Here is a 57,671-nt window from a genome sequence, read left to right on the forward strand (position 1 = left end):
TTCATCACGCGCGCCGCCGAACCTGACGCGATCGAAAAGCTAAAGGGCTCGGTAGCGCGCGTCGCAATGTACACCGGCGAGCCGCTGCGCCGCTCCAAGCTGGTCGGCGAGGGGCAGAGCTTCATGTCGTCGATCCTGCCTTCAGGGATGCGCGCTGTCGCCACCGCGATATCGGCCGACACGTCCGCCGGCGGCTTCATCCTGCCCAACGACTTCGTCGACGTCATCATGACCCGCCGTGCCGACACAGGCAACGGCGGCACCGGCTTCAACACCTCGACCATCCTCAAGAACATCCGCGTGCTGGCCATCGACCAGACCATCCAGGAAGACGAGGAAGGCAAGAAGACCAGGGTTGGCCAGACCGCGACGCTGGAACTGACGCCGCAGCAGGCCGAGATCATCACCGTGGCGCAGCAGATGGCGGACCGGCTCACGCTGGCGCTGCGTCCGATCACCGACATCCATGAAAAGAGTACGGACGAGGCCGACTATCTGGTCAACGGCAGCGGCCGGCGCGGAACAGTACGGCTGATCAAGTCCGGTGAGGTTTCCGAGGTGGGAGCAAGGAAATGAGGCTAAACGGTAAACTGCTGCCCTCCCTGGCCGCCGCGGCGATCGGTTTTTTCCTGCTCGGCACCAGCGCCCCGGGACTGGTCGAAGCCAAGGCTGCGAGTGCCGGCGTGTCGGCTTCCATCGCCACGCAGCGCGTCAAGCTCGGCCTCAATAAATCAGTGGTCATCGACCTGCCTAACGACGCCTATGATATCCTCGTCGCCAATCCGGCGGTTGCCGATGCCGTGACCCGCACAGCGCGGCGCATCTACCTGTTTGGCAAGGCGGTCGGCGAAACCAACATCTTCGTTTTCGGCCCCAATGGCGAGCAGATCGTCAGCCTGGATCTGGCCGTCGAGCGCGACGTCGCCGGGCTGGAGGACTATCTGAAGCGCTTCATCCCGTCCTCGCAGATCAAGGTCGAGCTTCTCAACGACAACGTCGTCCTGACGGGCATGGTCGACACGCCTCTCGATTCCAAGCGCGCCGTCGACCTGGCGACCATCTTCGTGTCCGGCGGTGAAGCGACGACGGGTCAATATTCGCAGACCGCCGCCGGCGGCTCGGTCAATGGCGGCGTCGACATCAACAACCCCGACCAGGAGCGCCGGACCTCCAAGATCGTCAACCTCTTGCAGATCGTCGGCGACGATCAGGTGACGCTCAAGGTCACCGTCGCCGAAGTCAGCCGCTCGGTGATGAAGCAGCTCGGCGTCAATATGCTCGCCAGCGGCGCCAGCAACGGCATTTCGTGGGGCGCGCTCAGCGATCCTTACATGGGTCTTGGCAAACCGCTGTCTAATGCGGGCGTCGGTATTAGTTCGTCGGGGCTGCAGTCTTATATCAACGCAATGGAGCAGTCGGGGGTCATGAAGACTCTGGCCGAGCCGACCTTGACCGCCGTGTCAGGTGAAAAGGCGACCTTCAAGGTCGGCGGCGAATACAATATGGTGACCAGTGTTTCCGCCAACGTCTCCAACAGCAATCAGACTGGTCTGCAGAACTACTCGATCTCCAAGATCGAGTACGGCATCGGCCTGGAATTCCAGCCGGTAGTTCTGTCGCCGGGTCGCATAAGCCTGAAAGTCAGAACCTCGGTTTCCGAACCGACAACAGAAGGATCCGCGTCGGCATCCACGGACAATAGGAACATCGGCATGAACGCTTTGTCGCTTCGCAAGCGCCTGGCCGATACGACGGTGGAACTGCCATCCGGTGGTTCGATGATGATAGCAGGCCTGGTGCGAGACGATATCAGGCAAGCTGTCACTGGATTACCCGGTCTGACCAAGATCCCCGTGCTTGGCACGCTCTTTCGCAGCAAGGATTTCGTGCGCAACGAGAGCGAGCTCGTCATCATCATCACGCCCTATCTGTCGCGGCCGGTGGCGCGCAACGACCTGGCCAAGCCGGACGACAACTTCAATGCGCCGAGCGATGGCGCCGGCATGTTCCTCGGCCGCGTCAACCGCGTCTACGGCACCATGCAGACCGATAGACCGCCGGGCCGCTATCACGGCGTCGTTGGCTTCATCTACAAATGAGTGGGAATGCGGATATGTCCAAGTCAGCATCGAAGGTCATGACGGTCCGGACAGCATCCGGTATCGCAAGGATCCGTCGGCAGGTGGTCCCGGCACTGGCGGTCATGCTTGCGGCATCGCTCGCAGGCTGCGCCAACTGGCACCGCGACAGTGTCACGGTCGGCTCGATACCGGACGATTACCGCACGACCCATCCGATCGTCATCGCCGAGAAGAACCAGAAGATCGACCTGCCGGTCGGCGCCGGCGATCGCGGCATGACCGGCGCGCAGCGCGATACGCTGCTCGGTTTTCTCGACGGCTACGACAAGAGCGCCGCGCCGGCGCTGACGATCGCGATGCCGGCCGGGTCCGCCAACGAGGTTGCCGCCCGGGCCGCCGGCCGCGATTTCGCCAGGCTCGCCATGGCGGCGGGCGTCAAGCGCAACCGTATCGTGATGACATCCTATCAGTCGGCTGTGCCCGAGGCGTCCGCGCCGGTGCGTGTCGCTTTCGTCGCGGTGCGGGCCCAGACCGACAAATGCGGACGTTGGCCAGATGATCTGACGGAGACGTCGGAGAACAAGCACTATGCCGACTTCGGCTGCTCCTATCAGAACAACCTCGCGGCCCAGGTGGCCAATCCCAACGATCTGATCGGACCGCGCAAGCAGTCCGACATCGACGCCGAAAATCGCGGCGCGGTGATCGACAAGTACCGCGAGAGGGGTATCTCCGAGGAGTTTCTCAGCAATTCAGAAGTAACCTACTGAGCCGCGCCGGACGACGAAGAGAGCAGTCACGGAAAGAGCATGACGATGAGCAATCTTGCCTACGACACGCCCGCGGAAACCGGCGAACTTTCGCAGCAGGACATCGCCGCCATGCAGGCGCTGCGTCCCGTGCCGCGCATTTCGATCCAGGCCTTCTGCGAGACCGAGGGGGTCGCCAATCCCGTCGCGCGCGCCGGCGAGGATCGGCGGATGGCCAAGGCCCATCTCAAGGTCCATATGGGCGGTGTCCCGACCGCGATCGAGTTCTACCAGTCCGCGCCGACACCGAACCTGATCCTGCTGGAATCGCGCAGCGAGCCGCAGCAGTTGCTCGAACAACTCGGCCAGCTCGCGGAATATTGCGATCCGTCCTCCAAGGTCGTGGTCATCGGCCACTACAATGATGTCGGGCTATACCGGGAGCTTATCCGGTCAGGCATTTCCGAATATGTCATCGCGCCGGTCTCCATGACCGACATCGTCAGCGTCGTGTCGTCGATCTTCGTCGATCCGGAATCGGAGCCGATCGGCCGGTCGATCGCGTTCATCGGCGCCAAGGGCGGCGTCGGCTCGTCGACCATCGCTCACAATGTCGCCTGGGCGATGTCGTCCCTGTTCAAGTCCGAGGTCGTCATCGCCGATCTCGATCTCGCCTTCGGCACTGCCAACATCAATTTCGACCAGGATCCGGCGCAAGGCATCGCCGAGGCGGTGTTTTCGCCCGAGCGGGTCGACGAGGTCTATCTCGACCGCCTGCTCGCGCAATGCGCCGAGCATCTGTCGCTGCTCGCGGCGCCCTCCACGCTCGAGCGCGTCTATGATTTCGATCCGGAGGCCTTCTCGCAGATCATAGAGACGGCGCAGCGTAGCGCGCCGCTGCTGGTCCTCGATATCCCGCACGTCTGGAGCGGGTGGACGAAGAGCACGCTGATCAAGGCGGACGAGATCGTCATCACGGCCACGCCCGAGCTGGCAAATCTCCGCAACACCAAGAACATGGTGGATATGCTGAAGCGGCTGCGTCCGAACGATCCGCCGCCGAAGCTGATCATCAACCAGGCGGGCGTGCCGAAACGGCCCGAGATCGCGGCTTCCGATTTCGCCGAACCGCTCGGCATCACGCCGATGGCCGTGATCAACTTCGAACCGCTGCTGTTCGGCAATGCCGCCAACAACGGCCGCATGCTGAGCGAGATGGACGCCAAGAGCCCGGTCGTCGCCACCATCAACGAAGTAGCGCATGTGCTGACCGGACGCAGTGAAATCAAGGCAAGGAAGAAGGCAGGCCTGGGCTCGATCCTCGGCAAGCTCTCGCGCAACAAGAAGTGACGCTGATTGAGCGGCATCGGGTAGTCGATCATGTTTGGTAAAAGAGGCAAAGACGACGGCAGCCGGGCAACGCCCGAATTCCGTCCGCCGGCATCCGCTGCTCCGGCCGCCGCTCCAACGGCGACGATGACGGCCGAACGACCGGCCGCGCCACCGTCCAGCACACCGGCCGCGCCGCCGGCGCGCCGGCCCGTCGAGGCGCCGCCCATGGCGCCGGAGCCGGCAAGAAGGGTCCAGCGCGAGCGCTCGGAGACCTATTACGATACCAAGAGCCAGGTGTTTTCGGCGCTCATCGATACGATCGACCTGTCGCAGCTCGCCAAGCTCGATCCCGAGAGCGCGCGCGAGGAAATCCGCGACATCGTCAACGACATCATTGCGATCAAGAACTTCGCGATGTCCATCTCCGAGCAGGAAGAGCTGCTCGAGGACATCTGCAACGACGTTCTGGGCTATGGACCGCTGGAGCCGTTGCTTGCCCGCGACGACATAGCCGACATCATGGTCAACGGCTCCAAGAACGTCTACATCGAAGTCAATGGCAAGGTCGAACAGACCGGCATCCGTTTCCGCGACAACCAGCAGCTGCTCAACATCTGCCAGCGCATCGTCAGCCAGGTCGGCCGCCGCGTCGACGAATCGAGCCCGATCTGCGATGCGCGCCTGCCCGACGGCTCGCGCGTCAACGTCATCGCGCCACCGCTGTCGATCGACGGCGCCGCGCTCACCATCCGCAAATTCAAGAAGGACAAGCTGACGCTGGACCAGCTGGTCAAGTTCGGCGCCATCTCGCCGCAAGGCGCGGAAGTCCTCAAGATCATAGGCCGCGTCCGCTGCAATATCGTCATTTCGGGCGGCACAGGCTCCGGCAAGACGACGCTGCTCAACTGCCTGACCAACTATATCGACCGCGAGGAGCGCGTCATCACCTGCGAGGATTCGGCGGAACTGCAGCTGCAGCAGCCGCACGTGGTCCGTCTCGAAACCCGGCCGCCCAATCTCGAGGGCGAGGGCGAGGTGACCATGCGCGACCTGGTCAAGAACTGCCTGCGCATGCGTCCGGAGCGGATCATCGTCGGCGAAGTGCGCGGACCGGAAGTGTTCGACCTGCTGCAGGCGATGAATACCGGTCACGACGGCTCGATGGGAACGATCCACTCCAATAGCCCGCGTGAATGCCTCAACCGTATGGAATCGATGATCGCCATGGGCGGCTATACACTGCCGCAGCGCACGGTGCGCGAGATCATCGTCGGCTCGATCGACGTGATCATCCAGGCGGCCCGCCTGCGCGATGGCTCGCGCCGCATCACCCACATCACCGAGGTGGTCGGCATGGAAGGCGATGTCATCATCACCCAGGATCTCGTCCTCTACAACATCAAGGGCGAGGACTCGAGCGGCCGGCTGGTCGGCGAACATGTGTCGACAGGCATCGGCCGCCCGCATTTCTGGGACCGCGCCCGCTATTATGGTGAGGAGCAGCGCCTCGCCAATGCGCTCGAGGCAATGGAGAAGCGCGCTGACTGATGCATCTGGTGGTTGGAAGCAATTCCAGGAAAAGCGTGAAGCTGCTTTCCGTCCGGAACTGCGTCAAAACAAGGAGATAGGGCGGTTCGTCGTTTCTTTGAAACGCCGAACCGCCTAGGGGCCCCGGTCGATGTTCGGAATTGACACCACCGTACTGGCTTTCATCGTGCTCGCCGGCTTCAGCGCCGGCGCGGTGGCCTATGCGTTCCTGTTCACGCGCATCGACAACGAGAAGCAGGCCGGCAAGCGGCTTCAGACCATCAAGACGGCCGAAACCGACCGCTCGGTGGTGAAAGCCACGCGCGACCGCGCCGCGGAAGCGGTCAAGCGGCGCAAAAGTCTTCAGGACTCCCTCAAGCAGCTCGACGAGAAGCAGAAGACCAACGACCGCAACGTCAAGAAACCGCCGCTGAAGGCCCAGATCCGCCAGGCCGGCATGCAGGTTTCGCTCGAACGTTTCTATCTCTACTCCGCCGTCTGCGGCCTCGTGCTCACGGCCCTTCTCTTTTTTATCGGCGCGCCTTTGTGGGCTCTGCCCGGCGCCTTGCTGGCGGGCGGCCTCGGCCTGCCGCGCTGGTTCGTATCGTTTCGCCGCACACGCCGCGTCAAGGCCTTCCTGGAAGAGTTCCCGAACGCGCTCGACATCATCGTGCGCGCGGTCAAGTCCGGCCTGCCGCTCAACGATGCGATCCGCCTGATCGCCAACGAATCGCCCGAACCGGTCCGGTCCGAATTCCGACGCATCGTCGATTCCCAGCAGATGGGCATGTCGGTGCCTGACGCCGCCATGCGCATCTCCGAGACCATGCCGTGCAGCGAGGCCGGCTTCTTCGGCATCGTCATCCAGATCCAGTCGCAGGCCGGCGGCAACCTGTCCGAGGCGCTGGGCAACCTTTCGCGCGTCTTGCGCGACCGCAAGAAGATGAAAGCCAAGGTCCAGGCGCTGTCGATGGAAGCCAAGGCGTCCGCCGTCATCATCGGCGCCTTGCCCTTCGTCGTCGCCTTCCTCGTCTATTTGTCGAGCCCGAACTACATCATGCCGCTGTTCACCACCAACGTCGGCAACCTGATCCTCGGCTGCTCGGGTGTGTGGATGTCGATCGGCATCCTGGTGATGCGCAAGATGATGAACTTCGAAGTGTAGGGGCGCGGATCCGGTGACAGAGCAAGTCGTCAAAACACTCACCGACCCTTCCTTCCTGATCGCGATGCTGGTCGGCATCGCCGTGTTCGCGACCGTCTTCACGCTCATGCCGGCGTTCGGCGGCACGTCGCTCAAGTCGCGCATGAAGAGCGTGGCGCTCGAACGCGACAAACTGCGCGCCGAGCAGCGCCAGCGTCTTGCCAACGAAGCCGACCGCCGCCGCAAGGGCCTGCGCGAGGAACAGTCCATCGGCATGCGCAACATCGTCGACCGCCTGGATCTCAGGCGCGCGCTCGCCGATGAAAGCACGATCCAGAAGCTCAAGGTCGCGGGCTTCCGCGGCCAGAACCCGTTGACGCGCTTCCTCTTCTTCCGCCTCGTCCTGCCATTTGTCGGTTTTGCCCTGGCGGCCGTTTATCTGTTCGTGCTCGGCGGCCTGCCGCAGCAGCCGGCGTTCATCAAGCTGTTCGTCTGTGTCGTTGTCGCCTATGGCGGCTTCTACGCGCCGATCCTCTACGTCAACAACCGCGCGACCAAGCGCAAGCAGTCGATCCAGCAGGCGTGGCCGGATGCGCTCGACCTGATGCTGATCTGCGTCGAATCCGGCATGTCGGTGGAGGCGGCGCTGCGCAAGGTTGCCGACGAGATCGGCGCGCAGTCGGTGGCGCTCGCCGAGGAGTTCGTGCTCACCAACGCCGAGCTGTCCTATCTGCAGGAACGCAAGGTCGCCTATGAGAACCTGGCAAGCCGCACCGGCCTGGAATCGGTGAAGTCGGTGTCGCAGGCCCTGGTCCAGGCCGAACGCTACGGCACGCCGGTGGCGCACGCGCTGCGCGTGCTCGCCTCGGAAAGCCGCGACATGCGCATGAACGCCGCCGAGAAGAAGGCCGCGGCACTTCCGCCGAAGCTCACCGTGCCGATGATCCTGTTCTTCCTGCCGGTTCTGTTCGCCATCATCCTGGGTCCGGCCGGCATCCAGGTCAGCCAGCGCGGCATCTTCGGCGACCAGCACAGCTCCTCGAGCAAGTAGGCGAGCCCGTAAGCATCAATCAAAAAAGCCGCGCGGGGTCCGCGCGGCTTTTCATTGTCGAAGCGGTCGGCGCTTGGCAGCGTCCGTCAGTTCGTGGCGACTTTCGCCTTGCCCTTGTCCTGGTCCTTCAACTGGCTCCAGGCATTCTGCTGGGCGAGCATCTGCCGCAGATAGGCGATGTTGGCCTGCGCCTGCTCGGGCGACAGTTCCTGCGAGGCGATCTTCTCGGCCTCGTCGAAGCGGCCCTGCAGGCCGACGACCAGCGCGAGGTTCTGCCGCACCCGGCTGTCGGCGCCGGGCTGCTGCGCGGCCGAGCGCATATAGGTTTCCGCCGTGCGCAGGTCGCCCTCGAGCACATAGGACATGCCGAGATTGGACAGCACCGAAGGTTCGTTCGGCTTCAGTTCCAGCGCCTTGCGATAATCCTGCCGCGCTTCGTCCTTCTGTCCCATCTGGTCGAGAATGGCGGCTTCCGCCGAGACAAGCTTCCAGTCTGGATATTCGGGCGTCTGCGCGCGCCGCACGGCATCGAGGGCCGGCGCGAACTGGCCGTTGGCGGCAAGCGCCTTGCCGTAGGCCGCAAGGACCTCGCGATCCTTGGGATAGGCGATCGCCAGCTTGCGCATCACCGCCAGCGACTGGTCGGCATCGCCGTCCATCTGCAGCGCCGCCGAGAAATTCATCGCGATGCGCTTGTCGTTCGGATTGCTGGCGTAGGATTGGCCGAGCCTGGACGTGGCGGTACGCAATTCGCCGGACGACATCGTTTCCAGCGGCCTGCTGTCGGAGCGGGAGATGGAGCCGGTGGTGAACTTGCTGGTGCTGCCGCAACCCGCCACGCTGGCCGCCAGCGCCGCAATGAAGGCCGTGGTGATCAGACGCTTGGCTGTAAGGTTCAACGCTTTGGTCGGCATCGGCGCCCGGTCTCCATTCCTGTGCGGCCATTGGCTGGCCGTCTTCCCTCCCGCAGAAATATTCTGTTAACCCTAACGGACCGTTAAGAAGCGCCGACTCAGCTGTTTCGGCCGGAGATCATTGCATGCCTGTCGAACTCGTTGAGCAGAAGCCGGAAGCCGCCTTGCCTGTCTATCTGGTGGCAAAGGGCGCCCTTGAAGCCGCGGCCTTGCCGCCGTCCGCCATCGCTTGGGCGAGGGCCAACGGTTTTTCCGGCGAAGCGGGGCGCACGCTGGTCCTGCCGGGCGAGGGCGGCGGCCTTGCCGGCGCGCTGTTCGGCACAGGCGACGGCGAAAGCGTTCTTGGCCTCGGCGCGCTCGCACGAGCGTTGCCGGAAGGCGACTGGCATTTCGCGTCGAGCCTGGCGCAACCCGAACTCGCCGCGCTCGCGCTTGCGTTGGGCGGCTATGTCTTTACACGCTACGGCAAGAAACCAGGCAAGGCACTGCGCTTTGCGCTGCCCGAAGGCGCCGACGCCGCGCATGTCCGCCGCGTCGCCGACAGCGTGTTCCTGGCACGCGATCTCGTCAACACGCCGACCAGCGACCTGGGTCCGGTCGAGCTGGAGGAAGCCGCCCGAAAACTGGCGGCCGCCCACGGCGCCGATATCTCAGTGATCCATGGCGACGATCTCCTGGCGCGGAATTTCCCGATGATCCACGCGGTTGGCCGGGCCTCGACCGGCGCGCCGCGGCTGGTAGACATGAGCTGGGGGCCGGGCGATGCGCCGAAGGTGACGCTGGTCGGCAAGGGCGTCTGCTTCGATACCGGCGGCCTCGACATCAAGCCGTCCTCGGGCATGCTTCTGATGAAGAAGGACATGGGCGGCGCCGCCAATGTGCTGGGCCTCGCCTCCATGATCATGGCGGCGAAACTCAATGTCCGGCTGCGCGTGCTGATCCCCGCCGTCGAGAACTCGATCGCCGGCAATGCCTTCCGGCCCGGCGACGTGCTCAGGAGCCGCAAGGGCATCACGGTCGAGATCGGCAACACGGACGCCGAAGGCAGGCTGGTCCTGGCCGACGCGCTGGCGCTGGCCGATGAGGAACAGCCCGCTGTGCTGATCGACATGGCGACGCTGACCGGCGCCGCCCGCGTCGCGCTGGGGCCGGATTTGCCGCCTTTCTACACCGCCGACGAGACGCTTGCCGCGGACCTGGCCGCGGCATCCGTCGCGGTCGAGGATCCGCTCTGGCGCATGCCTTTGTGGCGCCCCTACGATGCAAAGCTCTCCTCGAAGATCGCCGACATCAACAATGTGACGACGGACGGCTTTGCCGGATCGATCACCGCGGCCCTTTTCCTCAAGCGCTTCGTCGAGAAGACGCACAGCTGGGCGCATTTCGACATCTTCGCCTGGAACCCGGTCGACCGCCCCTACGGCCTGACCGGCGGCGAGGCGCAAGGCATTCGAGCGCTGGAGCGCGTCATCGCCGGCCGTTTCGGCTAGACCATGATCCCGAACCGCAGGCCAGCGTAGCAAAACGTGGGGATCGGTTTTCGAACAAGATCATGGTCCAAGCAACAAATCTTCACTGAAACGGAACCGAAACAATTTGCCGGCATGCTTCGCGCATGTCGATCTCGATGCGCCCGAGCCAGGCCTTGCGACTGTGGCAGCAGGTGATGCTGGCCCAGGTGCGCGATGGCGCGCCGGATCTGACCATGCGCCAGACGGCGATCCTGTTCACCATCTATCTCGATCCGCCGCCGCACACGGTGCGCGGGCTGGCCGCCAAGCTCAACGTCACCAAGCCGGTCATCACCCGCGCCCTCGACACGATGGGCGCGCTGAAACTGGTCTCGCGCCACCGCGACGAGCTCGACAAGCGCAACGTGCTGATCCGGCGCACGGTGGAAGGCGCGCTCTTTGTCGAGCGCTTCGGCGATGGTATCGTCGCCAGGGCGCACGACCTTCCCATCTGATCTCGGCGCCCCATCTGAGTTCATTGCTGATTTGACTGGATTATCGATTTGACCGCCAGGGATGCCCGCCTTCACGCCTTCCGTTCCGACCTTGCCGATGCAAGGCTGAAGGGCGAGGTCGCCGCCGACCGCTTCGTCACCGGCCGCCCGGCCCGGATCACAGCGTCGGTCGCCGACCTGCGCAAGGCGCCGCGCCCCGATGCCGGAGTGAACACCCAGGCGTTGTTTGGCGACGACGTGCTGGTCTTCGAGGATGCCGAAGGCTGGGCCTGGGTGCAGGCCGAACGCGACGGCTATGTCGGCTATGTGGCCGACAATCTCCTTGGTCAGCGCGAACATGCGCCAACCCACATCGTCTCCGTGCCGCGCACTTTTCTCTATCCCGGACCGGATCTGCGCTTTCCGATCAGCGGACAGCTGTCGATGGGCTCGACCGTGACGGTGACCGGCTCGGCCGAAACGCGCGGCACGCATTATGCGCTGCTGCCCTCCGGCCAGGCGATCATCGCCGGCCATCTGCGGCCGATCGCCGAACCGGCAAAGGATTACGTCGCCGTTGCCGAGAGCTTCCTCGGCACGCCCTATCTCTGGGGCGGCGCCTCCGGCTTCGGCATCGACTGCTCCGGGCTGGTGCAGCTTGCGATGCGCATGGCCGGCAGGCGAGTGCTGCGCGACTCCGACATGCAGGCGAGCATCGGCACGCCGTTAGAGCCGGGTCCGGACTTTGCCGGACTTCAACGCGGCGACCTCGTGTTCTGGAAAGGCCACGTCGCTGTTATGACTGACGAAAAGGACATGATCCACGCCAACGGCCACACCATGCTGGTCTCGCGCGAAGGCCTGAAAGAGGCGGTCGACCGCATCGGCTATCTCTATGGCGGCCCGACGGGGTTCAGGAGGCCGTTGCGCCTTCACCTCTCCCCCTGTGGGAGAGGTCGGATTGCCCCGATTTGCTCTTCGCAAATCGGCTGGCAATCCGGGTGAGGGGTAAGCTTGGCGCCAAGCTGGAACACCCCCCATCCGTCTCGGCGCTGCGCGCCGATCCACCGCCCGGGGGCGAGCCACGGGTCTCGCCCCGTCCTTCGGACCCCACAAGGGGAGAAGGAACGCTGATCCCCTTTTGTTCCGATTTTCCTTGGCGATTTCGTGCCGCCGCGCTACCTGTTGCGGGTGACCGAGCAGCCGCGCCTTGCCGAACAGAATGCCGCCGTCCTGCTGCCCGAGCCATTCGTCAAATGGTTCGGCGAGAAGGGCTGGTCGCCGCGCGTCCATCAGCTCGAGCTGCTGGCCAAGGCTCAAAGCGGCCAATCGGTGCTGCTGATCGCGCCGACCGGCGCCGGCAAGACGCTGGCCGGCTTCCTGCCATCGCTGACCGAGCTGGCCAATCGACCCAAGCGCAAACCGGGCCAGGCGCATCGCGGCATCCACACGCTCTACATCTCGCCGCTTAAAGCGCTGGCCGTGGACATCGAGCGCAACCTCGGCAAGCCGGTCGAGGAGATCGGCCTGCCTGTCACCATCGAGACCCGCACCGGCGACACGCCCTCGCACAAGCGCCAGCGGCAGAAACTGGCGCCGCCCGACATCCTGCTCACCACGCCAGAGCAGCTCGCGCTGCTGATCGCCTCGAACGACGCAAGGCGCTTCTTCGAGGATCTGCGCTACGTCGTGCTCGACGAGCTGCATTCGCTTGTCACCTCGAAGCGCGGGCATCTGCTGGCGCTCGGCCTGGCGCGCTTGCGCGCCTTTGTCCCCGGGCTGCAGACCATAGGCCTGTCGGCGACCGTGGCCGAGCCGGATGAATTGCGGCGCTGGCTGGTCAGTCAGGCCTCTCCCGGCGCGATGTCCGAGCTGATTGTCGTCACGGGCGGCGCCAAACCCGAGATATCGATCCTCGATTCGGAAGAGCGGGTGCCCTGGGCCGGGCACTCGGCCCGCTACGCCACGCCTGAGATCTACCGCGAGATCAAGCGGCACAAGACCACGCTGCTCTTCGTCAACACGCGCAGCCAGGCAGAGCTGCTTTTCCAGGAACTTTGGCGCGTCAACGAAGACACTTTGCCGATTGCGCTCCACCACGGCTCGCTGGACGTCGCCCAGCGCCGCCGCGTCGAGAAGGCCATGGGCGAAAACGCGTTGCGCGCCATCGTCGCCACCTCGACGCTGGATCTCGGCATCGACTGGGGCGACGTGGACCTGGTCGTGCATGTCGGTGCGCCGAAAGGCGCCAGCCGTCTGGCGCAGCGCATCGGCCGCGCCAATCACCGCATGGATGAGCCGTCGAAGGCGATCCTGATCCCGGCCAACCGTTTCGAGGTGTTGGAGTGCCGGGCCGCGCTGGACGCCAACTATCTCGGCGCGCAGGACACGCCGCCCTTGGTCAATGGCGGGCTCGACGTGCTGGCCCAGCATGTGCTCGGCTGCGCCTGCGGCGCGCCGTTCCGTGCCGACGCGCTGTTCGAAGAGGTAAGGACGGCCGCGCCTTACGCCACCCTGGACAGGCCGACCTTCGACCGGGTTATCGACTTCGTCGCCACCGGCGGCTACGCCCTGAGAAATTACGAACGCTACGCCCGTATCCGCTTGAACAAGGAAGGCCTTTGGCGGGTTTCAAATCCGGCTGTCGCCCAGCAATACAGGCTCAATGTCGGCACCATCATCGAAGTGCCGGCGCTCAACGTTCGTTACGTCCAGGCCGGCAGCAGGGGGGCAGCCTCGCGCGGCGGCAGGGTGTTGGGAAAGATCGAGGAAGCATTTCTGGAGACTTTGACTCACGGCGACACCTTCATGTTCGCAGGCAAGATCCTGCGCTTCGAAGGCATCCGCGAGAACGAGTGCTTCGTCTCGAACGCGCCCGGCAGCGATGCGAAGGTTCCCTACTACGGCGGCGGAAAATTTCCGCTTTCGACCTATCTCGCCGAGCAGGTTCGCGCCATGCTCGACGACCCGCAACGCTGGAAGAAGCTGCCTGAGCAGGTCGCGGATTGGCTGCGGTTCCAGGCGGAGAAGTCTGTGTTGCCGAAACGCGACGACCTGTTGATCGAGACTTTTCCACGCGGCAACCGATATTACCTGGTCGCCTATCCGTTCGAAGGCAGGCTTGCGCATCAGACGCTCGGCATGCTGCTCACGCGCCGTCTGGACCGGGCCGGCGCCAAGCCGGTCGGCTTCGTCGCCACCGATTATGCGCTGGCTATCTGGTCGATGGCCGATATGGGCTGGATGTTCAAGAACAGGAAACCGTCGCTGGCCACACTGTTCGATCAGGACATGCTTGGGGATGATCTCGAAGCCTGGTTCGCCGACAGCTGGCTGCTCAAGCGCACTTTCCGCAACTGCGCGCTGATTTCGGGCCTGATCGAAAAGCGCCATCCCGGCAAGGAAAAAAGCGGTCGCCAGGTGACCATCTCGACAGACCTGATCTATGACGTGCTGCGCAGTCATGAACCGGACCATATTCTGCTGCAGGCCACCCGTACGGATGCCGCGACCGGCTTGCTCGATGTCAGCAGACTTGCCGAGATGCTCTCGCGCATCCGCGGTCGAATCATGCATAAGAATCTCGAACAGATATCGCCGCTTGCGGTGCCGATCATGCTTGAAATCGGCAAGATGCCGGTGAACGGCGAGGCGGACGAGGCGCTGTTGATGGATGCCGCCACCCTTGTCGAAGAGGCCATGGGGCCGGAGATGATGGACTGAAAGAGAGAGTCGAGAGGGGATGAATTTTTCACTGTCGCGCGCAACGCTGATCGCCGAGGCCGACCTTGTCGGCATCGCCGGCGAGCGCGCGGTTTGCGACCGGCGTGGCGTCCTCTATTTCCCCGATCTGCGGCTGCTCGCGGTCTCCGACCTGCATCTCGAAAAAGGTTCGTCCTTCGCCAGGCGCGGCGCGCTGATCCCGCCTTATGATACGGGTGCGACCTTGCTGCGGCTTCAGGCAGTGATCGCAGATTACCAGCCGCGGATCGTCGTCAGCCTGGGCGATTCCTTCCATGACGGCGCCGGCGCCGAGCGGATGCATCAAAGCTTCCGCGAACAGCTGGAAGCGATGATGGCCGGCCGCGACTGGTTCTGGGTCGCCGGTAACCACGATCCCGACGCGCCCGCCGACCTGCCCGGCGAGACGGTGCGCGAACTCGCCATAGGCTCGCTGCTCTTCCGCCATGAGCCGTCGAAGCTGCGGGTCGAGGGCGAGATTTCAGGCCATCTCCACCCATGCGCCCGCATCGTCCAGCGCGGCCGCTCGGTCAGGCGGCGCTGTTTCGCCGGCGACGGCGGCCGCATGATCATGCCGGCCTTCGGCGCCTATACCGGCTCGCTCAACGTGCTCGACCACGCCTATGCCGGCCTTTTTCGGCTGGAAACGCTGATGGCCTATATGCTGGGCGCCGAGCGTATCTTCGCGATTTCGGGTTCGATGTTAAGGCCGGGTTAGAGGCTACTCTCGTCCATAGTACAGCATAACCGTATGCTTCGCCTCAGCGAAGAACAGCCAGCGCTCGACCAGTATGCCGGCGAGCTGGGAGATAGCCGCCGCCACCGACACAATCGCCGCGAAGGGCCACGGTAAGGCGAACGTGACGGCAAGCAGGACAGCTGGCGTGCCAAAGGCCATCGCCTGCGTGATCCGCCGCAGCTTGGCGCTATGCTTGCGGGCGATGCGGAAGCCCATTTCCTTGAGCAGATAGTTCTCTTCCGTGTGCGGCCATTCCATAGAACGCACCGTGCCGCCGGCGAGGCCCGTCGCCGTGTTGGCGGTCGTCGGGATCTCCAGCCGGTCATTGTAGCGCCAGGTCGCGAGCTTCCAGCCCCAGCCGGCGAGCGTTGCAAGCAGGGTGCCGATGAGCATCGCCGTTGAAGCCTGCTTGAACGCCTGAAGCAAGGCGTTGGCGAGAACGCTTCCGGTCATGCCGGCGAAAATAAGATAAGCCGGCAATGTATAGCGGCTGTGCCACTGCGCAATCGGCTTCAATGAGGCGTAGATCATGCCTGTCGTGCAAACGGTCGTCACCGCGCCTGCCGCCGCCAGCAGCCCGGCAACCGCCACCCAGCCGCCGCTTCGGCCGAGAAACACCCAGCCGATGCCGAACAGCGTGGCCGGGATGAAGGTCGCGACCGAGGCCACGCCTTCGCGCGACAGCCACGAGCTGCGCCATTGCGAGAAGGCGCGCCAGGCGCGCTCGGGCCGGCCGAGATGGCCCGTGGACGACAACAGACCGGCGACGATCAAGCCGAACGCCAGCGCCATGCCGACAAGGCCGAGCCAGAAATCGACGGGAATGAACCCCAGCCCGCCAAGCAGGCCGAGCAGCGCCAGCAGGCCGTAGCCTGCCCCGGTAGCGGTGGTGAAGAAGACGACCGAGAAAGCAGGATGCATGATCAGTTCGAAAGCATGCGGTCGATCCAGCCGAGGAAACCGCCCTCGGCCCGGATCGGCTCCAGCGCCGGCGCATCCACCCTCGCCGCGCGCTGGCCGCGCGCGCGCGGCGGCAGGTATCTGTTGGTCGGCTTGTAGCCAAGCTCCGGCATCAGCGCCACGCCGCCACGCTCCTCGACAAGTTGCGAGATCGCCGAAGCCGGATCGCCGAGATCGCCGAAATGCCGGGCGCTGGTCGGACAGGCGGCGACGCAGGCCGGCACGCGGTCCTCTTCCGCCAGATTGTCGTTGTAGATGCGGTCGACGCAGAGCGTGCATTTCTTCATCACGCCGACATCGGTGTCGAACTCGCGCGCGCCGTAAGGGCAGGCCCAGCTGCACAGCTTGCAGCCGATGCATTTATCCTCATCGACCAGCACGATGCCGTCCGAGGCGCGCTTGTAGGAGGCGCCGGTCGGGCAAACGGTGACGCAGGCCGGTGTCTCGCAATGCAGGCAGGAGCGCGGGAAATTCACCGTGCGGCCGCCCAGCTCCGTCATGTGCTCGTAAGTGTGCACCCGGTTGAACCAGACGCCGTCGACATGCCCGCCATAGGGATCGATGTCGGTCAGCGGCGCCATGTGGCCGCCGGTGTTCCACTCCTTGCAGGCGGTGACGCAGGCCTGGCATCCGACGCAGGTGTCGAGGTCGATGACGAGGCCGAGTTTCTTCTCGGTCCGGGCGGGAAGGCAGGTCATTCGGCGGCTTCCCTCTTCATGCGAAACGCGGCGCCGAAGCGGAGCACATCCGGTGAATGCTCGAAATGTGGCGGCCGGGCGAAACGCTCGAATTGCGGCTCGGTGAAGCCGGCTTCCTCAGGCGCGCATTTTGCGATCCGCACGCGCACGTCGAACCATGCCGCCTGTCCGGTGATCGGGTCTGAATTCGAATAGCGCTTGCCGTTGGCGTCGGCGGACGTCTGGTCGCCGATGATGTGGTTGAGCAGGAAGCCGCGATTGCTCTCTGCCGCATCGTCCTTCAAGCCCCAGCTGCCGCGCCGCTTGCCGATCGCGTTCCAGGTCCACACCGTGTCCGGGTTCACGCCGTCGATCAGCTTGATCTGGCCCTTCACTCTTCCGTTGACGCTCTCGATCCACACCCAGTCGTCGTCGGCAAGGCCAAGGGTGGTGGCGGTGTCTGCATGCACAAACAGCCGGTTCTGGCTGGTGATCTGCCTCAGCCAGGCATTTTGCGAGCCCCAGGAATGGTACATGTGCATCGGCCGCTGCGTCAGCGCATGCAGCGGATATCTTTCGAGATCGACGGCGTCTTCCTCGACAGGCGCGTACCAGAATGGCAGCGGGTCCATGTAGGTCTCGATGCGGTTGCGCTCGGCATCGGGTGGCTGCACCGTGCCATGGCCGCGCGCGGCGAGGCGAAAGCGCTGGATCGGCTCCGAGTAAAGCTGGAAGACGATAGGCTCGGCCTTGGGGATGAAACCCATCTCGACGGCGAAGTCGAGATAGGCACGGTTGCCCATTTTGTAATAGCGCTGGTCGTCGGAAAAATCGTGGTGCCAGAAGCCGCCATTGTCGATGTAGCGCTGCAGCTGGTCAGGATTGACGTCGCCTCTGCCGATCGAGCCGCCATTCTTGCCGCGCCAGCCGGCTAAAGGGCCGAGGCCTGGCGTGCGCTCGTGGTTGACGATGTAATCGGCATAGTCGCGGTATTTCGCCGAACCGTCCTCCTCGACGAAGCAAGGCAGACCGAGCCGCGCGCCGAGCTCGATCAGCACCGACTGGAACGGCCGCACGTCGCGATCCGGCTGCACCACCGGATGGCGGATGGCGTCGCCCGGGCCGTCCGCATGGCTGATCGGCCGGTCGAGCAGGCTGATGCAGTCGTGCCGCTCGAGATAGGTGGTGTCGGGCAGCACCAGGTCGGCGAAAGCCACCGTCTCCGAATAATAGGCGTCGGAATAGATGATGAACGGGATCTTGTAGGCGCCGGCCCCGTCCTTGTCGGTCAGCATGGCAATCGTCTCGACGGTGTTCATCGACGAGTTCCAAGCCATGTTCGACATGTACATCATCAGCGTGTCGATCGGATAAGGATCGCCGGCCCAGGCATTGCGGATGACCGAATGCATCAGCCCATGCGCGGCCAAAGGCGCTTCCCAGGAATAGGCCTTGTCGATGCGGGCGGGCCGGCCGTCTTCGTCGACGAGAAGATCGTCCGGTCCGCAGACGAAGCCGAGCGGCATGCCGTCGAGCGGCGTCATCGGCCGGACGTTTTTTCCGCATGGCTTCGGCCCCGGCGGCGCCGGACGCGGGTAGGGCGGCTTGAATCGGAAGCCTCCGGGGACATCGACGGTGCCGAGCAGCACCTGCAAGAGATGGATGGCGCGGCAGGTGTGGAAGCCGTTGGAATGGGCGGAGATGCCGCGCATGGCGTGCATCGACACCGGCCGGCCCTTGATCGTCTCGTGCCGCCGGCCCGCCCAGTCGGTCCAGGCGATCGGCAGCTCGATCGTCTGTTCGAAGGCGACATGCGCCAATTCGGCTGCGATCCGGCGGATCGTCTCGGCGGCAACTCCGCAGCGCTCCGCCACCGCGTCCGGCGCGTAGGTCTCGTCTAGATAGCGCTCGGCAATGAGTTGGAACACCGGCACGCAGCGCCGCCCACCGACCTCATAGCTGCCGGTCAGCGCCGGCTTCGCTTCGGGGTCGGCTGCGTTGACCGGCCGCTTCGCCACCCTGTCCCAGGCAAGTGGGTTGCCATCCGCGTCGCGAACGAACAACCCGTCGTCGGCGGATCCAGGCGCCTGCACGACAAGCACCGGCGCGTTGGTGTAGCGCAGCAGATAGTCGAGATCGATGCGTCCGGCCTTGAGCAGTTCATGGACCAGCGCCAGCACGAACAGGCCGTCGGTGCCTGGCCGGACGCCGATCCAGTCGTCGGCGATCGCATTGTAGCCGGTCCGGCAGGGGTTGATCGAAACCACCTTGGCGCCGCGCGCCTTGAGCTTGCCGAGGCCGATCTTGATCGGATTGGAATCATGGTCCTCGGCGACACCGAACAGCATGAAGTATCTGGTGTTGTCCCAGTCGGGCTCGCCGAACTCCCAGAACGAGCCGCCGATCGTGTAAAGCCCGCCGGCCGCCATATTGACGGAGCAGAAGCCCCCATGCGCGGCGAAATTGGGTGTGCCGAACTTCGACGCCCACCAGCCGGTCAGCGATTGCGACTGGTCGCGCCCGGTAAAGAAGGCGAGTTTTTTCGGGTCGGTGCGGCGGATCGCCGAGAGGCGCTCGGTGGCGATGGTCAGCGCTTCGTCCCATTCGATCTCGCGGAACTCGCCCGAGCCGCGCGGGCCTGTCCTCAGCAGCGGCTTCTTCAGCCGCGCCGGGCTGTAATGCTGCATGATACCGGAGCTGCCCTTGCCGCAGATCACGCCGCGGTTCACCGGATGGTCCTTGTTGCCGTTGATGTAGCGGACCTTGCCGTCCTTGATGTGGACGTCGATGCCGCAGCGGCAGGCGCACATGTAGCAGGTGGTCTTGGCGATGCGGTCGGAGACGCTTGGCGAGGTCTCTACGCCGTCGCCCTCATCCGGCGCTCGGCTGTCGGCCAGCGGCCGCTGCGAGGGTGCGGAATTGGCGCCGCGCGGCGCGGCTTTGCTCATGATCCGCGAATGCTCTTGCCGCTCGCCATCTTGGCCTTTGTCTTGGGTCCCGGGCCGCGCATGTAGTGGAGCTCGGGATGATAACGCTCGCCGGCCAACTGCCGCTTCAGACGGCGGTTCCAATGCGCGAACAGGGATTTGAAGCGCCCGATCATTTCAAACCTTGGCGGCAACGCAGCCAATTTTTTCCAACTTCCGATAAAAACTTAGAACAAACCCATTAATGCGTCTAACAAGCAGCTCTTGTAATTCCGATCGATTTTGCTTCTTAGTTGGCCCATGACTCTCGACCAGTTGCGCATCTTCGTCGCCGTCGCCGAGCACGGCCATATGACCAAGGCCGCCGAGCGGCTCGGCATCTCGCAGTCGGCGGCGTCGGCCGCTATCCGCGCGCTCGAAAGCCAGCATGGCGTGCGCCTGTTCAACCGGGTCGGCCGCAACATCGAATTGGCCCAGACCGGCCACCGCTTCCTGCCGGAGGCGAAGGCGGTCCTGGATCGCGCCGCGGCTGCGCGTGGCGTGCTGGAGGATGTCTCCCAGACCGTAGCCGGCAGCCTGTCGATCGCGGCCAGCCAGACCATCGCCAGCTACTGGCTACCGCGTCGCCTCGCGTCCTTCCATGAAGCCTATCCTGCCGTGAAGCTGAGCGTGACGATCGGCAACACCAGGCAGGTCGAGACCAATGTGCTGGACGGCCGCGCCGATTTCGGCCTGGTCGAAGGCCGCACCGAGTCCGACATCCTGCGCCGCGCCACCGTCGACGAGGATCGCATGATGCTGGTGGTGGCGCGCTCGCATCCCGAGATTCCGATGACCAGGGCGGGCAACCTCGACATCAGGGCATTGCGCTGGATCATCAGGGAGGGCGGGTCGGGCACGCGCGAGGCGCTGGAGGATTTCGCGCACAATCAGGGGGTTCCGCCGGCGGAGCTGCAGATATTCCTCGTCCTGCCCAGCAACGAAGCCGTGCGTCAGGCGGTCGAGGCCGGCGCGGGAGCCACGATCATCTCGGAGCTCGTCGTCGCGCGCTCCCTGGCGGAGGGCAGCCTCAGAGCCGTGCCGGTCGAACTGCCGAAACGCGACTTCGCCATGATCACGCACCGCGACCGCCAGGCGAGCCTTGCCCAGATGGCGCTGAAGGCGCATCTGGGTGGAAAGGTCGGCTGAGCCCAGGGCGCAGCCGGATTGCGTTGTTGGGTTGCAGATCATCGCGGACGTTCGCGATTGGGCCGAAGCCTGCGAACTTCGTCATCCACGGGCGGAGCGACGCGAAGCGGAGCGCAGACCCGAGGATCCATGCCGTTACCCCGGCCGAGGGGTGCTGCGGAGCAGAATTTTGCGCCGTAGCAGCGCTCTGAAGTCACGGAATGGATCCTCGGGTCTGCGCCGCGTCGCTGCGCTCCTTGCTCCGCCCGTGGATGACGAAGAGACGGGCGTTTTGGCCAATCTCCTAGGCATGCCGCCCGCCACTGGATGCACTGCCCCAGCTAATTGCGACAAACAACGCTCACGCGAACTTCCGCCGCGCATCCAGCGCCAGGCCAAGCCCGACCGAGCCGAACATGTCGCCTTCGATGACGGAGGACTGCGGCACCCGCGAGAGGATCCGCCGTTTTTGCGACAGCGTGATCATCAGTATCCGGCAAACACCTCCACGCGGACGTTTTCGGCCTTCACCCCTGCCGCTTTGAGCAGAGTTTCCATCGCCGCAACCATTGCCGGGGGACCGGCGAGACAAAAGACCGGGCTGGCGATGTCGCCGAGATGCCGTTCGATCATTTCGCGCGTGATGAAACCGCGCTCGCCTTGCCAGTCCCCCGCATCGGTCATTGTCGCCACCAGCTTGAAGCCGGGGTTCTCCCGCGCAGTCTGCTCTAGTTCGGAGAGGAACGCGGCGTCTTCTGCGCTTCGATTGCTGTAGAAGAGAATGAGGTTACGGGCGCGCGCGTGCGTGGCGGCGTCACGGATCATGCTGCGAAACGGTGTGATGCCCATTCCGCCCGCAAGGAACACCGCCAGCCACGCGGCATCGTCATGCAGCGTCAAATCACCGTAGGGGCCTTCTATCTCGACAGCCGATCCGACAGGCAGGCTTGCAAGACCGCGCTTTAAGGCGGAGTCGGTGAGCCTGGTCGCAATCACCAGATCGGCGTCGTCCGGCGCACTTGCGATGGAAAAGGTCCGCACGCGGCCCTTGCCGTCCGCTTCCTTCAATCCAGGCAAAGTCACATAGACGGCTTGACCGGCTTTGAAGGCAAAGCCCTCCGGCTTCTTCAGGTGGATCGCAAGCGTGCCGCGAGCGACGTTTTCCTTGCCGATGAGGCTGGTCGTATAGGCGACGCCCCGCTTGAGGAAGCTGCCACGCCGCCACTTCGCCAGCTTCATACCGTCCCGTATCGCCAGACCGAGGAGCGTGATGTTTGTTGCGCCGGCGATCAGTTCGAGCGCCTGCACGATGTAGAACGTCGTGTCGAACTCGCCCCCCCGTGCCTTCGAGGCGAGAAACAGTGCCGCCGGGATGAGGACGACAATGCCGTTCACCGCTATGAACGGCATACGCTTCAGCTTCGTGCCGACAAGCCCTTGGCGCTGCCCCTTCGACCAGGCGAAGCCCGAACCGCCGGTGGCGGCGAGAGCCGGGATCAGGATGAAGAGACCCCTTGGGATAGCCGTCTTCACCGCGATTACGGCCGCTTCGGAGCCGAAGAGTTCGGAAAGCGCAGTTGAGAGCCAGAAGGTCGCGATGGTGAGGACGGCAATCAGGCCCGCAACGGGATGGACGATCTTGAGCATCGCTGCCCCCCTTAACGGCTGACCGCCCACACGCCGAGCACTGAGAAGGGACATAGTGGCTCTCCGTCCAAATTGTCTCTATGGTGTCAATTCGTAGCAATGGACACATAATATCTTGACATGATGATGTCAATAAAGATAGGTGATGACAAATGAACGACGCCATTCGCTCCCCGGAAGGCGAAGCCTTGACCGATCTGATCCTCACCGTGTTCCGGGTGAACAACCTGGCGCTGACATGGGGCGACCGGCTCGTCGCTCCGCTCGGGCTGACCAGTGCTCGGTGGCAAATTCTCGGCGCAATTGCCTTGGCCGACCGTTTGCAGCCGGTGGCGTGGCTTGCCCGCGATCTCGGCGCAAACCGGCAAAACGTCCAGCGCATCGTCAACGATCTCGCGAAGGAGGGCTTGGTCGAGTTCCAGCCCAATCCGCACCATCGTCGGGCGCACCTCGTCGTGCTGACCGACAAAGGGCAGCGAACCTACGACGCTGCGATTAGGGCTTACGACCCGCGCGCCAACGCGCTCGCAGAAGGGCTCTCGGTTCAAGACATCAAAACCACGCACCGCGTCATGCTGGCGCTGCGGCAAAAACTTGAAGGTGAAAACGATGCTGAAAAGCACGGCTGATCGCTATGGCGCGATCCCCATCACGATCACCGGTTAAGTGCGATCCTCGTCTTTGTAGCGATTGGCCCCGGATTCCAGACAGGCAACGCTATCGACCCGGCAGCCAAGGCCGCGCCCAGATGGCGCTGAAGGCGCATCTCGGCGGGAAGGTCGGCTGACGCCAAGCCGCGTCCCAGGATGAGGATTGTCGCAAAACGCTCGCGATTGGCTGGCACCTCCGAACTTCGTCATTCTGGGGCAAAGCAGTCGCGTAGCGACCCTAGAGTCCATTCCGTTACATCCGCCCGGGAATGCAACGGGGCAGAATTCTGCACGGTTGTGACACTCGGATGTCACGGAATGGATCCTCGGGTCTGCGCCGCGTCGCTGCGCTCCTTGCTCCGCCCGTGGATGACGAAGAGACGGGCGTTTTGGCCAATATCCTAGGCATGCCGCCCGCCACTGGATGCACTGCCCCAGCTAATTGCGACAAACAACGCTCACGCGTATTTGCGCTGCGCATCGAGCGCCAGGCCAAGCCCGACCGAGCCGAACATGTCGCCTTCGATGACCGAGGCCTGCGGCACCAGCGACAGGATCCGCCGCTTAGCCAGCGGGATGGCGGTCGAGCCGCCGGTGAGGAACACGGCGGTGATGGCCGAGGCGGCAACGCCGGCATCGGCGATCGTCTGTTGGACCGTCTCGGTCACGCGTTCGATGTCGCCACCGATCGTCTCTTCGAGGCCCGCGCGCGTGATCTCGGCCGCGAAGCGCGCGCCGGGCAGCGACACTTTCACCTGCGCCGAGGGCTGGTCGGTCAGCGCGATCTTCGCCCTTTCGACCAGGCCCGCCATCGCATGACCGTAGCGATGCTCGACGACGTGGATGAAGCGGTCGACGAGGTCGGCACGCTCTGCCTCGTAGCGGATCTGCCGCAGGTCGTTCATCGCCTTGGCCGTGTAGACGAGGTTGATGCGCTGCCAGGTCGCCAGATCGATGAAATAGGCCGCGGGCAGGTTGCGCTTGTGGTCCTTGGTCCGGGTCAGATAGCCGAGCTCGGGCATCACATGGGCGATGCTCAGCAGCCGGTCGAAGTCGGTGCCGCCGATATGGATGCCGCGATTGGCGAGGATGTCGGCCTTGCGGTCGGTCGAGCGCGCGCGCTCCGGCGAGACCCGCACGATCGAGAAATCGGAGGTGCCGCCGCCCATGTCGACGATCAGCGCCAGCTCCTCGCCGGTGACCGTCTGCTCGTAGTCGAGCGCCGCCGCGATCGGCTCGAACTGGAAGGCGATGTGCCTGAAGCCCTGCGCGCGGGCTGCTTTTTCAAGCTCGCCTTGCGCCTTCATATCGGCGGCCGCGTCGTCGTCGACGAACTGCACGGGCCGGCCGAGCACCACGTTATCGACCGGACCGCCCGCATCTTCTTCCAGACGCTTCTTCAGATGATCGATGAACAGGCCGATGATGTCGACGAAACCGATCTGGCGCGCCTTGATGCGTGTCTTCTCGTTGGCCAGCGAACTGCCGAGCACGCTCTTCAGCGAGCGCATCAGACGGCCCTCGATGCTGTCGGTGTAGTCACTGATCGCACGGCGGCCGAAATAGGTGTAGCCGTCCTCGAAGTTGAAGAACACGGCGCTGGGCAAGGTCGGTTGCTCGCCTTCCAGCGCCACCAGTCGCGCGCGGCCGTCGCGGATCACGCCCACCGTGGAATTGGACGTGCCGAAATCGATGCCGCCGAATGCCGATCGCATCGCAGCCTCCTGTCGTTGTTTCATAGCGGCAAGCCGACGCATTGCGCGCCGTCATCCGGAAGGCCGGACCGCTCTATCGAAATTGAATGTGTTGCTTGTCCCTAGGGCTGGGAGGCGGCGATGTATCGCAAAACCGGGAAAAGGGAAACCCTCTTTTGACGGGAAAATGGGTCCTTCCATTTTCCCGGAAGATCAATCCTTGCGGAAGATGAGGCGCCCGAGCCAGCCGGTCAGCATGGCGAGCGATATGGCGAACACGCCATAGAGGAAGGAATAGTCGTGCGCGACACGGAAGACCGACTGCTCGAACCCGGATTTGCGGATTTCGAGCTGGGCCGAGCTTTCCTTGACGAACATGCCGCTCTTGAACAGGAACGCGCGCGCCTTGTGCGTGCCGACCGGAACGTTGGGCGCCAGCCGCACGGTGGCGCGAAACAGGTTCTGCGACAGGAACTGCACGCCGCCGACATTCTCGCTGTAGAGGCCGGTCGCCGCCTTGCGGTCGCGTAGTGCGGCGGTGAATTCCTCGATGGTTGCCGGGCTGTCGGTCTCGTCGGCGGGCTTCATGTAGAGGTTCTGCGCGCCAAGCGAGAGTTGCTTGTACTTGGCAGGCTCGGCGATGTCCTGCAGCGGCCGCGTCGTCGCCACCGAATAGGAGACAGGCACGTTCTCGAACGTCTCGGAGTCCAGGTTGATCCAGACGCCGAGCACCCGGTCCTTGCGCCGCACCACGACGGGCCTCGGCGGCCCTTCGAGCACGACGATCACGTCGTAGCGTCCTTGGCGCGCGACCAACGGATCGGGATTTTCCAGCGATCCGAAGATGGTGAGGTCGGCGCCGGAGAAGCCTGCCGTGATGGAAATGGCGTCGGTCGACAGGCCGATCTGGATGCTTTCGGCGGGCGGCGTCTGCGCCGTCGCCGGGGAAAGGGCAAAGAGCATCGACAACAAGACGGCGGCTGCAAATGCTTGTCGTGCCGCCATCAGTTGAGGCCCGCGGCGGTAAGCGAATAGAGATTGGGCGGCGTCACGAAGAGATCGACGGCAAGGCGAATGGCGACGGCCAGAACCAGCATCGCCAGCAGCGCCCGCAATTGCTCGCCGCGCAGCCTCTGGCCGGCCTTGGCGCCATATTGCGCACCTGCAACGCCGCCGGCCATGAGCAGGAAGGCCAGGATCACGTCGACCGTCTGGTTGGTCGTGGCATGCACCAGGGTCGTATAGGCCGAGGTGAAGATGATCTGGAACAGCGAGGTGCCGATAACGACGTTGGTCGGCACCTTGAGCAGGTAGATAAGCGCCGGCACCATGATGAAGCCGCCGCCGACGCCCATGATCGACGACAGGAAGCCGATCCCGGCGCCGAGGCCGAGCACCGGGATCACGCTGACGAACAGCTTCGAGGCGCGGAAGCGCATCTTGAACGGCAGCCGGTGGATCCAGTTGTGCTGTCCGGATTTCTTCAAGACGGGCGCGGCGCCGCTGCGGCTGGCGCGCAGCGCGTTGACGCTCTCGACCAGCATCAGCCCGCCGACGGTGCCGAGCAGCACGACGTAGAGCAGCGAGATGAACAGGTCCAACTGCCCAAGACGGCGCAACAGTGCAAAGACGAAGATGCCTGCCGTCGAGCCGACGATGCCCCCGGCCAGAAGCACGCCGCCCAGCTTGAAATCGAGCGTGCCGCGTTTGAAGTGCGAGAGCGCGCCGGAGAAAGAGGAGGCGATGACCTGGTTGGCGCCGGTGGCCACCGCAATCGCCGGCGGGATGTTGTAGAAGATCAAGAGCGGCGTGATCAGGAAGCCGCCGCCGACCCCGAACATGCCCGACAGGAAGCCCACCGCCGCGCCCATCGCCAGCAGCACGAAGACGTTGACGGAAATTTCCGCGATCGGGAGATAAATGCCCACCCGGCTGTCTCGATCAGTTTGTCTTTCGGCGCATAGTGCCGTCCCCGGACACTAAAGCACCGAAAAGCCAATTTTTTATTGCGCCGGCGCGGCGGCGGGGTTCAAACCCCGCCGCCGCGTCGAAACAAAAACCATCTCAATCAGTTAACAGGCAAATGTGTGGCAAGGCGTCGCGTATGCGACGCGCCTGCCGTTATTTGTGCGCCAGGAGCGCCTTGACGAGCGGCGCGTCGACCTCGCCGGTCGGCTTCATCTTGTTGTCGGTCTGGAAGGCCATGATGGCGTTCTTGGTCTTGCCGCCCATCACGCCGTCGGCACCGCCGGCATCGTAGCCGTTCTTGTTGAGGATCAGCTGGATGTTCTTCACCGCCTTCTTCATGTCGATGCCGGCGGTGGTCTGCGGCGCGCTGTCCTGCCAGGATTCCGGAACGTCGGCAGAGTTGGCGGCCGCGTTGAGCGGCTTGGCCTTCCACAATTCCGTCGCGGCACGCGCCCGCTCAAGCTGCTCGGGCCGCAGCGCATTGGCGATCTCGTCGCGCTTGGCAGCGGCGTCCTTGTCGCCGGTCTTGGCGACGATCGCGAACCACTTGTAGGATTCTTCCAGGTTCTGCTTCATGCCGACGCCCTTGGCGGCCAGGATGCCGAGGTTGAACTGGCTGTCCTTGACACCGAGGTCGGCGGCTTCCTGGAACCAGTGCGTGGCCGATTCATTGTCAGTCACACCGTCCGCCGCCATGGCGAACAGCACCGCCAGATTGTGCATGGCGCTGGCGTTGCCCTGTTCGGCGGCAAGCTGGTAGTAGGTCTTGGCCTTCTTGATGTCGCGCGCGACGCCGATGCCTTTTTCGTAGAAATTGCCGATCCGGTATTCGGCCGGCGCGAAGCCTAGCTCGGCCGACTGCTCATACCATTTGGCGGCCGCCTTCATGTCTTCCTTCACGCCGCGCGATTCCGCATAGCGCGAGCCGACCTCGAACAGCGCCTTGGCGTCGCCGCCGGCGGCCGCGTCGCGCAGCGCCACCGGACCGATTTCGGAGGGAATGTCGAATTTGGCCGCGGCCGTCTGGCTTGCTGCGGACGGCACCGCGCCTGTCGTGTCGGCGGAGGTAGTCGTCGGCGCGCCCGCCGGGGTGCTCTCGGCTGCGGGACCGGTCGTCTCCGGGGCGTTGGCCATCGGCTGCGTTTCGCCATCCGTGTCCGTCGCGGTGGCGGCTGCGGCAGGCTCGGACGGCGTCGCCGAAGCCATCGGCGCGGGCGCCGGTTCGGCCGGCATGGCTGCGGCCGCCTCAGGACTTGCAGGGATGGAAGCGGCCGGTGCCGCGTCAATGACGGGCTCCGCCTGCCTGACGGGGTGGGCAGGGGCGCTTTTGGCCTGCGTGGTGTCCGCGTCGGTCTTTTGCGTGTCGGCCTTCGGCGCGGCTGTGGCATCGAGAGAAGCCGTGTCGACCCTCTGCGTGGAGACGATCGGGGCGGGCTGGTTGTTGGCCGTTTCGACGGGATCGGACAAGAAAGCCTTGCCCAGCTGCAGGCCGGCCAGCGCCATCATGATCGCGGCGGCCGCCATCAGGATCGGCTTGCGCCGCGCCTTGAGCAGGTCGCCTATCCTCAGCGCCTTCACCGGGCCGGTCATGGTCGATTGCCGCTTCAGCGTGTCCGCTTCCGCGGCGGCGGCCTGGGCCGCGCGGCGGGCCGCGGCGATGAAATCGGACTTGGCGGCGTCACCCTCGGTGCGCCGGGTCGGCTGGCCGCCGCGTTCGTCGCGCACGCGCTTCATGATGGCGTTGAGGTCCGGCGCGCCGGAGCCGGGTTCCAAGGGCCGGTTGGCGGCCCTGGGGTCGAGCGGCTCGTCGATGTCGACGCTCGGCACGTCGCCGACCGGCGCCGAGTCGGCAAGCGGCTGCGTGTCCGCTTCCTTCTTGCCCTTGAAGGCGCGCGCTAGGCCGCTGAACATCGATTTCCTGCGGCCGGCCGTCTCGCTCTTGTCGCCGATCGCGTCCGGCCCCAGGGCTGCCAAGGCCGCTTCAGCCGCTGCCTCGGCGGGCGTGCGCTGCTCGCTTGTCTCGTCGCGCATGATGGCCGCCGCGCGGCCTTCCAGGCCGGCCATGTCTCCGGTGAGCGGCAGCGGCTGGTCGATGTCCATCGACGGTGCGTCCTGCACCGCGATCTTGCCGCCCCGGCCGCCGCGCTTGCCGGCCGGTTGCGGATCGACCAGTTCGCTGACCGCTTCGCTGGTCTCGCTCGTTTCCAGCGAACCCAACCGGTCGACGATCTTGAGCAGCGTGTCGTGGATCGCCTCGAATGTCCGCGAGTTGCGTTCGTCGGAGCGGCGGGTGAGCGCTTCGAGCGTCTTCAGGTCCTGGGCGAGGCCGGCAACGGCGGTCGCGTTGGTCTGGGCCGTGCTGGACGTCGAATCGGCAAGCGATTTGACGGCGCTCTCGGCCGCCTCGCGCGCCACGCTCAAGATGGAATCGCGCGTGCCGGCCAGCGACTTCTCGATCTCGTTGAGGCGCGGGCTGATATCTTCGAATTCGGGCAGCGGCGTGCCGGGCTTGGAGAGATGTGCCGACAGGCCGGCGACCTGCGCTTCCAGGCTGCGGATCAGGGCAGGATCGATGCCCGCGACCTGCTGCGCGGACGATTCCAGCCGGCTGGAAATGTCCTCGAGCCGACTTTCCAGCCCGCGGATCGCCATGTCGTTGGCGGGATCCGGGATGCGCGTCTCGATGCGCTTGGCCAAAGCGGTGAAGCGGGCGTCGATCGCTTCCATGATGCCGGCGCTATCGTCCTGGCGCGTGCGCTGGTCGAGCCTGTCCGCCACCTCGTCCAGCCGCCGCTCGAGATCGCGAAACAGAATGTTGCCCTGTTCCATCGCGTCGCCCTGGCGGCGCTCGAGCAGCATCGACAGCGCGTCGAAGCGCTGCTCCAGGCCCTGGAAGATATGTTCGGCATCGGGCATGGCCGGTGCGCGGTCCATCTTGTCGGTTATCAAGGCGATCTGCTGGCCGAGCCGCTCCATGGCCTGCTCGGGCAGGTCGGCGCGGCCAGCCAACTGGTCTACGCGGCTGGACAGGAGGTTGAGGTGATCGAGAACTTCCGCTCCAGGCCGCGACTGCGCGACCTCTTCGATCTGAACCGCCAGCGATGCCATGCGCTTCTCGATCCGGCCGAAGGTTTCGGGGTCGAAGGCATTGGCCTGCGCAGCCACGGTCGAGGCGACGATGGCGCGGGAGATCTCGTCCAGCCGCTCGTCGATCATGGCGAGCGTTTCGCCGCCGCGCGCGGTCTGCTGGCCGGCGAACCGATCGACCGCGCCGGCAAGCGTGCGCACCTTTTCCTCCAGCGAGCGCAGCGAAAGCGATTCCGGCAGGCTGTTGACGGCGCTGCTGATCTGTTCGAGCCGGTCGGTCAGCACCGAAAGGCCCGGGCCTTCCGCGCGCTTGCGCTGGTCGGCATCGACGCGGTCCTCGAAGGCGCTCCAGCGGCGGTCGAAATCGTCCCAGCGGCGGTCGACCTTCTGCAGGCTTTCCTCGCGCGCCAGCGTGTCCAGCGCGCCCTTCACCTGTTCCAGTTCCAGCCGCAGCAGGTTGATGCTGCGGTCGTCGCTCTTTTCGGCGAGCGACTGGATGGCGCCCGAAAGCCGTTCGAATTCGAGGCCGAGTTCGGCGCTGCTCTTGTCCGGCATGCCGCCCGACGGAGCGCCGCGCTGGCTGTTGGCCTGCATGGCGCGGTCGATGTCCTGGCGGAACGCCTCGAATTCGCGCTGCAGGCCGACGGTCATCTGGTGGCGCAATTCCTCGCGCAGGCCGCGCAGTTCGACGGCGATCTTGCCGACCATGGCGACGCTGTCTTCCTGGCCGCGCACGCGGTCGATGTCACGCGCGATCGCCTGATAGGCCGGCGCGGGATTTTGCGGGGCGCGATCTTGCGGCCGCGGATTCTGCGGCGCCGGGCTTTGTGGCACCCGCTCCAGGGGCCTTTGCGCGGAATAGGGATCCTCGTACCAGCGCGGCTGGCCGTAAGGCTGCGTGCTTGGATAACGCGGCTCGGCCGGCCGCCGCAGGTCGGGGCGATCGGGCATGTCGGCCCGCGTCCGGTCCAGCCGCTGCTCCAGCGTTTCGAGCGAGCGGTTCAGTTCTTCGAGCGAGGGCTGCGGCCGGCGTTGCCTGCCGGCGTTGAGTGTATCGAGATAGGACCGCTTGCTGTTCATCGATGCGCCCGTGTTCAGAATGGCCGGCCAAAGCCGGTTTCCCAAAGTCCTGCCGGGAACGAAGCGAGCCGAGCGGTTTTGCTGCGGAGGAAGACGGGCTTCCCGGGTTTCACCCACGCTTCGAAAAACCGTGAAAAATTCGCTACAGGATAAACACGGGTGACCGACATGCGCACATTTCGCCCAACGTGGTAAACAAGGCGTTAACCAAGCTTAAGAAGTCGCGCATAAATCGTGAGCCGCCCGACAAGCTGGTATCCGGGTGCGGCATAAAGGTCCGTTTCGACAACGCCCTTGCGTCACCTTGCGGCTGTCGATATAGAATTGACGTAAACGTAAAAGGTGCGAAGCCGTGCCTCTTGCGATTGACTTGTTGCAACCACGATTGGAAGCACGCCCCCGCTTCCATTCAGGCGACGCTTGGTCCGCGACCGCGACGCCACCAGGGGAAAGCCAGTGACCATGAAACTTGTTTCGCCCGGCGAGGCCGCGGCCAATACCAATGACATACCGGTCGAAGCCGGCGAGGAATTCGTCCGCATCGGCGAGATGGCCAAGAAATACGGCGTGACGTTGCGCACGCTGCGCTTCTATGAAGACAAGGGCCTGCTCAATCCGCATCGCGACGGCTCGACCCGTCTCTATACGCGCCGCGACAAGGCCCGGCTGAAGCTGATCCTGCTCGGCCGCAAGGTCGGGTTCTCGCTGCGCGACGTCAAGCAGATGATGGACCTTTACGATCCGAGCGGCACCAACACCAAGCAGTTGCGGCTGGCGCTCGACAAGTCGGAGAAGCAGCTCGCCCGCCTGCAGAAGCAGCGGGCGCTGATCGACGATGCTATCGGCGAGCTGAGCAACTCGATGTCGGTCGTGCGTCAGATGCTCGTCGAGCGCGCCGCGCCGGCGCAGGCCAGCGCCGCCGGCTGATCGCCCGCTCTCCGGAAACACCCCGGACGTAGAAGCCGCGTGGCCATAGCCGCGCGGCTTTTTTGTCGCCACAATGCCTGACCGCTCACATAAATTTTTGGCTGCGACGAAGTTGACGTTTACGCAAACGTCAATATTTGCTATCGGGGCATCGACATTGGCCCGGTCTCCTGTCCAGGACAGGCAACTTGCCGGCCGGCACTATAGGGTGGAGGAAGGCATGACGATCTACAGGGCGCCGATCCAGGACACGCTGTTCGTTCTCAACGACGTGCTGGGCTTTCAGCGCTATTCCAACCTTCCGGGCTTCTCGGACGCGACGCCCGACGTGCTCGAGGCGATCCTCGCGGAGGGCGCCAAGCTTGCCGAGAACGTCATGCATCCGCTGAACCGCGTCGGCGACATGGAAGGCTGCGTGCGCCATGACGACGGCTCGGTGACGACTCCCAAGGGCTTCAAGGACGCTTACGACCAGTATCGCGAAGGCGGCTGGATGGGGCTTGCGGCACCTGCCGAGTTCGGCGGCCAGGGCCTGCCTTATGCCGTCCACACCGCCGTGTCCGAATACATGATCTCCGCCAACATGGCGCTGATGATGTATCCCGGCCTGACGCAAGGCGCGATCGCGGCCATCGTCACCCACGGCACGGACGAACAGAAGGCCACATGGCTGCCCAGGCTGATCGGGGGCGCCTGGACCGGCACCATGAACCTGACCGAGCCGCATTGCGGCACCGATCTCGGCCTGTTGCGCACCAAGGCCGCTCCCAATGGTGACGGCACCTACAGGATTTCCGGCCAGAAGATCTTCATCTCCGCCGGCGAGCACGACATGTCGGACAACATCGTCCACCTGGTGCTGGCCCGCGCCGAGGGCGCGCCGGAAGGCGTGAAGGGCATTTCGCTGTTCATCGTGCCGAAGTTCAAGCTCGATGCCTCGGGCAATCCCGGCGAGCGCAACACGCTCTCCTGCGGTTCGATCGAGGAGAAGATGGGCATTCACGGCAACTCGACCTGCGTCATGAACTATGACGAGGCCGAGGGCACGCTGCTCGGCGAATTGAATGGCGGCCTGAAGGCCATGTTCACGATGATGAACGAGGCCCGCCTCGGTGTCGGCCTGCAGGGGCTTTCGGTCTCCGAGATCGCCTATCAGAACGCCGTTTCCTACGCCAGGGACCGCCTCCAGGGCCGTTCGCTGTCGGGTGCCAAGGCGCCGGACAAGAAAGCCGACCCGATCATCGTCCACCCCGACATCCGCCGCTCGCTGATGACCATGAAGGCCTTCAACGAGGCCGGCCGCGCGCTGGCGCTGTGGACGGCGATCAAGTCCGACGTCGCGCATCGCTCCGGTGACGACAAGGACCGCCAGGCGGCCGACGATTACACCGGGCTCATGACGCCGGTGGTCAAGGGCGTGCTCACCGACAAGGGTTTCGATCACGCGGTGATGGCGCAGCAGGTGTTCGGCGGTCACGGCTATATCGAAGAGCACGGTATGAGCCAGTTCGTGCGCGATGCCCGCATCGCCATGATCTATGAAGGCGCCAACGGCATCCAGGCGCTCGATCTCGTCGGTCGCAAGCTGGCGCAGAATGGCGGCCGCGCGGTGCAGGCCTTCTTCAAGGAAGTCGGCGAGTTCTGCGAGGAAAACCGCGCCGACGAGAAGATGGCGCCCTTCACCAAGTCGCTGAAGAAGGGCCTCAACGACCTGCAGGCGGCCACCATGTGGCTGGTGCAGAACGCGATGGCCAAGCCCGACAATGCCGGTGCCGCCTCCACCGACTACATGCATCTCTTCGGCCTGGTGGCGCTGGGCTACATGTGGGCGCAGATGGCGAAATCCGCACAGGCGAAGTTGGCGGATGGGGCCAACGGGGGCTCGCCCTTCTACGACACCAAGCTGGTGACCGCGCGCTTCTTCATGGAGCGCGTCATGCCGGAAACGGCAACGCGGCTTGCCCGCATTTCCAGTGGCGCGGACACGCTAATGGCGCTGCCGGCGGAAGCGTTCTAGGTTTGGCGGGCCGGCACCGCCGGCCCACAATTGTCGGAACGCGGAGGAAATCGTGGCGACAAATCCAGCCGAAATTCTTGGCCTGCCGAAGCCCGCATGGGCGGCGGACGAGGTCGGCATGCTCTACGACATGGCGTCCCGCTTCATGGCGGAGGAGATCGCGCCGCGCTACGACGAGTTCGAGAAGAACGAGATGTTTGATCGCGAGAGCTGGCTGAAGGCCGGAGCCGCCGGTCTGCTCTGCGCCTCGATGCCGGAGAAATACGGCGGCTCGGGCGGCACTTTCGCCCATGAGAGCGCCATCATCGAGGCGATCGGCCATGTCGGCGTCGACGGCTTCGGCATCGGCCTGCACAATTCGATCGTAGCACCCTACATCCTGCACTACGGCTCCGAGGAGCAGAAAGAGAGATGGCTGCCCAAGCTCGCGACGGGCGAGCTGATCGGCGCCATCGCCATGACGGAGCCCGGCGCCGGCTCCGACCTGCAAGGCGTGAAGACGCGCGCCGAGAAGGACGGCAATCATTACAAGATCAGCGGCTCGAAAACCTTCATCACCAACGGCCAGCTCGCCAACCTGATCATCGTCGTCACCAAGACCGATCCGGAAAAGGGCGCCAAGGGCACCTCGCTGATCGTCGTCGAGACCGACGAGGTCGAGGGCTTCGAGCGCGGCCGCAACCTCGACAAGATAGGGCTGAAGTCGAACGACACGTCCGAGCTGTTCTTCAACGATGTGCGCGTGCCGACCTCGAACCTGCTCGGCCACGAGGAAGGCAAGGGCTTCGTCCAGCTGATGCAGCAACTGCCGCAGGAGCGGTTGCAGATCGGTACCGGGGCGATCGCCATGATCGAGCGGGCGCTGGCGCTCACGATCGACTACGTCAAGGAACGCAAGGCCTTCGGCAAGGCCGTCATCGATTTCCAGAACACCCAGTTCAAGCTGGCCGAATTGAAGACCGAGGCCACGATCGGCCGCGTCTTCTACAATGACTGCGTCGCCCGCCATATCGATGGCGGCCTCGATCCGGTCACCGCCTCGATGGCCAAATACTGGCTTTCCGACCTGCAGGGCAAAGTCGTCGACGAATGCCTTCAACTGCACGGTGGCTATGGCTACATGAATGAATATCCGATCGCCCGCATGTACCGCGACGCCCGCGTCCAGCGCATCTACGGCGGCACCAACGAAATCATGAAATTGCTGATCGGGCGCTCTCTCTAAGCGCGGCGGCCGGCAAAGCCAAGGAGCACGAAAATGACTGAGGCTTACGTCTATGACGCCGTGCGCACGCCGCGCGGCAAGGGCAAGAAGGATGGCTCGCTGCACGAGGTGCCGGCGGTCAGGCTCGCCGCCAGGACGCTCGAGGCACTGCGCGATCGCAACGGGCTCGACACCGGCACTGTCGACGACATCATCTTCGGCTGCGTCGATCCGGTCGGCGAGGCGGGCTCCGTCATTCCGCGCGCCGCGGCCTTCGAGGCCGGCTACGCGACCTCGGCGCCCGGCATGCAGATCTCGCGCTTCTGCGCCTCGGGTCTCGACGCCATCAATTTCGGCGCCGCCAAGATCGCGCAAGGGGCGGACGAGATCGTTATTGCCGGCGGCGTCGAATCCATGTCGCGCGTCGGCATGGGCATGTCGGGCGGCGCCTGGTTCATGGACCCGTCCGTCGGCCTGCCCGGCTGGTTCGTGCCGCAGGGCATCTCGGCCGACCTGATCGCCACCAAATACGGCTTCAGCCGCGACGACGTCGACGCCTATGCGGTCGAGAGCCAGAAGCGCGCCGCGAAATCCTGGGCCGATGGCCGCTTCAAGAAGTCGGTGATCCCGATCAAGGACCAGAACGGCCTCTTGATCCTCGACCATGACGAGCACATGCGGCCCTCGACCGACATGCAGTCGCTGGCTTCGCTCAACCCGTCCTTCGTCATGCCGGGCGAGATGGGCGGCTTCGACGCGGTCGCCGTGCAGAAGCATCCGGAGGTCGAGGAGGTCAACCACGTCCACCACGCCGGCAATTCCTCCGGTATCGTCGATGGCGCCGCCGCCGTGCTGCTCGGCTCGAAGAAGGCCGGGAAAACCATGGGTATCAAACCCCGCGCGCGCATCCGCGCCTTCGCCAACATCGGCTCGGAGCCGGTGCTGATGCTGACCGGTCCGGTCGACGTCACCGAGAAGCTCCTGAAGCGCGCCAGGATGAAGCTGTCGGACATCGACCTGTTCGAGCTCAACGAGGCCTTCGCTTCCGTCGTGCTGCGCTACATGCAGGCTTTCGAGATCCCGCACGACAAGATCAACGTCAATGGCGGCGCGATCGCCATGGGCCATCCGCTCGGCGCTACCGGCGCCATGATCCTGGGCACGGTGCTGGACGAGTTGGAGCGCCGCGACCTGAACACCGCGCTGGTCACGCTCTGCATCGGCGCCGGCATGGGCACCGCCACCATCATCGAACGCGTCTGACGGGGAGAGAAGAGATGAGCTACACCAATTTCACCCTCGACATCGACGCCGGCGGCATCGCGCTGATCACCTGGAACATGCCGGACCGCTCGATGAACGTATTCACCGAGGAGGTGATGCGCGAGTTGAACGCCATCGTCGATCATGTGGCCGGCGATGCCGCCATCAAGGGCGCGGTCATCACGTCGGGCAAGGACTCTTTCTCCGGCGGCGCCGACATCACCATGCTGCAGAAGATGCTGGCCACCTTTGCCGTCGACAAGGAGAAAGACCTCGAAAAGGCGACCAAGGCGCTGTTCGAGAATGCCGGCTACATGACCGGCCTGTTCCGCAAGATCGAGACCTGCGGCAAGCCGTTTGTGTCGGCGATCAACGGCACCTGCATGGGCGGCGCCTTCGAGATGTCGCTCGCTTGCCACGGCCGCGTCGCCGCTGATTCCGACAAGGTGAAAATGGCGCTTCCCGAGGTGAAGATCGGCATCTTCCCGGGCGCCGGCGGCACCCAGCGCGTGCCGCGGCTGACCGACCAGCAGCAGGCGCTGCAGATGCTGACCACCGGACAGAACCTGACGCCGCAGAAGGCGAAGGCGATGGGCCTGATCCACGAGATCGCCGAGCCTTCGAAACTCGTCGAGACCGCCAAGGCGATGATCAGGAACGGTCTGAAGCCGGTGGCGCCCTGGGACGAGAAGGGTTTCAAGCTGCCGGGCGGTCCGATCTATTCGGCGGCCGGCGCCAATCTCTGGCCGCCGGCGATCGCCATCCTGCGCCGCGAAACCTACGGCAATTATCCGGCCGCGGCCGCGATCCTGAAATGCGTCTATGAAGGCCTGCTGGTGCCGTTCGATACCGCGCTCAGGATCGAGCAGCGCTATTTCACCGAGATCATGCAGTCGAAGGAAGCGGCGGCGATGATCCGCTCGCTGTTCCTGTCGCTGCAGGAGTTGAACAAGGGCGCACGCCGCCCCACCGGCGTGCCGGACACCAAGTTCAAGAAGATCGGCATCCTCGGCGCCGGCTTCATGGGCGCGGGTATCGCCTATGTCACCGCGCGCGCCGGGATTCCGGTGGTGCTGCTCGACCGCGATCTGCCGTCGGCCGAGAAGGGGAAGGCGCATTCCGACAGCCTGATGGCCGACCAGGTCAAGAAGGGCCGCGCCAAACCCGAAGACAAGGACAAGCTCCTGTCGCTGATCACGCCGACGGCGGACTATGCCGACCTTGCCGGCTGCGATCTCGTCGTCGAGGCGGTCTTCGAGGATTCGAACGTCAAGAAGGAAGCCACCGAGAAGGCGGAAGCGGTGCTGAAATCGTCGGCGATCTTCGCTTCCAACACCTCGACGATTCCGATCACCGCTCTGGCGAAGAACTCGTCGCGGCCGAAGAACTTCATTGGCATCCATTTCTTCTCGCCGGTCGACAAGATGATGCTGGTCGAGATCATTCTCGGCAAGAAGACCGGCGACAAGGCCTTGGCCGTCGCCTTCGACTTCGTGCGCGCCATCAAGAAGACGCCGATCGTCGTCAACGACACGCGCGGCTTCTACGTCAACCGCTGTGTGCTGCGCTACATGTCGGAAGCCTACAAGATGCTGATCGAGGGTGTGCCTGCGGCGATGATCGAGAATGCCGCCAAGGCCGCCGGCATGCCCGTCGGCCCGCTGGCGCTGACCGACGAGACGGCCGTCGACCTTGCCCAGAAGATCATGAAGCAGACCATCAGGGATCTCGGCGAGAAGGCCGTCGATCCCAGGCAGATGGCGCTGATCAACACCATGGTCGACACGCATGGCCGCTTCGGCCGCAAGAACGGCAAGGGTTTCTACGACTATCCGGCCAAGCCGGCGAAAAAGAAGCTGTGGCCGGGCCTGAAGGACCTTTATCCGCAGCTCAACCCCGACAAGGTCGACTATGAGGAGCTGAAGCAGCGCCTCTTGGTCACCATCGCGCTGGAAGCGGCGCGGGTGATGGAGGAGGGCATCGTCACCGATCCGCGCGAGGCCGATGTCGGCTCGATCCTCGCCTTCGGCTTCGCGCCTTTCACCGGCGGCGCGCTGTCCTACATCGACGGCATCGGCGCCAAGCGTTTCGTCAAGATCGCCAAGGGCCTGCAGAAGAAGTATGGCGCCGAGTTCAAGGCGCCGAAGCTTCTGCTCGACATGGCCGAGAAGGGCGAGACCTTCTATCAGCGCTTCGACCCCTACCAGAAGGGCGAGGTCAGAGAGGCGGCCTGACGAACCAGCATGTATGTCTGGGTGCGTATGGCCCGCACCATGGCCACGTCGAGCCGTGGCCCTTATCGGGTCGGCGATGGAAGCCGGCTGGCCTTTCGCTGCCTGCCGATCGACATCGACTTCAACCTGCATCTCAACAACGCCCGCTACATGATGCTAGCGGACCTTGCGCATGACCCCGAAATCGGGAATCGATTTCGGAAAGGATCATGCGCCACTCAAAGTGCTACAGCGTCCTTTGCGCATCCAATAGGACGCGCGGCGCTGTAGGCGCATCGACATCTTCCTGCGCGTCGGCCTCATCGCGCTTGCGCGCAAGAATGGCTGGGCGCCGATGATCGGCGGGCTGCAGGTGGCCTATGTGCGCGAGATCAAGCTGCGGCGCCGCTTCGAGGTGGTCTCGTCGATCGAGACCTGGGAAGGCACGTCGGTGATCGGCAGGCATCGTTTCGTGCTCGATGGCGGCGAGACGGCGGCGCTGATCCTGACGACGGGCGGCGTCTATGACCGCGGCGGTCGCCGCTTCCTCGACATCGACGAGGTCGTCGCGGCGCTTGGCCACGCCGCCAGCCCACGCCCGCCGACCGAACCCGAGCGGGCCTTCATGCTTTCGCACCGGAATTTGCGCGAACAGGCCAAGGCGGCCTGATCACGTTTCGAAGCGAGTGAGGCTGATTTGCCGAGCCGGCGGATCACTTTCTAGCCCGGCCCGCCGGTACCGGTGGACAATGGTGCGGTCGCACGCTAGACAGGCTGAGGCATTTTTTCCTGTTTTGACGGAGAGCGCGCGTGCTCTCACACGACCGCGTATGGGCCGCAATAGACGCTCTCGCCGAGCGCTATTCGCTGTCGGCTTCCGGCCTTGCCCGGCGCGCCGGCCTCGATTCGACGGCCTTCAACAAATCGAAGCGCCTGTCTTCCGACGGCCGGCCGCGCTGGCCCTCGACCGAATCGCTGGCCAAGATCATCGAGGCCACCGGCGCGTCGCTGGAGGAATTCACCGGACTGGTCGAAGGACGCGGCGCCGCCGTCATTGCCCAGCATCGCAGCGCGGTTCCGTTGCTCGGTTTCGCCCAGGCCGGCGCGGGGGGCTTCTTCGACGATGCCGGCTATCCGGCGGGGCAGGGCTGGGATCTGGTCGAGCTTCCGGCGCGGGCGACCGAGACGTCCTACGCGCTGCAGGTGCAAGGCGATTCCATGCTGCCGCTTTACCGCAATGGCGACGTGCTGATCGTCGAGCCTGGGGCGCCGACCCGCAAGGGCGACCGTGTCGTCGTCAAGACCACCGCCGGCGAAGTGATGGCCAAGGTGCTCGACCGGCAGACGGTGAAATCGATCGTGCTGGTCTCGCTCAATCCGGCTCACCCGGACCGCGACATCCCGACGCGCGATATCGAATGGGTGGCGCGCATCGTCTGGGCGAGCCAGTAGGTCCGGACCGGTGCGGCTTCTTCAAACAGCTTTTGCCGTTCTGGCAATACCGGTGATGGCGGCGCTTGTCGTGACCGGCGGGCGCGCAATCAAAGGCCATGACAGCACGATCGCGGTGGATCGGATCGATCCGGACGCGCTTGCAGATCCAGGCGCTGAGACGCCGCCGGAAGAGCCGGCGACCTCGGCCATTCCCGCGCCTGCCGCTCCGCAGCCAGCCGTTCATTCGAGGGCCATCGATCCCGAAACCGTGGCGCCGCCGGAACTGTCGGACCAGGAACTCGAACGGGTGGAACCGCGTGCGCCGCTCAGCGATCTGGCGCTGGCCGGGCCGCCCAAGCCGCCCAAGACGAAGATGCCAGGCGACTGGAACGGCACGAAATTGTTCCAGCCGGTCGCCGCCGCGGCCGGGCTGATCGAGTCGAAGGGCTATGCCGTCGCCGTCTCCGGCGTGGATGTCGTCAAAGCGGACGAAACCTGCGGCGACGAGGGCAAGAGCTGGGCCTGCGGCGCCCGCGCCAGGACGGCCTTCCGCGCTTTCCTGCGCGGCCGGGCGGTCGCCTGCACGGTTCCGCCGGAGGGCGATCGCGACACCATTTCCGCCGAATGCCATATCGGCAATCAGGATATCGGCCAGTGGCTGGTGGAAAATGGCTGGGCGCGCGCCGCGCAAGGCGGTCCCTATGTCGAGGCCGAGAACAAGGCCCGCGCCGCCAGGAAGGGTATTTTCGGCCCGGCGCCGAAGCTTGACGGCCTGCCGGCGCTGCCGGCCGCGTCAGGACCGGCGCCGGAGGCCCCGGATTCCATCCTGCCGGCGGAAGGCGGCGACGTTACGCCGCCAACTGACCAGCCAGCGCCCGCTCAATAAGCGCGCGCGTCTCGGCAATGCCGTAGAGTGCTGCGAACGACCCGAAGCGCGGGCCGCGCTCCTGGCCGATCAGCACCTGGTAGATCATCTGGAAGAAGGCCACCGACACGCCGGGCCCCCCTTCCGGGCTCTGCTTGGAATGGTCCTGATAGCGCTCGATCTTGCGCGCCACGTTGAGCGCGGCATTCTGGATCGCCTCGCCGTCGGCGCCCTGCGGCAGCGCGCCGAGCGCGTCGGAGAGCTTCGCCAGCGCCTCGCGCTCCACCTCGTCGGCGGCGCGGTAGACCTTGGTCGGCTTCACGAAGTCGTCGAAATAGCGGATCGCATAGCCGGTCAGCCGGTCGAGCTCCGGATGCGTCTTCGGCGTCACGCCCGGCGCATGCCGCGAGATGAAGCCCCACAGCACCGCCTTGTCATGCGCGTTGGAGGCGCTGACCAGGTTGAGCAGCAGCGCGAACGGCACCGGCAGGTCGATGGCCGGCGGGTTGCCGTCATGCATATGCCAGACCGGGTTGCCGAGCCGTTCCTTCCAGTCCTGGCGCGGATAGGCGCCAAGGAAAGCGTAATACTCGTCCACCGCCTTCGGGATGACGTCGAAATAGAGCTTCTTCGCCTGCCGTGGCCGCTGGTACATGTAGAGGCCGAGGCTCTCCGTCGGCGCATAGGTCAGCCATTCGTCGATGGTCAGGCCATTGCCCTTCGACTTCGAGATCTTCTGGCCTTCCTCGTCGAGGAACAGTTCGTAGACGAAATGCTCCGGCGCGCGGCCGCCGAGGATGTTGCAGATGCGATCATAGATCCCGGCATTGGTCTGGTGGTCCTTGCCGAACATCTCGAAATCGACACCGAGCGCTGCCCAGCGCATGCCGAAATCCGGCTTCCACTGCAGCTTCACATGGCCGCCGGTGATAGGCAGCGTCGTCTCGGTGCCTTCGTCGTCGAAGGTGATGGTGCCAGCCTTGGCGTCGACATTTATCATCGGCACGTAGAGCACGCGGCCGCTCTTCGGCGAGATCGGCAGGAACGGGCTGTAGGTCGCCTGGCGCTCCGGCCCCAGCGTCGGCAGCATCACCGCCATGATCTCGTCATAGCGCTCCGCGGCGCGCAGCAGCACCTCGTCGAAGCGACCGGCCTTGTAATACCGCGTCGCGCTGGCGAATTCGTAGTCGAAGCCGAACGTGTCGAGGAAACGGCACAGCATCGCGTTGTTGTGGTCGGCGAAGCTCGCATAGTCGCCGCCGAACGGATTGGGCACCGCCGTCAGCGGCATATGCAAATAGGGTTCCAGCGCCGCGCGGTCCGGCACGTTCTCCGGGATCTTGCGCATGCCGTCCATGTCGTCGGAGAAGCACAAAAGCTTTGTCTTGACCTTGTCTTGCGTCAGCACCCGGAAGGCATGCCGCACCATGGTCGTGCGCGCCACCTCACCGAAGGTGCCGATATGCGGCAGGCCCGAGGGGCCGTAGCCGGTCTCGAACAGGACGGTCTCGGGAAAGTCCTTGCCCTTGTAGCGGGCGATGATTTTCTTGGCTTCCTCGAACGGCCAGGCCTTGCTCTCGGCGGCCGCGGCAAGCATCTCGGGCGTGAGATCGATGATGTTTGATCCCGTCATGTTATTGTCTTCCAGGTCAGACGCCGGCTTTGCGGCGGATAGAGTTTCAACCGGTCTCTAGGCGGGAGAGACCTGAGCGTCAACGATTTGCGGTGGTTTTCCTTGCGGCGCCATAATGGCGCTCCTACGTTCGAGCCTCACTTTCAAGTGCATGTCACCCCAAAGCGTGTCGCGGTTTTGGGGAAATGACATGCACGCTACTAGGAGTTTTGAATGCCTTTGCTGAGCCCGCACGAAGCGCTGATCCACCTGATGGTCATCACATCGGCCTCCGATCGCGACATGACCGATGTCGAGCTGGCGCGGATCGGCGACGTCGTCCGCTCCTGGCCGGTGTTCGTCGATTTCAACCAGGACAGGCTGGTTGCGGTGGCGCAGGCCTGCCAGAAGGCGCTGCATGACAAGGACGGGCTGGAAGGGGTGCTGGCGCGTGTTGCCGAGGCGCTGCCGGAGCGGTTGCGCGACACTGCCTATGCCGCTGCCTTCGAGGTTGCCGCCGTCGATCTCGAAATGCGCATGGAGGAGGTGCGCTTGCTGCAGCTCATCCGCCTCAAGCTCGACCTCGACACGCTGACCGTCGCCGCGATTGCCCGCGCGGCTAAAGCGCGCCTGCGCACCCTCACCTGACATTGCACGGGCCGAGGCCGCTGAGATTCAGGTCAGGCCGGCATCACCTGAATCTCAGTGGCCTCAGAAGAAGCTGACGGGAAAATAGCGCAGGTAGAACTCGGCGAAGGTGCCCTTGATCGAGATCTCCTGCAGCGCGTAGTCGAAGGCGGCGGCAAGCGCGGTGTCGCTCTTGCGGGTGGCGATCGCCATGCCCGAGCCCAGATATTCCGGCGCCAGATACGGACCGCCGGCGAAGCGGCAGCAGCCGGCGGCGTCCGAGCCGCCCAGCCAGAACGAAAAGCGCATGCCGTCGCCGAAGGCGGCGTCGACCTTGCCGGCCTTGAGGTCGGCATAGAGGCCTTCCGGTGTGTCGAAAGTCACCACCTGCACGGCCTTGAAATAATCGCGCAGCATTTTCTCATGCGCCGAGCCGGCGACGACGCCGACCCGCTTGCTGCGCAATTTGTCGAGAATCGGCTCGGCGAAGGCCTTTGCCTTCGGCATGATGAAGCGCGCCGGAAACTGCATATAGGAGCGCGAGAAGGTGTATTTCTCCCGGCTTTCCGGCGTCGCGGCGATGCCGGCGATGATCGCCTCGCCTTCGCCCTTCTGGAGCGCGTCCTCCAGCTCGTTCCACGGCAATGCCTGGACCTGGCATTTCTCGACGACGCCCAGTTCCGCGCAGATCGCCCGCGCCAGATCGATGTGGAAACCCGACAGGCGGCCCGCGCCGTCAAGGAAGTTGAAGGGCGGAAAATCGGTGGTGGTGAGGAATCTGAGTCGCGGCAGCGCCGAGAGGTCGGGCTTCGGTAGCCGCTCCTTGGCATCCCACAGCACCGGCACCTGCGGCTCCGCCGCTTGAGTCGCGCTGGCAGGCGGCAGCGCGCCGCCCACCACCGCCATCAGGGCCAGAAATATCCACCGCAAGATCACGATATGGCTCCGCGCCTGTCCGCGTTCCTTGGCTTTTCGTATGAAAATGCGGCAGGCACAACGGTTTTTGATTTCAAGCGGCCAAATTAAGCGTATGGTTTAGCGCGTTTGCAAATGACCTGCGCGCCGGAAGGGGGGAAGCTGCCGGCATAGCTGAGGAGATTGCAAAGTGGGGGGTTGATGGCGAAGGGGTGTTCGTCCATCTATCGTCGGTAAAGAAAAAGCGGAAGCAACATGGGGTAGATGTTGCGATGGGCCTGTTCGACAGAACTCTGGAATACATAGACCAGTTGCAGCAAGCTGGCACCGCGGCCGCGGTTTGCGAGAGGCTGCTCGGCGTCACCTCGAACTTCGGCCTGACCGCATTGATGGCGGGAACCGTGCCGCAGCCTGGCACGCCGCGCGGCCAGCAGAAACAGCATGTGATGCTTTGCGATTGGCCCGGCGATTGGCTGGAGCGCTATGTGGCGCGCAACTATGTCGACCACGATCCGGTCGTCAGTCACATGAAGCAGCTTCAGGCGCCGTTCCAATGGCGCGACGCTTCCAAGAACGCCGTGATCGACAAGAGCAGCGACGAAGTCATGGGCGATGCCCGCGAGTTCAAGCTGCGCGATGGCCTGGCGTTTCCGCTGGTCACGCTCGACGGCCAGATCGTCATGGTCTCGCTGGGCGGCGAATCCGTCGAACTGTCGGATGCGGAATTCGGAATGGTCTCGCTCGCGTCGACCTATGCGATCGGCCGCGCCATGCAGCTGCACACCAAGGCCGAAAGCATCATCGATCACATAGAATTGACGCCGCGTGAGCGGGAGTGCCTGCAATGGGCCGCTGTCGGCAAGTCCGAATGGGAGATATCTCAAATTTTAGGCATCTCGGAACACACTTCCGAGAAACATCTTCTTAACGCCAAGAGCAAACTGGGCGCAGCCAACCGGGTGCAGGCAGTCGCGGAGGCGATTAGGCGCGGCTATATTAGCTAGGTCGGCCGTGCCGACCTGGAAATTCTTGCCTGCGCGATCGCGCAATATTTTAAGGGACATCACGGCCGTATCTTCCTCTAAGCCCAGGAGACGGCTAATGCTTTTTGCCCTTACCACTCAGGAACTGATGGAACGTCCCGACCTGTGGGAGGCGGTCCATCGCTTGCGCTACAAGATCTTCGTCGAGGAGATGGGATGGACCGATCTTGATCGCCCGGACCACCTCGAGATCGACCAGTTCGATCATGACGAGGCCGAGCACCACCTCGTCATCCGCAATGGCGAACTGGCTGGCTACCAGCGAATGCTGCCGACCACACGGCCGCATCTTCTGACCGACGTGCTGTCGGACCTCTGCGAGGGGGCCTCCCCCTCGGGACCGAATGTCTGGGAACTGACCCGCTACGCGGTGGCTCCGGGCTTTCGCGACGGCAAACGCGGCGTCTCGACGGTCGGTACCGAATTGATCGCCGGCTTCGTCGAATGGGGCCTCAAGCGCAACGTCAACCAGGTCATCATCGAGTTCGAGCCGATGTGGGTGCTCAGAGCGCTGCAGCTGCACTTCCTGGCCAAGCCGCTCGGCTACCAGCGCACCTATGGCAACCAGCAGGTCGTGGCGACGCTGCTTACCTTCACCGAGCATACGCTCGATGTCGTGCGGGCGCGCCGCAACCACCACCTGCCGGTGCTGAACCGGGGCTATCCTGGTCTGCTGGGCCTCAAGCAGGCTTCGTGATGGAGGCGGTCATGAGTTTCCATCCCGAACCGGAACTGCGCGGCCATACGCTGGTCGTCACCGTGTCCTCGCATGACGGCCGGCCGGTGCTCGACAGGCATGCCTATGCGAGCCTTGCCAGGACCTTGCACGAGGCGGCGGTCGATGACGAGGTCCGCGTCGTCATGCTGCGCGGTCTTGCCGGATGCTTCTGCCTTGGCGGCGACTTCTCGGAGTTCCTCGACGCCACCAAGCACCGAGAGCTGATCGCCGCCGTCACTGACATGTTCCGCATGTTGGCGACCTTCCCCAAGCCGGTCCTTGCCTGTGTCGACGGCGATGCCGTCGGTGTCGGCTGCACCATCCTGTTCCACTGCGACATGGTGATCGCGTCCCGGGGCAGCACCTTCAGGGTGCCGTTTGTGGATTTCGGCCTGGTGCCGGACGCGGCGACCAGCATTCTGGCGCCCCAGAAGCTCGGCTACGCCGGCGCCTTCCGCTTCTTCTGCCTGGGCGATACGCTGGGCGTCGAGGACGCCAAGGCGCTCGGCCTTGTCGGCGAGATCGTGACGCAAGGCAGCGCCGAGGAGGCAACGCTGGCCAGGGCGAAACAGCTGGCCAAGAAGCCTGTGGCGGCACTGCTGCAGACGCGCAGCCTGCTCAAGGGCGATACGGACGTCTTGTGCGACCGCATCGACCACGAGATCACGCTGTTCCAGCAGGCGCTTCAGGATGACACCACGCTGAAGCGGCTGCAGCGCATCGCTCGCCTGGCCGCCTGAGCGCCTGGCTTAAACCTCAGCGCCGCGCAAGCCGAAAGGCGCGCGGCGCTGCAATTGATCCGGAACTGCATTACGGCACAGGTTGCGCAGGCCAGCGCTTCCTGGTGCAGGGCAACACAAGAGCAATTCCAGGAAAAGTGTGAGCGGTTTTCCGTCCGGAATTGCGTAAAAACAAAGAGATAGGGCGTTTCGCCGGTCCCGTGAAACGGTGAAACGCACTAGTCCTTCAGGAATTCCGGTCCCTCGCCGATGATCTTCTTGTCGGGCTTGCCGACAGCGTCGAGGTCGCGGCCGTCATAGGGCAGGGAGAGCAGGATACGCTGGATCACCGCGAGCCGGGCGCGGCGCTTGTCGTTGGCCCGCACGACGATCCAGGGCGAGAACTCCTTGTGCGTGCGCTCGATCATCTGGTCGCGTGCCTTGGTGTAGTCGTCCCACTTGCCGACGCCGGCGATGTCGATCGGCGAGAACTTCCAATTCTTCAACGGTGACCAGCGGCGGTCGTGGAACCGTTCGAGCTGCGTCTCGCGGCCGATGTTCAGCCAGAATTTGAAGAAATGGATGTTCTCGTTGCAGATCATCCGTTCGAAATGCGGTGTCTCATCGAGGAATTTCTCGTGCTGCTCCGGGGTGCAGAACCCCATGACCGGCTCGACGCCGGCACGGTTGTACCAGGAGCGGTCGAAGGTGACGAACTCGCCCGAAGTCGGGAAATGGTCGACATAGCGCTGGTAATACCATTGCCCCGCCTCGGTCGGCGTCGGCTTGGTCAGGGCGACGTTGCGCGCCGTGCGCGGGTTCATATATTGCCGCAGCACGAAGATCGTACCGCCCTTGCCGGCGGCGTCTCTGCCCTCGAAAAGCGCCATCACCCGCTTGCCTGTGGCCTGCAGCCAGGCCTGCGCCTTGACCAGTTCGATCTGCAGCCCCTCGAGCTCCTTTTCGTACTCCTCGCCTTTCATCTTCTTGTCGTAAGGATAGCCGCCGGCGGTGAGCTTGTTGTCCTCGATCCAGTCCGGCAGCACCGGATCGTCGATGTCGAACTCGCGCTCCTTGCCGCCGATCTTGATCTTGATCGGTGCCGTGGCCGGCACCGCTTCAGCCGTTTCCTTGGCCTTTTTCATCCAGACGAACCTTCCCAGTTTGCGGACTCATGCTATGGAGCCTGTGCAGCGCAACGCGCATTCGGACGCAAAAACGCTGTAGCATTTTGATTTTGCGCATGAACCTTCGCGAAAATCGATCCTGATTTTCAGGGTCCCATGCGTCAGGCCGGTCCAGCGAGTTGCTGGCCGTTCGAACGGGATGCGGGGTGGCGCGGGCCTATGGCAGAGACGGGCGCGGGACAAGACAACAAGAGGCAAGCCTTGGCGGCGCGGCTGTCACGCAACCGCTGGCTGCTTGGCGCGGGTGTCCTCGCGGTCCTTGCCGTTTATTTCTTCGCCGGCGCCTCCTTCTATGTGCTGGTGCTGGCCCTGGCCGCGCTGGCGACCGCGGCGATGTTGCCCGCGGATGCCGAACGCCAGCCGGCCGATACGGGAGCAGCGATCGAGGCAAGCGGGCTGCAGCGGCTCTCCGGCGAGTATCTGGCGGCCGCGGTCGCCGATCCGCTCATCATCTTCGATCATTCAGCGGCCATGGTTCACGCCAATGCCGCCGCCTTCGCCGCCTTCGGCGGGCTGGCGCCCGGGATGTCGCTGGCTTTGAAGTTTCGCGCGCCGGAAATGCAGGCGCTGCTCGACGGCATCCTGTCAGGGCAGGTCGCCGCCGATGCGGTCGACTATACCGAGAAGCTGCCTGTGGAACGGACATATCGGGTCAGCGCGTCCACGGTCGGCCACGCCACTGGCCTTTACGTGCTGGTGTTCAAGGACCAGAGCGAGACGCGGCGCATCGATCGCATGCGGGCCGATTTCATCGCCAATGCCAGCCATGAGCTGCGCACGCCGCTCGCCTCGATCGCCGGCTTCATCGAGACGCTGCGCGGGCCGGCCCGCAACGATCCGGCGGCGCGCGACCAGTTCCTGCAGATCATGCAGAACCAGACCGGCCGCATGGCCCGCCTGATCGACGATCTGCTTTCGCTGTCGCGGTTGGAGATGAAACCCTATCTGAGGCCGGGCACGGAGGTCGATCTTCGCCAGACGATCGACAGCGTCATCGATTCCCTCGCGCCGCTGGCCCGCGAGAACGGCATCGTCATCGAGCGGGAGTTCGCCGATGGGCCGCTCGTCGTTCCCGGCGACCGCGACGAACTGTTCCAGGTTTTCGAGAATCTCCTCGAGAACGCCTGCAAATACGGCCAGTCAGGCGGGCACGTCACCGTATCGATTGCCGGCGCTGAGGACGAGCAGCAGCCGGGCTTCGACGTCACGATAAGGGACTATGGTCCAGGCATTGCCGAAGAACACATCCCGCGCATCACCGAGCGCTTCTACCGCGTCGATGTCGAAAACAGCCGCGCCCAGAAAGGCACCGGGCTTGGCCTTTCGATCGTCAAGCATATATTGACCCGTCATAACGCAAGATTGTCCATCAAGTCGGAAGTCGGCAAGGGCGCGGCGTTCACGGTTCATTTGCCGGCTCGCTGATCGTGTACAGGTTGCCAACCGGGATTTTCTTCTTTCTGTCATGCGGTTCGCGTATCAGCGACGGATTGGGGGAACGCACCAGCCGGTAAAAACCGGGAAGGCATATCCATGCAGTCCGTCCATATCGTCAGTGCCTATGATGAAGAGCTGAAGTTCCTGTCGAAGCGCATCGCCGCGATGGGCGGGCATGCCGAGCGCATGGTCGAACAGGCGGTCGCGGCGTTGGTGAATGTCGACCATGGCCTCGCCCAGAAGGTCATCCAGGACGATCTCGTCCTCGACGAGGGCCAGCGCGAGATCGACGACAAGGCCATCATCATCATCGCCAGGCGCCAGCCGATGGCGACCGACCTTCGCGAGATCGTCGGCGCGATCCGCATCTCGGCCGACATCGAGCGCGTCGGCGACTTGGGTAAGAACGTCGCCAAGCGCGTCGCTTCGGTCGACGGCCGCCAGCCGAACAGCCTTTTTCGCGGCCTGGAGGCGCTTGCCAACCTTGCGCTGACGCAGCTCAAGGAAGTGCTCGACGTCTATGCCTCGCGCTCGGTCGAGAGGATCGGCTTGGTGCGCGACCGCGACGACCAGATCGACGCCATGTACACCTCGCTGTTCCGCGAGCTTTTGACCTACATGATGGAAGATCCGCGCAACATCACGCCCTGCACGCATCTTCTGTTCTGCGCCAAGAACATCGAGCGCATAGGCGACCATGCCACCAACATCGCCGAGACGATCTATTACATCGTCACCGGCGATCAGATGCCGGCCGACCGGCCGAAAGGCGACAAGACCGACAAGGTCGTGCTTCCCGGCGCGGTGCCGGCTAAGTGAACGGGTGCCTCTCGAACGGCTTCCTGATTTAGGCTAAGCTCCTCCAGGCACGGCGATTTGTCAGTCGCAGTCTCGGGAGGTTTGCGATGGAACAAGTTCGGAACCTGACCCCGGCCCCAACGTCGGGCATCATTGCATCCAGCGTCTATTCGGGCGGCAAGCGCGTCGCCGATATCGCCGTCGAGCAGGCCGGCGAATGGGCGGCAAGACCCGGCCATGTCGTCTGGATCGGCCTGCTCGAGCCCGACCGCAACCTGCTGCTCAGGGTGCAGGCGCAGTTCCACCTGCATGACCTGGCGATCGAGGACGCCGAGCATCCGCATGCGCGCCCGAAGATCGAGCAATATGGCGACGCCCTCTTCATCGTCGCCCGCACCGCGCAATTGATCGACGGCCGCGTCACGTTCGGCGAGACGCATCTGTTCGTCGGCACCGGCTACATTGTCAGCGTCCGGCACGGCCCGTCGACCTCTTACGCCGCCGTGCGCCAGCACTGGGAGAGCTGCCCGCATTCGCTCGCCAAAGGCGAGGATTTCGTCCTCTACGCCATCCTCGATTTCATCGTCGACAATTATATGCCGGTGTTGGAGCAGATCGAGGACGAGGTCGAGGCGATCGAGGACAAGGTGCTTTTGAAGCCGATGACCGGCACCGATATCGAGCGGCTCTACATGCTGCGCCGCGATCTCTTGCGCCTGCGCAATGCGGCGCTGCCGCTGGTCGAGGTCTGCCGTCGGCTGACCAGCGCCGAGCTGCCGCAGATCCATGCCGCCATGCATCCGTTGTTTCGCGACGTGACCGACCACATCCGCACCGTGCAGGAAAAGATCGATAGCCTGCGCGAGGTTTTGGCCTTCGCTTTCGAAGCCAGCCTGCTCGTCGGACAGAGCCAGGAAACCGCTATCTCCAAGAAGCTCGCCTCATGGGCCGCCATCCTGGCGGTGCCCACGGCTTTCGCCGGTATCTACGGCATGAACTTCTCCGACATGCCGGAACTGAAGATGGAATATGGCTATCCCATCATCCTGCTGGTGATGGCCTCGATCTGCTCATTCCTGTACTGGCGGTTCAAGAAGAACGGGTGGCTGTGAGCGGCAGCGAATAGGGAGTAGCGAATAGGGAACAACGAAAAAACGGCTTGCTCCCAGTCACAGAAGCCAAGCCGTTCTATTCGCTATTCGCTATTCGCTATTCGCTATTCGCTATTCGCTCAGCGAGCCCGCCGCCGTTCCCCCGCCGGCTGGAACGCAACACGGGAGTGGTACTTGCAGTACGGTCCCGTTTCGGCGGCGTCGTTGCCGCAGAAGTTGAAGTCTTCCGAGAGCGGATCGCCGTTCGGCCATTTGCAGGTGCGTTCGGTCAGCTCGACGAGCTGCAGATGCCGCGAGATCGGCACGACCACGTTCTCGACCGGGCGGATATAGTGGCGCGCGACCGGCTCGGCGTCGAACTGCACCTGCAGCGCGGTGGCGCCGATGGTGGTCGTCACATGACGCGTGGCGCTTGCGGCGCGGGTCACCGATTTCTGCATCGAGGCGCCTTGCGTCGCCTTTTTCTGGCGCGCCGGGGCGGCCGTCGCGCGGCCGCGGCCCGACAGCTTCAGGCGATGCACCTTGCCGATGACGGCATTGCGGCTCACTCCGCCAAGCTGTGCGGCAATCTGGCTGGCGCTCAGACCCTCCGACCACAATTTCCTGAGAAGTTCTACCCGCTCGTCAGTCCAGTTCATGAGACCGCGCTCCTGCTGAAGCGTGCGGCAGCCAGAATCCTTTCCCGAGCCGGCTCTCGCCGGGCAAACGACACCACATGTACCGGGTGATTTAGGTCCGCCGCACGAAATATAGTTATTTCTCGACTACAATTACCTTATGCGCTGACTCGGTGACAAGAGTCCCCAGGGCAACACCGATTCGGTTTTTACGGTTTTCCCCAACTTGCCTGACCACTGATGAGCCGGCGTGGCGTCGGAGGTTTGTCACGCGCTTCTGCGTGACGTTTTCGTTGACTTCATGGCCGAAAAACATGATAAGCCGCAAAGGCCGCCGCATTGGCGGCTTTTTTGATTTCCGGTTCCGGAGACGCATATAATGAGCGGTTCGGCGCTTTACGAGACCTTTGCTCGCGCACCCCTGGCTTTCGACCGCGGGGAGGGGACCTGGCTGGTCACCGACAAGGGCGAGCGATATCTCGACTTCGCGGGCGGCATCGCCGTGAATTCGTTGGGCCACAGCCATCCGCATCTGGTCGCGGCGCTCACCGAGCAGGCCGCCAAGCTGTGGCACGTCTCCAACCTCTATGAGATCCCGGAACAGCGCCGGCTGGGCGAGCGGCTGGCCGAAGCGACCTTTGCCGACAAGGTGTTCTTCACCAATTCCGGTGCCGAGGCGCTGGAATGCGCCATCAAGACGGCCAGGCGCTATCATTTCGTCAAGGGCCAGCCTGAGCGTTTCCGCATCATCACCTTCGAGGGCGCCTTCCACGGCCGCACGCTGGCGACGATCGCCGCCGGCGGCCAGTACAAATATCTCGAAGGCTTCGGCCCGAAGGTCGAAGGCTTCGACCAGGTGGCTTTCGACGACATCGACGCCGCTGAAAAGGCGATAACGCCGGAGACGGCGGCGATCCTGATTGAGCCGGTCCAGGGCGAGGGCGGTATCCGTCCGGTGCCGACGCAATCGCTGAAGCGGCTGCGGCAACTCTGCGACAAGCATGGCCTGCTGTTGATCTTCGATGAGGTCCAGTGCGGCATCGGCCGCACCGGCAAGCTGTTCGCGCATGAGTGGACGGGCGTCACGCCCGATTTGATGGCGATCGCCAAGGGCATAGGCGGCGGCTTTCCGATGGGCGCCTGCCTTGCCACGGACGAGGCGGCGACCGGCATGACGGCCGGCGTGCACGGCACCACCTTCGGCGGCAATCCGCTGGCGATGGCGGTCGGCAACGCCGTGCTCGACGTCGTGCTGGCCGACGGCTTCCTCGAGGACGTGCAGCGCAAGGCGTTGCTTTTGAAACAGGGTCTGGCCGCGGTCGCGGACGAATTTCCCGATGTCGTCGAGGGCATCAGGGGAATCGGCCTGATGCTCGGCCTGAAATGCGCCATGCCCAACACCAAGGTGAACATGGCACTGCGCGATCAGCACCTGCTTGCCGTGCCGGCGGGCGACAACGTCATTCGCCTCCTGCCGCCGCTCACCGTCACCGACGAGGAGATCGGCGAGGCGCTGAAGCGCATTCGCGGCGGCGCCAAGGGCCTGACCGATGCGATTGCGGCCGAAGCCGCGAAATAACTTCTGGAACCTGCCGATGAGTGTTCGCCACTTCACCGATCTATCCGCCGTTTCCGCGGGCGACCTGCGCGTCATGCTCGACGACGCGGTGGCGCGAAAGACCAGGCTCAAGGCTGGCGAGCGTTCAAAACCGCTTGATGGCAAGGTGCTGGCCATGATCTTCGACAAGCCGTCGACGCGCACGCGCGTGTCGTTCGATGTCGGCATGCGCCAGCTCGGCGGCGAGACGATCATGCTGACCGGCACCGAGATGCAGCTCGGCCGTTCGGAGACCATCGCCGACACGGCAAAGGTGCTGTCGCGCTACGTCGACGCCATCATGATCCGCACCACCTCGCATGACCGGCTGCTGGAGCTCACCGAGAATGCCACCGTTCCGGTCATCAACGGGCTGACCGACGACACGCATCCCTGCCAGCTCATGGCCGACATCATGACCTATGAGGAGCATCGCGGTCCGGTGGCCGGCAAGACCTTCGCCTGGACCGGCGACGGCAACAATGTGCTGCATTCGCTGCTCGAAGCCTCGGCACGGTTCCGCTTCAATCTCAATGTCGCGGTGCCGGAGGGCAGCGAGCCTTTCGAGAAATATGTCGACTGGTCGAAAGCCAATGGCGGCAAGGTCCGGTTTTCCCGGTCCGCCGAGGAGGCCGTCGACCATGCCGACTGCGTCGTCACCGACAGCTGGGTCTCGATGGGCCAGGAGCATCGCGCCCGCGGCCACAACGTCTTCCTGCCCTATCAGGTGAATGCTGCGCTGATGGCGAAGGCCAAGCCCGATGCGTTGTTCATGCATTGCCTGCCGGCGCATCGCGGCGAGGAGGTCACCGACGAGGTGATCGACGGGCCGCATTCGGTGGTCTTCGACGAGGCCGAGAACCGGCTGCACGCCCAGAAGGCGGTGCTGGCTTGGTGCCTGGGCGCTTGAGAAGGGCCGACCTGACCGCTTCCGGCCCGATCGGGGTCAACTTGATCTGGGGATATGTGATGCCTATTTGCGGGCCATCACGTAAATTGAACGCGCTTCGACGCATGCGGCTCATCGGGTTGCATGGCTGCGCCCCGGAGTTTTGTCATGTTGGAAACCCATACCTTGGCTGAGCATAGACCCCAACTCGGTGAATTCGGCTTCGCCGGCGACGATCACGTCGTACCTTACGAGGTCGCGCCGCTCGATGTGCGCGGCCGCACCGTGCAGCTCGGGCCGATGCTCGACGCTATCTTGAGCCGCCACGATTATCCCGAGCCGGTCGCCCGTCTTTTGGCGGAAGCCTGTGTGCTCACCGTGCTGCTCGGCACCTCGCTGAAGTTTGAAGGCAAGTTCATCCTGCAGACCCGTACCGACGGTCCGGTGGACATGCTGGTGGCTGATTTCTCGACCCCGCATGCGCTGCGCGCCTATGCGCGCTTCGACGCCGACCGGCTGCAGGCGCTGATCGCCGCCGGCGAGACCTCGCAGCAGACGCTGCTCGGCAACGGCGTCCTGGCGCTGACCATCGACCAGGGCGCGCATACGCAGCGCTACCAGGGCATCGTCCAGCTCGACGGCACCTCGCTCGAGGATGCCGCGCGCACCTACTTCCGGCAGTCGGAGCAGATCCCGACCGAGATCAAGATGTCGGTCGCCAAGCTGGTCACGCCCGGCCCGGGCGGCGCGCGCGAGCAGTGGCGTGCCGGCGGCATCCTGGCGCAGTTCCTGCCGCAATCGCCGGAGCGCATGCGCGTTCCCGATATTTCCGGCGGCGACGGTGATCCGCGCGACGTCGCGGACCACCCGGCCGACAATTCCTGGCAGGAGTTGCTGGCGCTGCTCGGCACCATCGAGCCGACCGAGCTGATCGACCCGACGGTGGGCGCCGAGCGGCTGCTCTACCGGCTGTTCCACGAACATGGCGTGCGCGTCTTCCGCGGCGTGCCGGTCGCCGACCAATGCTCCTGCTCGCGCGAGAAGATCCACGGCATCCTCGAAGGCTTTTCGGCGCAGGAGATCAAGGACTCGACCGAGGACGGCGGCATCCACGTCGCTTGCGAGTTCTGCTCGACGCAGTACGACTTCGACCCGGCCGAATTCGTGAAGTAAGCCCCTTCCTTCTCCCCGTTTCACGGGGAGAAGGTGCCCGAAGGGCGGATGAGGGGCAGCGCCGTCATTGGTGAAGATGGTCACCGAGGCCGTCGTCTAAAGAAAATCTCGAACCTCGGCGCCGCCCCTCATTGCCCTGCCGGGCATTTCTCCATGTATACGGGGAGAAAGAAGCTAGTTCACCGTGCGCCTCGTCCCCGGCATATCGAGCGAGAAAGCCGGAATGGCGATATCGAACGTCTCGCCGCGGCCGTTGCGCATCGTGTAATGGCCGACCATGATGCCCGACGGCGTCGAGAGCGGGCAGCCCGAGGTATACTGATAGCTGTCGCCGGGATTGAGCTCCGGCTGGTCGCCGACGACGCCGGCGCCGCGCACCTCCTCGACCCGGCCCCGACCGTCGGTGATATGCCAGTAGCGCGACAGAAGCTGCACGAAATCGTCGGAGCGGTTGTCGATCGTCACCTGGTAGCCCCAGACATAGCGGTTCTCGGACGGATCGGATCGGTCCTCCAGGTAGAAGGGCCTGACCAGCACTTCGATGTTGCGCGTCACTGCGCGATACATGGGCCACTCCGGTTGCCGCCGCGGAATATATGTCACGCTCCGCTCTTAGTAGACGTAGCGCCGACCATCCTGCCAGCCTTGTAAGCGCAGGTGCCGAAAAACAATGTCATTTAAGTGACATACGACAATGTTGGTGTGCACAAACCGCGCCGGGCGACTCGGGCGCTCTGTCGACTGATGAAACGGCCGCATGCGGCCTTTCGGGAGTGACCAGATCTCGATGGAACTGACTATCGCAGCCGGCCTGGCTTCGTCAGCCCTTCTCCTTTCCAATCTCGCCAGCATCGTGCTCGCCTCCTCGCGGCTCGAACGGCGGCGTGTCATAGCGCCGCCCGCCGGCGCGCAGCCGGTCTCGATCATCGTGCCGGCGCGCGGCGTCGAGCCGTTCACGCAGGAGACCTTGCAGCGCGCCTTCTCGCTCGACTGGCCGCGCTATGAGCTGATCTTCTGCGTCGCGCATGCCGAAGACCCGGTGGTCAGGCTGATCGATGCGGCGATGGCGCGCTACCCGGAGGTTCCGGCGCGGCTGCTGATCGGCGACGACCGCATCAGCGCCAATCCCAAGCTCAACAACTGCGTCAAGGGCTGGCAGGCGGCCAGGCACGATTGGGTCATCCTTGCCGATTCCAACGTGCTGATGCCGAGGGACTACGTCCAGCAGCTGATGGCGGCATGGCGCGCGGACACCGGCCTCGTCTGCTCGACGCCGATCGGCTCGCGGCCGGACGGGTTTTGGGCCGAGGTCGAATGCGCCTTCCTCAACACGCTGCAAGCGCGCTGGCAGTATGCCGGCCAGGCGCTCGGCCTCGGCTTCGCCCAGGGCAAGAGCATGCTGTGGAACAAGCCGATGCTGGACGCCAATGGCGGTATCCAGGCTTTGGCCGCCGAGATCGCCGAGGATGCGGCAGCCACCAAGCTGGTCAACAGCCTGGGGCTCAACGTCAATCTCGTCGCTTCGCCTTTCGAGCAGCCGCTCGGCCAGCGCCGGTTCGCCGAGATCTGGTCGCGCCAGACGCGGTGGGCGCGGCTGCGCCGGGTCACGTTCCTGCTGTTCTTCGCGCCCGAGATTCTCACCGGCGCCGCGATGGCGCTGCTGCTGGCGCTGATTGCCGCTGCAAGCGCCGGCGTCAGCCTGCCCTCAACGGCCTTGTGCGTGGTGGCGATCGCCTACCTGCCGGAATGCCTGCTGGCCTCGGCCAAGGGTTGGTACCTGTCGCCGCGCACCGTCACCGCGATGATCGTGCGCGACGCGATGCTGCCCGCCATCTGGGCGCGCGCCTGGTTCGGCGGCGCCGTCGAATGGCGCGGCAACGCCATGACCATCCGCACCAAGGCGGCGACCGAACTGGAAGAGCTCGCCTGAGCCGATTGCGGCTTAGGCGCGCTTAAGCTAGCGCCAGGTGGGCTGTTACTTCGCCGCCTTCAGCGCCTGCTCGATGTCCTCCAGCAGATCGTCGGTGTCCTCCAGGCCAACCGAAAGCCTGAGCGTGCCTGGCCCGATGCCAAGCTCTGCCCGCGCCTCGTCGCTCAGGTTCTTGTGCGTGGTCGTCGCCGGGTGGGTGATCAGGCTCTTGGCGTCGCCGAGATTATTCGAGATCAGCACGATATCGAGCGCGTTCTGGAAGGCGAAGGCCGCCTGCTTGCCGCCCTTGACGTC

The 57,671-nt window shown here is 64.3% G+C and carries 49 protein-coding genes and 1 pseudogene (2 of these 50 running past the window's edge); 33 read left to right on the plus strand and 17 right to left on the minus strand.

The features are described 5' to 3' along the window. The 7 genes from cpaB to WDX12_RS13230 form a co-directional block, all read left to right on the plus strand. On the plus strand, window positions 1-576 hold the 3' portion of the coding sequence (gene cpaB, locus WDX12_RS13200) for a Flp pilus assembly protein CpaB (protein ID WP_320297711.1). It extends 237 nt beyond the left edge of the window; the window shows 576 of its 813 coding nt (coding positions 238-813); its start codon lies beyond the left edge, outside the window; the stop codon is at window positions 574-576. Beyond that, on the plus strand, window positions 573-2,099 hold the full coding sequence (locus WDX12_RS13205; RefSeq protein ID WP_320297710.1) for a type II and III secretion system protein family protein: 1,527 nt from the start codon (window positions 573-575) through the stop codon (window positions 2,097-2,099). The genes cpaB and WDX12_RS13205 overlap by 4 nt, the downstream gene beginning before the upstream one ends. 14 nt (window positions 2,100-2,113) lie before the next feature. Further along, window positions 2,114-2,851, plus strand: a complete 738-nt coding sequence (locus WDX12_RS13210) for a CpaD family pilus assembly protein (protein ID WP_320297709.1) — start codon at window positions 2,114-2,116, stop codon at window positions 2,849-2,851. Window positions 2,852-2,896: 45 nt separating this feature from the next. Beyond that, a complete protein-coding gene (locus WDX12_RS13215) occupies window positions 2,897-4,180 on the plus strand; it encodes an AAA family ATPase (RefSeq protein ID WP_320297708.1) in 1,284 nt (427 codons plus the stop codon). Between the two features lie 30 nt (window positions 4,181-4,210). Continuing rightward, a complete protein-coding gene (locus tag WDX12_RS13220) occupies window positions 4,211-5,710 on the plus strand; it encodes a CpaF family protein (protein WP_434725155.1) in 1,500 nt (499 codons plus the stop codon). A 130-nt stretch (window positions 5,711-5,840) separates the two neighbouring features. Next, on the plus strand, window positions 5,841-6,854 hold the full coding sequence (locus WDX12_RS13225; protein WP_434725156.1) for a type II secretion system F family protein: 1,014 nt from the start codon (window positions 5,841-5,843) through the stop codon (window positions 6,852-6,854). Window positions 6,855-6,867: 13 nt separating this feature from the next. Then, window positions 6,868-7,884: a type II secretion system F family protein gene (locus WDX12_RS13230; protein WP_320297705.1), complete on the plus strand. Its 1,017-nt coding sequence runs from the start codon at window positions 6,868-6,870 to the stop codon at window positions 7,882-7,884. Window positions 7,885-7,970: 86 nt separating this feature from the next. Here WDX12_RS13230 and WDX12_RS13235 read toward each other — a convergent pair whose 3' ends face one another. Beyond that, the gene (locus WDX12_RS13235) at window positions 7,971-8,798 is read right to left on the minus strand and encodes a tetratricopeptide repeat protein (protein ID WP_434725157.1); all 828 of its coding nucleotides are present in this window, start codon (window positions 8,796-8,798) and stop codon (window positions 7,971-7,973) included. Window positions 8,799-8,923: 125 nt separating this feature from the next. On the opposite strand from WDX12_RS13235, the gene WDX12_RS13240 reads away from it, so the two are divergent. From WDX12_RS13240 to pdeM, 5 genes are all read left to right on the plus strand, one after another. Further along, window positions 8,924-10,288: a leucyl aminopeptidase family protein gene (locus tag WDX12_RS13240; RefSeq protein ID WP_434725158.1), complete on the plus strand. Its 1,365-nt coding sequence runs from the start codon at window positions 8,924-8,926 to the stop codon at window positions 10,286-10,288. Between the two features lie 125 nt (window positions 10,289-10,413). Next, on the plus strand, window positions 10,414-10,764 hold the full coding sequence (locus WDX12_RS13245) for a MarR family winged helix-turn-helix transcriptional regulator (RefSeq protein WP_320297702.1): 351 nt from the start codon (window positions 10,414-10,416) through the stop codon (window positions 10,762-10,764). A gap of 48 nt (window positions 10,765-10,812) precedes the next feature. After that, window positions 10,813-11,748 (plus strand): NlpC/P60 family protein, encoded by a 936-nt coding sequence (locus tag WDX12_RS13250; RefSeq protein WP_434725159.1) that lies wholly within the window; start codon window positions 10,813-10,815, stop codon window positions 11,746-11,748. Between the two features lie 186 nt (window positions 11,749-11,934). Beyond that, window positions 11,935-14,466: a ligase-associated DNA damage response DEXH box helicase gene (locus tag WDX12_RS13255; protein WP_434725623.1), complete on the plus strand. Its 2,532-nt coding sequence runs from the start codon at window positions 11,935-11,937 to the stop codon at window positions 14,464-14,466. Window positions 14,467-14,485: 19 nt separating this feature from the next. Then, window positions 14,486-15,202 (plus strand): ligase-associated DNA damage response endonuclease PdeM, encoded by a 717-nt coding sequence (pdeM, locus tag WDX12_RS13260; protein WP_434725160.1) that lies wholly within the window; start codon window positions 14,486-14,488, stop codon window positions 15,200-15,202. A 3-nt stretch (window positions 15,203-15,205) separates the two neighbouring features. On the opposite strand, the gene WDX12_RS13265 is transcribed toward pdeM, so the two are convergent. Genes WDX12_RS13265 through WDX12_RS13280 form a run of 4 tightly spaced genes read right to left on the minus strand, consistent with a single transcriptional unit; the run spans window position 15,206 to window position 19,990 of the window. After that, window positions 15,206-16,144: a dimethyl sulfoxide reductase anchor subunit family protein gene (locus WDX12_RS13265; protein ID WP_434725161.1), complete on the minus strand. Its 939-nt coding sequence runs from the start codon at window positions 16,142-16,144 to the stop codon at window positions 15,206-15,208. 2 nt (window positions 16,145-16,146) lie between these two features. After that, a complete protein-coding gene (locus WDX12_RS13270; protein WP_434725162.1) occupies window positions 16,147-16,881 on the minus strand; it encodes a 4Fe-4S dicluster domain-containing protein in 735 nt (244 codons plus the stop codon). After that, window positions 16,878-19,808, minus strand: coding sequence for a molybdopterin oxidoreductase family protein (locus tag WDX12_RS13275; protein WP_434725163.1), 2,931 nt, complete (start codon window positions 19,806-19,808; stop codon window positions 16,878-16,880). Before WDX12_RS13275 ends, WDX12_RS13270 begins: the two co-directional genes overlap by 4 nt. Next, window positions 19,805-19,990, minus strand: a complete 186-nt coding sequence (locus WDX12_RS13280) for a hypothetical protein (protein WP_434725164.1) — start codon at window positions 19,988-19,990, stop codon at window positions 19,805-19,807. The genes WDX12_RS13275 and WDX12_RS13280 overlap by 4 nt, the downstream gene beginning before the upstream one ends. Before the next feature lie 97 nt (window positions 19,991-20,087). On the opposite strand from WDX12_RS13280, the gene WDX12_RS13285 reads away from it, so the two are divergent. After that, window positions 20,088-20,975, plus strand: a complete 888-nt coding sequence (locus tag WDX12_RS13285; protein WP_434725165.1) for a LysR substrate-binding domain-containing protein — start codon at window positions 20,088-20,090, stop codon at window positions 20,973-20,975. Window positions 20,976-21,315: 340 nt separating this feature from the next. Here WDX12_RS13285 and WDX12_RS13290 read toward each other — a convergent pair whose 3' ends face one another. Further along, window positions 21,316-21,441 (minus strand): hypothetical protein, encoded by a 126-nt coding sequence (locus tag WDX12_RS13290; RefSeq protein ID WP_320297694.1) that lies wholly within the window; start codon window positions 21,439-21,441, stop codon window positions 21,316-21,318. Next, the gene (locus WDX12_RS13295) at window positions 21,441-22,601 is read right to left on the minus strand and encodes a ferredoxin--NADP reductase (protein ID WP_434725166.1); all 1,161 of its coding nucleotides are present in this window, start codon (window positions 22,599-22,601) and stop codon (window positions 21,441-21,443) included. The genes WDX12_RS13290 and WDX12_RS13295 overlap by 1 nt, the downstream gene beginning before the upstream one ends. A gap of 152 nt (window positions 22,602-22,753) precedes the next feature. On the opposite strand from WDX12_RS13295, the gene WDX12_RS13300 reads away from it, so the two are divergent. Further along, a complete protein-coding gene (locus WDX12_RS13300; RefSeq protein ID WP_434725167.1) occupies window positions 22,754-23,230 on the plus strand; it encodes a MarR family winged helix-turn-helix transcriptional regulator in 477 nt (158 codons plus the stop codon). 479 nt (window positions 23,231-23,709) lie between these two features. On the opposite strand, the gene WDX12_RS13305 is transcribed toward WDX12_RS13300, so the two are convergent. From WDX12_RS13305 to WDX12_RS13320, 4 genes are all read right to left on the minus strand, one after another. Further along, window positions 23,710-24,966: an Hsp70 family protein gene (locus WDX12_RS13305; protein ID WP_434725168.1), complete on the minus strand. Its 1,257-nt coding sequence runs from the start codon at window positions 24,964-24,966 to the stop codon at window positions 23,710-23,712. A gap of 192 nt (window positions 24,967-25,158) precedes the next feature. After that, a complete protein-coding gene (locus WDX12_RS13310) occupies window positions 25,159-25,950 on the minus strand; it encodes a TIGR02186 family protein (protein ID WP_434725169.1) in 792 nt (263 codons plus the stop codon). Continuing rightward, entirely contained in the window at window positions 25,950-26,873 is a 924-nt protein-coding gene (locus WDX12_RS13315) for a sulfite exporter TauE/SafE family protein (protein WP_140629510.1), read from the minus strand. Before WDX12_RS13315 ends, WDX12_RS13310 begins: the two co-directional genes overlap by 1 nt. A 193-nt stretch (window positions 26,874-27,066) precedes the next feature. After that, entirely contained in the window at window positions 27,067-31,080 is a 4,014-nt protein-coding gene (locus tag WDX12_RS13320) for a peptidoglycan-binding protein (RefSeq protein ID WP_434725170.1), read from the minus strand. A 462-nt stretch (window positions 31,081-31,542) separates the two neighbouring features. Here WDX12_RS13320 and WDX12_RS13325 point away from each other — a divergent pair, with 462 nt between their 5' ends. The 8 genes and pseudogenes from WDX12_RS13325 to WDX12_RS13360 all read left to right on the plus strand — a co-directional run bounded on the left by WDX12_RS13325 (window position 31,543) and on the right by WDX12_RS13360 (window position 41,024). Continuing rightward, the gene (locus WDX12_RS13325; protein ID WP_320297805.1) at window positions 31,543-32,007 is read left to right on the plus strand and encodes a MerR family transcriptional regulator; all 465 of its coding nucleotides are present in this window, start codon (window positions 31,543-31,545) and stop codon (window positions 32,005-32,007) included. A gap of 220 nt (window positions 32,008-32,227) precedes the next feature. After that, window positions 32,228-34,024, plus strand: coding sequence for an acyl-CoA dehydrogenase (locus WDX12_RS13330; protein ID WP_320297688.1), 1,797 nt, complete (start codon window positions 32,228-32,230; stop codon window positions 34,022-34,024). Window positions 34,025-34,076: 52 nt separating this feature from the next. Next, entirely contained in the window at window positions 34,077-35,249 is a 1,173-nt protein-coding gene (locus tag WDX12_RS13335) for an acyl-CoA dehydrogenase family protein (RefSeq protein ID WP_320297687.1), read from the plus strand. 33 nt (window positions 35,250-35,282) lie between these two features. Next, a complete protein-coding gene (locus WDX12_RS13340; RefSeq protein ID WP_434725171.1) occupies window positions 35,283-36,491 on the plus strand; it encodes an acetyl-CoA C-acetyltransferase in 1,209 nt (402 codons plus the stop codon). A 14-nt stretch (window positions 36,492-36,505) separates the two neighbouring features. Beyond that, a complete protein-coding gene (locus tag WDX12_RS13345; protein ID WP_434725172.1) occupies window positions 36,506-38,725 on the plus strand; it encodes a 3-hydroxyacyl-CoA dehydrogenase NAD-binding domain-containing protein in 2,220 nt (739 codons plus the stop codon). Window positions 38,726-38,734: 9 nt separating this feature from the next. Continuing rightward, a pseudogene (locus WDX12_RS13350) lies at window positions 38,735-39,374 on the plus strand (thioesterase family protein). Between the two features lie 140 nt (window positions 39,375-39,514). Beyond that, on the plus strand, window positions 39,515-40,156 hold the full coding sequence (locus tag WDX12_RS13355; protein WP_320297684.1) for a S24 family peptidase: 642 nt from the start codon (window positions 39,515-39,517) through the stop codon (window positions 40,154-40,156). A gap of 10 nt (window positions 40,157-40,166) precedes the next feature. Continuing rightward, window positions 40,167-41,024 carry a thermonuclease family protein gene (locus WDX12_RS13360; RefSeq protein ID WP_434725173.1) on the plus strand — a complete coding sequence of 286 codons (858 nt, stop codon included), beginning with the start codon at window positions 40,167-40,169 and terminating at the stop codon, window positions 41,022-41,024. Here WDX12_RS13360 and WDX12_RS13365 read toward each other — a convergent pair. Further along, window positions 40,987-42,636 carry a lysine--tRNA ligase gene (locus WDX12_RS13365; protein ID WP_434725174.1) on the minus strand — a complete coding sequence of 550 codons (1,650 nt, stop codon included), beginning with the start codon at window positions 42,634-42,636 and terminating at the stop codon, window positions 40,987-40,989. The genes WDX12_RS13360 and WDX12_RS13365 overlap by 38 nt on opposite strands. A 213-nt stretch (window positions 42,637-42,849) precedes the next feature. Between WDX12_RS13365 and WDX12_RS13370 the strand changes: the two genes are divergently transcribed. Then, window positions 42,850-43,263 (plus strand): tellurite resistance TerB family protein, encoded by a 414-nt coding sequence (locus WDX12_RS13370; RefSeq protein ID WP_434725175.1) that lies wholly within the window; start codon window positions 42,850-42,852, stop codon window positions 43,261-43,263. 63 nt (window positions 43,264-43,326) lie between these two features. Here the strand turns inward: WDX12_RS13370 and WDX12_RS13375 are convergent, their stop codons facing one another. Then, on the minus strand, window positions 43,327-44,148 hold the full coding sequence (locus tag WDX12_RS13375) for a transporter substrate-binding domain-containing protein (RefSeq protein ID WP_320297804.1): 822 nt from the start codon (window positions 44,146-44,148) through the stop codon (window positions 43,327-43,329). A gap of 281 nt (window positions 44,149-44,429) precedes the next feature. On the opposite strand from WDX12_RS13375, the gene WDX12_RS13380 reads away from it, so the two are divergent. The 3 genes from WDX12_RS13380 to WDX12_RS13390 all read left to right on the plus strand — a co-directional run bounded on the left by WDX12_RS13380 (window position 44,430) and on the right by WDX12_RS13390 (window position 46,658). Beyond that, a complete protein-coding gene (locus WDX12_RS13380; protein WP_320297803.1) occupies window positions 44,430-45,161 on the plus strand; it encodes a helix-turn-helix transcriptional regulator in 732 nt (243 codons plus the stop codon). Between the two features lie 97 nt (window positions 45,162-45,258). Beyond that, entirely contained in the window at window positions 45,259-45,897 is a 639-nt protein-coding gene (locus tag WDX12_RS13385; protein ID WP_320297680.1) for an acyl-homoserine-lactone synthase, read from the plus strand. Window positions 45,898-45,908: 11 nt separating this feature from the next. After that, a complete protein-coding gene (locus WDX12_RS13390; RefSeq protein ID WP_434725176.1) occupies window positions 45,909-46,658 on the plus strand; it encodes an enoyl-CoA hydratase-related protein in 750 nt (249 codons plus the stop codon). A gap of 218 nt (window positions 46,659-46,876) precedes the next feature. On the opposite strand, the gene ppk2 is transcribed toward WDX12_RS13390, so the two are convergent. Continuing rightward, window positions 46,877-47,782 carry a polyphosphate kinase 2 gene (gene ppk2 / locus WDX12_RS13395; RefSeq protein WP_320297678.1) on the minus strand — a complete coding sequence of 302 codons (906 nt, stop codon included), beginning with the start codon at window positions 47,780-47,782 and terminating at the stop codon, window positions 46,877-46,879. Between the two features lie 201 nt (window positions 47,783-47,983). Between ppk2 and WDX12_RS13400 the strand changes: the two genes are divergently transcribed. From WDX12_RS13400 to WDX12_RS13410, 3 genes are all read left to right on the plus strand, one after another. Next, window positions 47,984-49,249: an ATP-binding protein gene (locus WDX12_RS13400; RefSeq protein ID WP_434725177.1), complete on the plus strand. Its 1,266-nt coding sequence runs from the start codon at window positions 47,984-47,986 to the stop codon at window positions 49,247-49,249. A gap of 108 nt (window positions 49,250-49,357) precedes the next feature. Next, window positions 49,358-50,080: a phosphate signaling complex protein PhoU gene (gene phoU, locus WDX12_RS13405; protein WP_434725178.1), complete on the plus strand. Its 723-nt coding sequence runs from the start codon at window positions 49,358-49,360 to the stop codon at window positions 50,078-50,080. An 86-nt stretch (window positions 50,081-50,166) separates the two neighbouring features. Next, window positions 50,167-51,171 carry a magnesium and cobalt transport protein CorA gene (locus tag WDX12_RS13410; RefSeq protein WP_320297675.1) on the plus strand — a complete coding sequence of 335 codons (1,005 nt, stop codon included), beginning with the start codon at window positions 50,167-50,169 and terminating at the stop codon, window positions 51,169-51,171. A gap of 119 nt (window positions 51,172-51,290) precedes the next feature. Here the strand turns inward: WDX12_RS13410 and WDX12_RS13415 are convergent, their stop codons facing one another. Beyond that, the gene (locus tag WDX12_RS13415; RefSeq protein ID WP_095765897.1) at window positions 51,291-51,809 is read right to left on the minus strand and encodes a GcrA family cell cycle regulator; all 519 of its coding nucleotides are present in this window, start codon (window positions 51,807-51,809) and stop codon (window positions 51,291-51,293) included. Between the two features lie 358 nt (window positions 51,810-52,167). Between WDX12_RS13415 and WDX12_RS13420 the strand changes: the two genes are divergently transcribed. The 3 genes from WDX12_RS13420 (at window position 52,168) to WDX12_RS13430 (ending at window position 55,447) form a co-directional block, all read left to right on the plus strand. Beyond that, window positions 52,168-53,367, plus strand: a complete 1,200-nt coding sequence (locus WDX12_RS13420) for an aspartate aminotransferase family protein (protein WP_434725179.1) — start codon at window positions 52,168-52,170, stop codon at window positions 53,365-53,367. A gap of 16 nt (window positions 53,368-53,383) precedes the next feature. Further along, on the plus strand, window positions 53,384-54,295 hold the full coding sequence (argF, locus tag WDX12_RS13425) for an ornithine carbamoyltransferase (protein WP_434725180.1): 912 nt from the start codon (window positions 53,384-53,386) through the stop codon (window positions 54,293-54,295). A 123-nt stretch (window positions 54,296-54,418) separates the two neighbouring features. Further along, complete coding sequence (locus WDX12_RS13430; protein WP_434725181.1) at window positions 54,419-55,447, plus strand: Hsp33 family molecular chaperone; 1,029 nt, start codon at window positions 54,419-54,421, stop codon at window positions 55,445-55,447. Between the two features lie 174 nt (window positions 55,448-55,621). On the opposite strand, the gene apaG is transcribed toward WDX12_RS13430, so the two are convergent. Further along, a complete protein-coding gene (gene apaG / locus WDX12_RS13435) occupies window positions 55,622-56,014 on the minus strand; it encodes a Co2+/Mg2+ efflux protein ApaG (protein ID WP_320297670.1) in 393 nt (130 codons plus the stop codon). Between the two features lie 220 nt (window positions 56,015-56,234). On the opposite strand from apaG, the gene WDX12_RS13440 reads away from it, so the two are divergent. After that, entirely contained in the window at window positions 56,235-57,377 is a 1,143-nt protein-coding gene (locus tag WDX12_RS13440) for a ceramide glucosyltransferase (RefSeq protein ID WP_434725182.1), read from the plus strand. A gap of 45 nt (window positions 57,378-57,422) precedes the next feature. On the opposite strand, the gene WDX12_RS13445 is transcribed toward WDX12_RS13440, so the two are convergent. After that, window positions 57,423-57,671, minus strand: the final stretch of a protein-coding gene (locus tag WDX12_RS13445) for an O-succinylhomoserine sulfhydrylase (RefSeq protein WP_434725183.1). 942 nt of this gene lie beyond the right edge of the window; 249 of the gene's 1,191 nt are visible here — the last part of the coding sequence; the start codon falls outside the window, past its right edge; it ends in the stop codon at window positions 57,423-57,425.

This window comes from Mesorhizobium sp. RIZ17 (assembly GCF_051127865.1).
GTDB classification, from domain to species: Bacteria; Pseudomonadota; Alphaproteobacteria; order Rhizobiales; family Rhizobiaceae; genus Mesorhizobium; species Mesorhizobium humile.

Bases quoted from the DNA above. Each gene is read 5' to 3' on its own strand.
- WDX12_RS13205 (WP_320297710.1), top strand. From the start codon at position 573: ATGAGGCTAAACGGTAAACTGCTGCCCTCCCTGGCCGCCGCGGCGATC.
- WDX12_RS13210 (WP_320297709.1), top strand. From the start codon at position 2,114: ATGTCCAAGTCAGCATCGAAGGTCATGACGGTCCGGACAGCATCCGGT.
- WDX12_RS13215 (WP_320297708.1), top strand. From the start codon at position 2,897: ATGAGCAATCTTGCCTACGACACGCCCGCGGAAACCGGCGAACTTTCG.
- WDX12_RS13220 (WP_434725155.1), top strand. From the start codon at position 4,211: ATGTTTGGTAAAAGAGGCAAAGACGACGGCAGCCGGGCAACGCCCGAA.
- WDX12_RS13225 (WP_434725156.1), top strand. From the start codon at position 5,841: ATGTTCGGAATTGACACCACCGTACTGGCTTTCATCGTGCTCGCCGGC.
- WDX12_RS13235 (WP_434725157.1), bottom strand. From the start codon at position 8,798: ATGCCGACCAAAGCGTTGAACCTTACAGCCAAGCGTCTGATCACCACG.
- WDX12_RS13240 (WP_434725158.1), top strand. From the start codon at position 8,924: ATGCCTGTCGAACTCGTTGAGCAGAAGCCGGAAGCCGCCTTGCCTGTC.
- WDX12_RS13245 (WP_320297702.1), top strand. From the start codon at position 10,414: ATGTCGATCTCGATGCGCCCGAGCCAGGCCTTGCGACTGTGGCAGCAG.
- pdeM (WP_434725160.1), top strand. From the start codon at position 14,486: ATGAATTTTTCACTGTCGCGCGCAACGCTGATCGCCGAGGCCGACCTT.
- WDX12_RS13265 (WP_434725161.1), bottom strand. From the start codon at position 16,144: ATGCATCCTGCTTTCTCGGTCGTCTTCTTCACCACCGCTACCGGGGCA.
- WDX12_RS13270 (WP_434725162.1), bottom strand. From the start codon at position 16,881: ATGACCTGCCTTCCCGCCCGGACCGAGAAGAAACTCGGCCTCGTCATC.
- WDX12_RS13275 (WP_434725163.1), bottom strand. From the start codon at position 19,808: ATGAGCAAAGCCGCGCCGCGCGGCGCCAATTCCGCACCCTCGCAGCGG.
- WDX12_RS13285 (WP_434725165.1), top strand. From the start codon at position 20,088: ATGACTCTCGACCAGTTGCGCATCTTCGTCGCCGTCGCCGAGCACGGC.
- WDX12_RS13290 (WP_320297694.1), bottom strand. From the start codon at position 21,441: ATGATCACGCTGTCGCAAAAACGGCGGATCCTCTCGCGGGTGCCGCAG.
- WDX12_RS13295 (WP_434725166.1), bottom strand. From the start codon at position 22,601: ATGCTCAAGATCGTCCATCCCGTTGCGGGCCTGATTGCCGTCCTCACC.
- WDX12_RS13300 (WP_434725167.1), top strand. From the start codon at position 22,754: ATGAACGACGCCATTCGCTCCCCGGAAGGCGAAGCCTTGACCGATCTG.
- WDX12_RS13305 (WP_434725168.1), bottom strand. From the start codon at position 24,966: ATGCGATCGGCATTCGGCGGCATCGATTTCGGCACGTCCAATTCCACG.
- WDX12_RS13310 (WP_434725169.1), bottom strand. From the start codon at position 25,950: ATGGCGGCACGACAAGCATTTGCAGCCGCCGTCTTGTTGTCGATGCTC.
- WDX12_RS13320 (WP_434725170.1), bottom strand. From the start codon at position 31,080: ATGAACAGCAAGCGGTCCTATCTCGATACACTCAACGCCGGCAGGCAA.
- WDX12_RS13325 (WP_320297805.1), top strand. From the start codon at position 31,543: ATGAAACTTGTTTCGCCCGGCGAGGCCGCGGCCAATACCAATGACATA.
- WDX12_RS13330 (WP_320297688.1), top strand. From the start codon at position 32,228: ATGACGATCTACAGGGCGCCGATCCAGGACACGCTGTTCGTTCTCAAC.
- WDX12_RS13340 (WP_434725171.1), top strand. From the start codon at position 35,283: ATGACTGAGGCTTACGTCTATGACGCCGTGCGCACGCCGCGCGGCAAG.
- WDX12_RS13345 (WP_434725172.1), top strand. From the start codon at position 36,506: ATGAGCTACACCAATTTCACCCTCGACATCGACGCCGGCGGCATCGCG.
- WDX12_RS13365 (WP_434725174.1), bottom strand. From the start codon at position 42,636: ATGACGGGATCAAACATCATCGATCTCACGCCCGAGATGCTTGCCGCG.
- WDX12_RS13370 (WP_434725175.1), top strand. From the start codon at position 42,850: ATGCCTTTGCTGAGCCCGCACGAAGCGCTGATCCACCTGATGGTCATC.
- WDX12_RS13375 (WP_320297804.1), bottom strand. From the start codon at position 44,148: ATGGCGGTGGTGGGCGGCGCGCTGCCGCCTGCCAGCGCGACTCAAGCG.
- WDX12_RS13380 (WP_320297803.1), top strand. From the start codon at position 44,430: ATGGGCCTGTTCGACAGAACTCTGGAATACATAGACCAGTTGCAGCAA.
- WDX12_RS13385 (WP_320297680.1), top strand. From the start codon at position 45,259: ATGCTTTTTGCCCTTACCACTCAGGAACTGATGGAACGTCCCGACCTG.
- WDX12_RS13390 (WP_434725176.1), top strand. From the start codon at position 45,909: ATGAGTTTCCATCCCGAACCGGAACTGCGCGGCCATACGCTGGTCGTC.
- ppk2 (WP_320297678.1), bottom strand. From the start codon at position 47,782: ATGAAAAAGGCCAAGGAAACGGCTGAAGCGGTGCCGGCCACGGCACCG.
- WDX12_RS13400 (WP_434725177.1), top strand. From the start codon at position 47,984: ATGGCAGAGACGGGCGCGGGACAAGACAACAAGAGGCAAGCCTTGGCG.
- phoU (WP_434725178.1), top strand. From the start codon at position 49,358: ATGCAGTCCGTCCATATCGTCAGTGCCTATGATGAAGAGCTGAAGTTC.
- WDX12_RS13410 (WP_320297675.1), top strand. From the start codon at position 50,167: ATGGAACAAGTTCGGAACCTGACCCCGGCCCCAACGTCGGGCATCATT.
- WDX12_RS13415 (WP_095765897.1), bottom strand. From the start codon at position 51,809: ATGAACTGGACTGACGAGCGGGTAGAACTTCTCAGGAAATTGTGGTCG.
- WDX12_RS13420 (WP_434725179.1), top strand. From the start codon at position 52,168: ATGAGCGGTTCGGCGCTTTACGAGACCTTTGCTCGCGCACCCCTGGCT.
- argF (WP_434725180.1), top strand. From the start codon at position 53,384: ATGAGTGTTCGCCACTTCACCGATCTATCCGCCGTTTCCGCGGGCGAC.
- WDX12_RS13430 (WP_434725181.1), top strand. From the start codon at position 54,419: ATGGCTGCGCCCCGGAGTTTTGTCATGTTGGAAACCCATACCTTGGCT.
- apaG (WP_320297670.1), bottom strand. From the start codon at position 56,014: ATGTATCGCGCAGTGACGCGCAACATCGAAGTGCTGGTCAGGCCCTTC.
- WDX12_RS13440 (WP_434725182.1), top strand. From the start codon at position 56,235: ATGGAACTGACTATCGCAGCCGGCCTGGCTTCGTCAGCCCTTCTCCTT.